The sequence below is a fragment of the Aromatoleum toluvorans genome, assembly GCF_012910905.1.
Taxonomy (GTDB): domain Bacteria; phylum Pseudomonadota; class Gammaproteobacteria; order Burkholderiales; family Rhodocyclaceae; genus Aromatoleum; species Aromatoleum toluvorans.
On the sequence record NZ_WTVN01000001.1, the window covers coordinates 286,559 to 344,229 of the forward strand.

Here is a 57,671-nt window from a genome sequence, read left to right on the forward strand (position 1 = left end):
CGGGCAAGATAGTAACGGAACACGGTCGCGACATCCGGCATCAGTCCGCTTGCGACGAGATGCCGGGCGAAATGCGCACGGCCGACGAGCGCGGGATTGTGCGCGAAACGACGCGCCCCTTCGAGCACGCCGTGGATGCCGACCGCATCGAGTGCATCGCTCATCGCCTGCGCACGCTGCTCGCGTCCGCTGCGCACCTGCATCAGGCCCTGGCGCAACTGCGGATTGCGGTGATCGATCCCCAGCCCGACGATATGGATCGTCTCCTCGCGGAAGGTCACCGAGATCTCGACTCCCGGCACGAACCGCAGGCCGCACTCGGCTGCCGTCGCCGCGGCCTCGTCGAGGCCGCCGACTTCGTCGTGGTCGGTGAGCGCGAGGAGCTCCACCCCGTTGGCAGCCGCACGCCGCACCACCTCGGCAGGCGTCAGCCAGCCGTCGGAGACGGTCGAGTGGCAGTGAAGATCGGCGTTCAATGACATTGTCGGGGGTGCCTGCAGCTGCGATCCCGCCAGGAACCGGGATCCATGTATTCTTCATTCATGATAGCAAACGGCAAGCCCGGCCCGACCGTTGCCAGGCCCGCCCCTTGGTGCTATCGTCCGCCCGTCGCGCGGGAGAGCACTCTCCCGGAGAGTCGCCGAAGGCGCAACCCCCCGGAATCGCTCAGGCAAAAGGACCGCCGACGGAATACGAATCTGGAGAGCGATGCGGGCACGCAACCGATGGTGCGTCTGCCAGCGCATCCACCGAAGGGGCACCGGCTTCGGCCGAAAACTCTCAGGTACAAGGGACAGACGGGGCAGGGCTCTGTGTTCGGGAGCCCGCCCCGTCACGCTTCTGCTGCATCGACAACCGATCGCGTATTCCTCCAGGAGCCGTCCGTGCCCAAGCAAACCCCTCTTCACGCAGCTCACGTCGCGGCAGGCGCCCGCATGGTCGACTTTGCCGGCTGGGACATGCCGGTCAACTACGGTTCGCAGATCGAGGAACACCATGCCGTGCGCCACGACGCCGGCATGTTCGACGTCTCGCACATGCTTGCCCTCGACCTCGACGGCCCTGACGCAACGACCTGGCTGCGCGGACTGCTCGCGAACGATGTCGCCAAGCTGAAGGAGCCCGGCAAGGCGCTTTACAGCTGCATGCTCAACCCCGAAGGCGGCGTCATCGACGACCTGATCGTCTACTACTTCTCGCCGGCCTCCTTCCGCATCGTCGTCAACGCCGGTACCGCGGACAAGGACGTCGCGTGGATGCGCCAGCGCATCGCCGCCACCGGCGCGAATGTCACCCTGAACAGCCGCCGCGACCTTGCGATGATCGCGGTGCAAGGCCCCAACGCGCGCGCGAAGACCTGGCAGGCGTTGCCGCAAACGCGTGCGGCGAGCGAAGGGCTGAAGATCTTCGCCGCTGCCGCGGTGGGTGATTTGCTGGTCGCGCGTACCGGCTACACCGGTGAAGACGGCTTCGAACTCACGCTGCCGGCCGCGCAGGCGGAAGCCGTGTGGAACGCCCTCGCGGCGGCCGGCGTGAAGCCCTGCGGCCTCGGCGCCCGCGACACGCTGCGACTCGAGGCCGGCATGAATCTGTATGACCAGGACATGGACGACGAGGTGTCGCCGCTCGACGCCGGACTCGCCTGGACCGTGGATCTGAGCGACACCGCGCGCGATTTCGTCGGCAAGGAAGCCCTGATCGCGAATCCCGCCACGCGCAGGGTCCTGGGCCTCATCCTCGAGGACAAGGGCGTACTGCGCTCGCACATGACCGTATTCACCGCTCACGGCGACGGCGAAACCACCAGCGGCAGTTTCTCGCCCTCGCTGGAGAAATCGATCGCCTTCGCGCGCCTGCCCCTCGCCGTCGCGGCGGGCGCGGCCGTCGAAGTCGATATCCGCGGACGCCGCCTGAAAGCCCGGACGGTCCCGCTGCCCTTCGTGCGCAATGGCAAGGTGCTCGTCTGACACGGGCGCCGCGTTCCTTTTCCGATGCTGCACCGCTCCCGGGCCGTCGGCCCGGTATCCGAACCTCTCACCATTGGAGACTCCCATGAGCAACATCCCCGCAGACCTCAAGTACACCCAGTCCCACGAGTGGGTCCGCATCGAAGCGGACGGCACGCTGACGCTCGGCGTGACCGATCACGCGCAGGAAGCGCTGGGCGACGTCGTCTTCCTCGAACTGCCCGAAGCGGGACGGAAGGTCGCCGCCGGCGAGGCCTGCGCGGTGATCGAGTCCGTGAAGGCGGCGTCCGACATCTATGCGCCGGTTGCGGGTGAAGTGATCGGCTCCAACGAGGCGGCCGTCGACGCCCCCGAATCGGTGAATACCGACGCCTACGGGACTTGGCTGTTCAAGATCAAGCCCGACGCCGCAGCCGACCTCGGCAAGCTGCTCGACGCAGCCGGCTACGAAGCCGTCGTCGCCAACGCCTGATCCCGCCGCACGCATCTGCTCCCCGGGTCGCCGCGCGGCCCGGTTCTTTCGCCGAGTTTTCCGTCATGTCGAACACCCCTGTCTCTTCCGCCCTGCGCGCCCCCTTGTCCCGGCTCGAACAGCGTGACGCCTTCATCGCCCGCCACATCGGCCCGAATCCGGCCGAAGTTGCAAGGATGCTCGCGGCCATCGGCGCCCCCTCGCTGGACGCCCTGATCGACCAGACCGTCCCCGCGGCGATCCGCCTGCCCGCGCCGCTGCCGCTGAGCGCCGCGAAGCCCGAGCACGAGGCGCTGGCCGAGCTGCGTTCGATCGCGCAGAAGAACGTCGTGAAGGAATCCCTCATTGGCATGGGCTACTACGGCACCCACACGCCGGCGGTGATCCTGCGCAACGTGACGGAAAATCCCGGCTGGTACACGGCCTACACGCCGTATCAGGCCGAGATCTCGCAGGGCCGCCTGGAGGCGCTGCTGAATTACCAGCAGATGGTGATCGACCTGACGGGTCTCGAGCTCGCAAACGCATCGCTGCTCGACGAAGCCACTGCCGCCGCCGAGGCCATGACGATGGCACGGCGCGTGAGCAAGGCCAAGGCGAACGCGTTCTTCGTCGACGAAGCCTGCTTCCCGCAGACCATCGACGTCGTGCGCACCCGTGCCGCCTATTTCGGCTTCGAGCTGGTATTCGGCCCGGCGGCCGACGCTGCCACGCACGAAGTCTTCGGCGCGCTGCTGCAGTACCCGAACGAACGCGGCGAGGTTGCCGATCTCGGTGACACGATCGCGGCGCTGAAGGCCAAGGGGACCGTCACCGCGGTCGCATCCGACCTGATGGCCCTCGTGCTGCTGAAGTCGCCCGGCGCCATGGGCGCCGACATCGCGCTCGGCTCGGCACAGCGCTTCGGCGTACCGATGGGCTTCGGCGGACCGCACGCGGCCTTCTTCGCGACACGCGAAGCCAACGTGCGCGCGATGCCCGGCCGCATCATCGGCGTATCGAAGGATGCCCGCGACAAGACCGCGCTGCGCATGACCCTGCAGACGCGCGAGCAGCATATCCGCCGCGAGAAGGCGAACTCGAACATCTGCACCTCGCAGGTCCTGCTGGCGAACATGGCCGGCTTCTACGCCGTGTATCACGGCCCGGAAGGCCTGCGCACGATCGCGGCGCGCATCCACCGCCTTGCCGCAATCCTCGCCGAAGGCCTGCGCCGGGCCGGGTTCCCGGTACCGACGGCGGCCTTCTTCGACACGCTGCAGGTCGCGACCGGCGCGCGCACCGGCGAACTCCTCGCCGCCTGCGCCGCCGCGGGCTTCAACCTGCGCAAGGTCTCGGACAGCATGCTCGGCATCTCGGTCGATGAAACGACGACTGCGGCCGACGTCGCCGCGGTGCTGCAGTGCTTCGGCGCCGGCGCCGACCTCGCCGCGCTCGACGCCGCGGTGGCGGCGAACGGGGGCGCCATCCCGGCCACGCTGCTGCGCGAGGACGCCATCCTGACGCACCCGGTGTTCAGCACGCACCACACCGAGCACGAGATGCTGCGCTACCTGAAGAAGCTGCAGAACCGCGACCTCGCCCTCGACCACTCGATGATCTCGCTCGGCAGCTGCACGATGAAGCTCAACGCGACGAGCGAGATGATCCCCATCACCTGGCCGGAATTCGCGAACATGCACCCGTTCGCGCCGCGCGAGCAGGCGGCCGGCTGCCTCGAGATGATCGAGGGCCTCGCCGACTACCTCAAGGCAGTCACCGGCTTCCCCGCGATCTGCATGCAGCCGAACTCCGGCGCGCAGGGCGAGTATGCGGGCCTCGTGTCGATCGCGCGCTACCACGCGAGCCGCGGCGAAGCGCACCGCAACGTGTGCCTGATCCCGAAGTCCGCGCATGGCACCAATCCCGCGACGGCGCAGATGTGCGGCATGGAAGTCGTGGTCGTCGCATGCGACGACAAGGGCAACGTCGACGTTGCCGACCTGCGCGCGAAGGCCGCGCAGCATACCGACCGCCTCGCCGCGCTGATGATCACCTATCCTTCCACGCACGGCGTGTTCGAGGAGGCGATCCGCGAGATCTGCGCCATCGTCCATGAACACGGCGGACAGGTGTACATGGACGGCGCCAACCTCAACGCCCAGGTCGGTCTGACCTCCCCCGCCCACATCGGCGCGGACGTCAGCCACATGAACCTGCACAAGACCTTCTGCATCCCGCACGGCGGCGGCGGACCGGGCATGGGCCCGATCGGCCTGGCGGCGCATCTCGCGCCGTTCATGGCCGACCACGTGGTCGCCGCGACCGGCGGCGAAGATCGCCCGAACAAGGGCCAGGGCGCAGTCAGCGCCGCGCCCTTCGGCTCTGCGAGCATCCTGCCGATCTCGTGGATGTACATCGCGATGATGGGCGGGGAGGGCCTCAGGCAGGCGACCCAGGCCGCGATCCTCAACGCGAACTATGTCGCCAACCGCCTCGCCGAACACTATCCGGTGCTGTATACGGGCTCGCAGGGGCGCGTCGCGCACGAGTGCATCCTCGACATCCGCCCGATCAAGGCCGCCACCGGAGTCAGCGAGGTCGACATCGCCAAGCGCCTGATGGACTACGGCTTCCATGCACCGACCATGTCGTTCCCGGTCGCCGGCACGATCATGGTCGAACCGACCGAATCCGAGGACCTGGGCGAACTCGACCGCTTCATCGACGCGATGATCGCCATCCGCAACGAAATCCGGGAAATCGAGGCCGGCCGCTGGACCGCCGAGGACAACCCGCTGAAGCATGCCCCCCACACCCAAGCGGATTTCCTCGGCGACTGGACTCGCGGCTACTCCCGCGAGCAGGCCGCCTTCCCCCTGCCGTGGGTCGCCGAGAACAAGTTCTGGCCCAGCGTCAATCGCATCGACGACGTCTATGGCGACCGCAATTTGTTCTGCGCCTGCGTGCCGATGGACGACTACGCAAGCTAAAATCCTGCCGCTTCTTTCCGACGGAAGCCACGCCCCGGCGTGGCTTTTTTTCGACCGCCGCCCGACGTCCAGACCACCGCGCCATGTCTCCGCACACTCCAACCCGACCGCATGACCGCAACTGGCTCAGCCTCCTGCTGGTTGGCCTGGCCATCCTGCTGGTCCTGGGCATGGTGCTCGTGCAGCAGACCCGCCCGGTGCCCATGCACGACCTGAAGCTCGCGGACGGCGAGCGCCTGAAGTGCGTGTCCTATGCCCCCTACCGCCTGCCGGGCCAGACGCCCTTCGACGAGAAGCTGGTGATCACGCGCGAGCAGATCGCCGCGGACCTCGCTGCACTGTCGAAGATCACCGAATGCGTGCGCATCTACTCGGTCGACCAGGGCCTCGACCAGGTGCCCGCGGTCGCACGCGAAATCGGCCTCAAGGTCCTGCTCGGCGCCTGGGTCAATGCCGATCCCAAGCGCAACATGAAGCAGCTCGACCACGCGATCGGGCTCGCCAACGACTACGCGGACGTGGTTCGCGTCCTGATCGTCGGCAACGAGGTGCTGTTGCGCCGCGAGCGCACCGAGTCGGAAATGCGCGAGCTGATCGAATACGCCCGCGCGCGGGTAAAGGTCCCCGTGACCTACGCCGACGTCTGGGAGTTCTGGCTCCAGCACCCGAAGCTCGCCGAGTCGGTCGATTGGGTGACCGTTCACATCCTGCCGTTCTGGGAGGACCACCCCGTCGCGATCGACCGCGCCGTCGCGCACGTCGCGGACGTGTTCGACGAGGTGCGCGGCCATTTCGACAAGCCGCTGATGATCGGCGAAACCGGCTGGCCCAGCGCCGGACGCCAGCGCCAGGGCTCGGAGCCCTCGCAGGTCAATCAGGCACGCTATATCCGCGAATTCGTGCATATCGCGCACGAAAAGGGCTGGAACTACAACCTCATCGAAGCCATCGACCAGCCGTGGAAGCGCCGCCTCGAAGGCACCGTCGGCGGCTACTGGGGCATGCTCGGCACCGACCTGCAGCCGAAGTTCCCCCTTGCGGGGCCCGTCACCGAGCGCTCGGGGATGGCCTCGCTGCTCGTCGGCGCGGGTCTCGGCGCCCTGCTGTGCCTGCTGCTCTCGATGGGCACGCGCAACGGCCCGTTGCGTGCCGCGGCCCTGGGCACGACGGGCGCCGTCGCCGGAATGACTGCTGTCCTCGGCTGGGAACACGCGCAACTTGCCTGGCGCGACCCCTTTGAATGGTGGCTGCTCGGCAGCATCGGCACCGTGGGCCTCATCACGGCCTTCGCCGCGTCGCGCTGGTCCGCCACGACGCCGCTCACGAGTGCGAGCGAAGCGTGGGCCACCCTCCGCGGGGGCCGGCTGCACACGCTCGATGCCGGACAGGCGCTCGGCCTGCTGCGCGGGCTGCTGCTGTTCGCCGCGGCCATCGCAGCCCTGCTGCTGTTCGCGGATCCGCGCTACCGCGACTTCCCCGTGTTCCTGTATCTCGTTCCTGCGCTCGTGTTCGGGGTCACTGGATGGTGGGCGGTGAGCCGGCACGGCGTGGAGGAAAAGACATGCGGCCTCGTGATCGCGGTCTGCGTCATCGGCCGCTGGTTACCGGAGCCCCTCAACCCCCAGGCCATCGCGTGGCTCGCGACCGGACTCCTCCTTGCCGGTCCGTGCCTGCGCGCCGCCGTGCGCGAGCACCAGCAGCGAAAGCATGGCACCCACGGCGGCGTAGTCGAAGCTGTAGAGGACGAGACCTGCAATCCCGCATAGCCATCCGCCCCAGGCGAGCGGCTGCCGGCGCGACACGAACGCGACCACCCCCAGGATGAGGCTCAGCCACCCGAGGCGCTGCTGGATAAAAGCCTGCACGAGCGTCCATTTCACCAGGCACCAGCCCGTCAGCCCATCCGCGAGGTGCGGCGAACAGTCGGCCGGGAACACGCCCGCCTCGAGTACCGCATAGCGCAGCAAAAGGACCGCAACCAGCACGATCGAGCTCACCCCCGCCAGTCGCGCGACCACGCCGCGCCGCTGCATTTCTTTTCCCGACAACACCTTAATTCCTTGCGATTCGCCAAGCCCGGAACGGGCCAGCACCGTGTTGCAAATTAAACCCACAATCCCTTTGCTAAGCAGCAGAAAAAGCGCATACACTCCGCGGCCATCGGCTGTACGGTCCCGTATGCGTGAATTCTGGCATACCTGAAGTATTCTATTGCACCGCAAGATCCGAAGCCTTGTCCGCCCGGGCCAGGCATTGCGGTGTTTGATACCGTCCTCGAGGGACACTGATCCTGATGAAAAACGCGGCTTCGCTGATTTACCGAATTATCGTAGCGCTCATACTTGCCGGAATCGTCGCCGGCGCGCAGTACCTGATAGCAGAACGCTGGAACCGCGGCACCGAATTCGTCGGCGCCGCCAACAGCATCCACGGATACGCATACAGCCCCTTCCAGCGGGACCAGAATCCCCTGCAGGGCACCTACCCGAGCGAGGCCGAGATCGGGACCGACCTCGACCTCCTCGCCCGGTCCGCCGAACACGTCCGCACCTACGGCAGCCTCGAGAACCCCTCCATCGTCCCGCTCGCGGCCGATCGCGATCTCACCGTGATGGCCGGCGCGTGGATCGGGCCCGACGCGGAGAAGAACGAGAAGGAAGTCGACGCGGTCATCGAAGCCGCCCGCAAGTATTCGCACGTAAACCGCGTGATCGTCGGCAACGAGGCGCTGCTGCGTGGCGACGTCACCGTAAAGGAGCTGGCCGTCTACCTCGACAAGGCGCGCAAGGCCCTCAGGCGCCTGAAGAAGCCGGTCTCGACGGCCGAACCCTGGCACGTCTGGCTGAAGAACCCCGAGCTGGCCGACAGCGTCGACTTCATCACCGTCCATCTCCTGCCCTACCACGAGGGCGTGCCGGTCGAGAACGCCGTCGACTACGCGCTCATGCGCTACGACGAACTCGTCAAGCGCTTTCCGAAAAAGAAGATCGTCATCGGCGAAATCGGCTGGCCCAGCCGCGGCCCGATGATGGACAGCCTGGGCGGCGGCGACACGAAGGGAGTCGCCTCGGCCGAGAACCAGGCGCGCTTCATCCGCGAGTTCCTCGCCAATCCGCGCTCGGCCTCGCTCGACTACTACATCATGGAAGCGATCGACCAGCCGTGGAAGATCGAGATCGAAGGCTGGGCCGGTGCGTACTGGGGCATGTTCAATGCCGACCGCCATCCGAAGTTCGCGCTCGACGGCCTGGTCGTCAAGGACGTGCGCTGGCATGAAAAGGCGCGCACCGCGGCCCTGATCGCCTTCCTGCCGATGTTCCTGATCGCGTTCTTCCTGCGCGACTGGAGTGTGCTGGGCCGCCTGTGGCTCGCCGGACTCGTGCAGGCCTGTGCCGCGACGCTCGTGGTCGGCCTCAACGTCCCGGCCGACTACTACCTCACGCAGCGCGACCTGATCGGGCTGGCGATGCTGATCGGCGCAACGCTGCTGACGATCGCGGTGCTGCTGTCGCACGGTTTCGAGTTCGGCGAAGTGCTGTTCAAGCGCCGCTGGAACCGCCGCTTCCTGCCCCTGCCGCCGCACGACGCGGACAAGGAGCCCTTCGTCTCGATCCACCTCGCGTGCTGCAACGAGCCGCCGGAAATGGTCATCGCGACCATCGACAGCCTCGCCACGATGAAGTACCGGAACTTCGAAGTGCTCGTCCTCGACAACAACACCAAGGACGAGGCGCTGTGGAAGCCGCTGGAGAAGCGCTGCGCCGAACTGGGCCCGCGCTTCCGCTTCTACCACCTCGACAACTGGCCGGGCTTCAAGGCTGGCGCGCTGAACTTCGGCCTGCGCCAGACCGATCCGCGTGCCGAAGTGGTCGGCGTCGTCGATGCCGACTACGTCGTGTCGCCGGACTGGCTGTCGTGCCTGATTCCGCACTTCGACGACGGCGACGTTGCCGTCGTGCAGGCGCCGCAGGCACACCGCGACTGGGAAACCCAGCCCTTCCGCCGCATGTGCAACTGGGAATTCGATGGCTTCTTCCGCATCGGCATGCACCACCGCAACGAGCGCAACGCGCTGATCCAGCACGGCACGATGACGCTGGTGCGCCGTCTCGCGCTCGACGAGGTCGGCGGCTGGTCGGAATGGTGCATCTGCGAGGACACCGAACTGGGCCTGCGCCTGATCGAAAAGGGCTACGACACCCGCTACGTCGACCACATCCTCGGCCGCGGCCTGACCCCGGCCGACTTCCCCGCGATCAAGAGCCAGCGCTTCCGCTGGGCCTTCGGCGCGATGCAGATCCTCAAGCATCACCTGCCCGCGATGATCGGCCCGAGCCGGCTGAACCTCGCCCAGCGCTACCACTTCCTCACCGGCTGGTTCGCCTGGCTCGGCGACGCCCTGCAGCTCGTCTTCGCCTTCGCGAGCCTCGCGTGGACCGTCGGCATCCTGTTCTTCCCGAAGGCCTTCGGGCTGCCGGTCACTTCGCTGGCGCTGCCCATCCTCGCCTTCATGGCCTTCAAGGCCGGCCTCGGCCCCATCCTCTACCGTCGCACGATGGATGCGCCGTGGAAGGACATTCTCGGCGCATCGGTGCTTTCGGTCGGCCTGGCCCACGCGATCGCACGCGGCGTGTTCGCCGGTCTCGTCAAGCGACGCGGCGAATTCGTGCGCACCCCGAAAGGCTGGAAGGACAAGGGCACCCTCGCCTTCTTCTCGCCGCTGCGCGAGGAGATCGGGCTGCTCGTCGCCCTGATGCTCGGTGCGGCGGTACTGGTCTTCCAGCGCGGCTACGAGGATCTCGAGGTGCAACTGTGGGTGGGCATTCTCGGCCTGCAGTGCATTCCCTACATTGCCGCCATCGCGTGCCAGGTCGCGTCCTACATGCCGGAAGGCAAGCCCGAGATGCCGCTGCCCGCCGGCACAGGCCTGCAGACCTGATCCCGGGAACACCAAGGGCGCCGCGAGGCGCCCTTTTCACATCCTGCGGTGTTCGCCGTCGGCCGCGTGCCACTCAGGGGATATACGTCAACGGGATTTCGTCGCTGCGGCGGGCACCGGCCGTCACCTCGCGACACAACGCGATGAAGGCGCGCATGCCCGGCGTCGTGAATTTCTGCCGGTGCCAGAGAAAATGGAAGGAGCGTTGCAGGTCGAGTTCCGGCGTATCGACCGGCACCAGGCTGCCGCGCCGGAACGCTTCCCGCAACGCGAGGCGGGAAATGCAGCCGATTCCCAGCCCCGATTCGACGGCACGCTTGATCGCTTCCGTATGTTCCAGCTCCAGGCGCACGTCGATGCGTGACGCCACATGGCGCATGGCCTGATCGAAGGTCTCGCGCGTCCCCGAGCCGATTTCGCGCAGGATCCACGAGTGCCGCACCAATTCGTCGAGGCTTGCGCGGCGAGCGCTCGCGAGCGGATGCGACGGCGCGCAGAACACGACCAGCTCGTCATCGAGCCACGGCACAGCCTCCAGGTCCGGATGGTGGCAGCTGCCTTCGATCATGCCCATGTCGAGCTCGAAGCCGGCGACCTGCTGGATGATGGTCGCCGTGTTATGCACGCTCAGCTGGATATGGCTTTCGGGGTGGCGCCGCAGGAAGGCCGCGACGATCAGCGTGCCGAGATAGTTGCCGATCGTGAGCGTTGCCCCGATCTTCATGCTCCCGAAACCCATGCCCCCCTGCAGCAGGTCCTCGATGTCCTCGGCGCGCGCGAGGAGTTCGACGGCACGCGGCAGCAGGCGCTGGCCCAGTTCGTTCAGGCGCAGGGACTTTCCGACCCGATCGAACAGGCGCACGTCGAACTGCCGCTCGAACTCCGTGAGGCTGCTGCTCGCCGCAGACTGCGACATCGCGAGCCGTTCGGCCGCGCGCGATACGGTTCCGGCGCGCGCCGTGGCGACAAAGACCTCGAGTTGCCTGAGCGTATGCTTCATATCGGTTTTCTGGATATTGATTATCTGAATAATCCACTCATCAGCTTAAAGCAACTCACTACAATCGGCTCATCCGATAATGGAGCAAAGAGCGAATGAGCAACCTGGCGACCGAGCGCGTCCTGAGCGTGCACCACTGGAACGAGTCCCTGTTCAGTTTCCGTACCACCCGCGACCGCGCGCTGCGGTTCACGAACGGCCAGTTCGTGATGATCGGGCTGGAAGTCGATGGCCGCCCGCTCACGCGCGCATACAGCATCGCGAGCCCGAACCACGAGGAACATCTGGAGTTCTTCAGCATCAAGGTGCCCAACGGCCCCCTGACTTCGCGCCTCCAGCACCTCAAGGAAGGCGACCCGATCGTCGTGAGCAAGAAGCCCACCGGCACCCTGGTATTGCACGACCTCAAGCCGGGCAAGAACCTCTACCTGCTCTCGACCGGCACGGGGCTGGCGCCGTTCATGAGCGTGATCCAGGATCCGGAAACCTACGAGCGCTTCGAGCGCGTCGTGCTGATCCACGGCGTGCGCACCGTGTCGGAACTGGCGTATCACAAGTTCATCACCGAGGAACTGCCCCAGCATGAGTTCTTCGGCGAGTTCGTGCGCGAAAAGCTCATCTACTATCCGACCGTCACGCGCGAGCCCTTCGTCAACCAGGGCCGGCTCACGGACCTGATCAACAGCGGCAAGCTGTTCCGCGACATCGGCCTGCCCGAGCTCGACCCCGAGGTCGACCGCGCGATGATCTGCGGCAGCCCGGCGATGCTCCAGGACTGCTGCGACCTGCTCGATTCGCGCGGTTTCCAGATTTCGGCACATATCGGCCACCCCGGCGACTACGTGATCGAACGCGCATTCGTCGAAAAGTGAGCCGGCGTCCGGCGGCAACGCCGGACGGCTGCAATTGCCCGGTACACAACTGCGGGTGCGGCACCGTCCCGGCAGGAGTACACTGCGTGTAACTCGCAGCAAGCCGGATAGAAGCATGGAATTCCCCCGCAGGATGGTGGCACTCCCTTGGCATGCCACCGCACGCTTGTCCCTCCCCCTGTTCGCGGCGCTGGTGGCACTGGCGCCCGAGGTGGCGCAGTCCGCACCGCCCCCCGGACACCCTTCGCCAGGCGCTGCAATGCAGCTCATCCGCCCGGGCGCCGAACATTCCTCGGCGCAACGCCGAACCGGCGTGGCGCTGGATTCGATCGACGCCAACGAGTACACCTACATCGAGGTGGACGAGGCCGGCAAGAGTTACTGGATCGCGACTGCCCGGATGAAGATCATGCGCGGCGACATGGTGCAGTTCGAAGACGGCGTAACGATGGACCAGTTCTACAGCAAGCTGCTCAAACGGACCTTTCAGTCAGTGATGTTCGTCGATAACGTATCCACCACACCGGCCGGCAAACAGCCATGACGGGCCGGGTGGTCGAAATCCGCATGCCGAAGTTTCCGGAATGCTGGGACACCTGCGGGAACTGCCGGACCGAGGACGTCTTCGTGCAGAGCGTGCTGGTGCGGTCGGGGGAGTCGATCGGCTTCGACGAACCGCTGATCGTGCTGGAAACGGGGAAGACCGCGATGGACATCCCCTCGCCGCACAAAGGGACCATTGTCGAGGTCAAGATCGATGAAGGCGATCTGATCGACGAGGGTGACCTGATCGCCCTCGTGGAAATCGGGTAGCACGCTCACCCCTCCTCAACGGGCACGACACGCACGGTTGCGTCCGGCGAGCTTCGCGCAATACATGGCCTCGTCGGCCCGACCCATCAGTTCGTCCTCGTCCTTGCCATCTTCGGGATAGAGCGCGATGCCGATGCTCGACGAGATGCAGACCTCGCGCCCCTGGAGCACGAACGGCCGTTCGATGGCCGCACGGATCTTTTCCGCGACCGTCTCGGCGTCCTTTTCCGAGCCGATCTCCGGCAGCAACACGACGAATTCGTCCCCGCCCCGCCGTCCGAGGGTATCGGACGAGCGGATCGAGCCCTGCATGCGCCGGACCGCCTCGCACAGCAGGAGGTCGCCGGCGTGGTGTCCCCAGTCGTCGTTCACCCGCTTGAAATGGTCCAGGTCGACGAACAGGAGCGCGAATTGGTGTCCCGCGCGGCGGGCCTGGGCGAGCGAGTAGGCGAGGAGTTCGCCGAACATCAGGCGATTGACGGCTCCGGTCAGGATGTCGTGCGTCGCCATGTGCGCGATCCGCTGCTCGGCTTCCTTGCGCTCGCTGATGTCCGACAGGAGCGCGATCACGCCCTTCATCCGGCCCCATCCGTCATTGAGCGGTGCGAGGGAGGCCAGGACGGTCAACTGGCTGCCATCGTCACGCGTCAGCCTGACTTCGTAGCGCTTGCTCTCCCCCTTGCCGAGATGGGCCAGTATCCGTTCGCGGCTCTCTCCGCCGCCCTCGCTCCATAACTCGTCGAGCGCCCGCCCGAGCAGCTTCGCCTCGTCGAGGCCGACGAGCTGGACGAATCCCGGATTGACGAAAGTCAGCCTGAAATCCGCATCGGTGGCGGCAATGCCGTCGTGGGCCAGGTTCACGAGGGCACTGTACTTCGCCTCGCTGCGGCGCAGGAACTCGCTCGTCCGTGCCAGCTGCGTGGCCCGCTCGCGTGTGATCGAGAAAAACAGGGCCGTGACGACCAGCAGGATGCCAACCAGCACGACCGAGACGAATTCCGCCTGCCTGACGTCGGGGTCGGCCTCGAACGCCGGCAGGGCTTCGAGGCGAACGATCCATTCGACCCCGCCGAGGATCGCGCTCCCGGTGCTGACCAGTCCGGTACCGGTCGTCGTCACTCCCGGATGGCTGTCGTACAGGAGGGATTCGGGCGATTCGACGCGGTCGAACACCTGCATCCGGACCTGGTCAGGGTGTAGCTCCAGCACGTGTTCCATCAGCCGGGCCATGCGGAAAGGCATATACACCCATCCTCTGAGCGCGATCCAGCGCTCGACCTCGGTCGCGGTCGGCATTCCGTCGCCGAACACAGGCATGTAAAGCAGCACCCCCGCCTGCACATCCGTTTCGGTCTCCTGCACCAGGGTGGTCTTGCCGGTCAGGGCGGCGTCGCCGGAATGCACGGCCCGATCCATTGCCTCGCGCCTGACGGGTTCGGAGTACATGTCGAAGCCGACGGCGCGCGCATTGCGCCAGTCCGCCGGCTCGAGAACGACGATGCTGCTCACGAACGGGCGCGGCCCTTCCGGCCAGACCCGATATTCTTCGTTGCCGAGTGCGCGCATCGCGCGGGTGTGCGCCTCGAGTTGTCCGGGAAGTATCCACAGGGTGAACCCGATGCCCTGCACGCCCGGATAGTCTTCCTGGAACGTCAGACGCTGCAGGTAGGTTCGCCACGCCGCAAGGTCGACCTCGTCACCGGAACGCAGAAATGCCTGGCCTCCCCGCAGCAGCATGCGGTAGGCGCGAAACCGCTCGTCCACCGTCAGGACCACTTCGGCAGTGTGGCTCGCGAGATGTGCGAACGCCTGCTCGTGATGGCGCTTGGCGAGGTGATTCCACACGACAACCGCCGCACCGATCGCGCATGCAAGCGCAAAGACGATCAATGCGACGCCACCCGGCGAGCAGCGGCGGCGCACCGGCCCGGTATCGGCAACCCTGTCGTCGGCAACGTGCATGCGGCGGTTCCCCGAGGGCGGGCGGTGGAATCGATTGCCCTGGACGCCTTAGATGTAACAAACAATAACAACGGAGTCCACGGGGAGCACGGGATTCTTTCTCACTCCCGCAACAGCGCAAGCACTCACGGGCTTGAGGTATCCTTTCCGCACTTCATCATATACGTTCCTCCGAAACGAAAAAGCGACGCAATGGCCCAATATGTAATGAGTATGCTCCGCGTGAGCAAAGTCGTGCCGCCCAAGCGGCAGATCATCAAGGATATTTCCCTGTCCTTCTTCCCCGGCGCGAAGATCGGCTTGCTGGGCCTGAACGGTTCCGGAAAATCCACGGTGCTGCGCATCATGGCCAACGCCGACAAGGAATACGAAGGCGAGGTGCAGCATCTGGCCGGCATCCGCATCGGCTACCTGCCGCAGGAACCGCAGCTCGACCCCGCGAAGACCGTCAAGGAAGAGGTCGAGTCGGGTCTGGGCGAGATCGTGGAAGCCCGCAGCAGGCTGGAGGAGATCTACGCGGCGTACGCCGAACCCGACGCCGACTTCGACAAGCTCGCCGAAGAGCAGGCGAAATACGAGAACATCCTGGCGGCCGCGGGCTCCGACATCGAAACCCAGATGGAGATCGCTGCCGATGCGTTGCGCCTGCCCGCCTGGGACGCCGCGGTTGGCAACCTGTCCGGCGGCGAGAAGCGCCGCGTCGCGCTGTGCAAGCTGCTACTGTCGAAACCCGACATGCTGCTGCTGGACGAGCCGACGAACCACCTCGACGCGGAATCGGTCGAGTGGCTGGAGCAGTTCCTGACGCGCTTCCCCGGCACGGTGGTCGCCGTGACCCATGACCGCTACTTCCTCGACAACGCCGCCGAGTGGATCCTCGAACTCGACCGCGGCCACGGCATTCCGTGGAAGGGCAACTATTCCTCGTGGCTGGAGCAGAAGGAGGAGCGCCTCGAGCAGGAACAGAAGCAGATCGACGCCCACATGAAGGCGATGAAGACCGAGCTGGAATGGGCGCGCTCGAACCCGAAGGCCCGCCAGGCGAAGTCCAAGGCCCGCCTTGCGCGCTACGAAGAGATGACGACCGTCGAATACCAGAAGCGCAACGAGACGCAGGAGATCTTCATTCCGCCCGGCGAGCGGCTCGGCGACAAGGTCATCGAGTTCAACGGCGTGTCGAAGGCCTTCGGCGACAAGCTGCTGATGGACAACGTGAACTTCAACATCCCGGCGGGTGCCATCGTCGGCGTGATCGGCCCCAACGGTGCCGGCAAATCGACCCTGTTCAAGATGATCGAGGGGCGCGACAAGCCGGACTCGGGCGAAATCACGATCGGTTCGACGGTGAAGATCGCGGCCGTCGACCAGTCGCGCGAAGGTCTGGCGAACGACAAGACCGTGTTCGAAGCGATCTCGGACGGCGCCGATGTGCTGACGGTCGGCCGCTTCGAGATGCCCAGCCGCGCCTACATCGGCCGCTTCAACTTCAAGGGCGGCGACCAGCAGAAGATCGTCGGCAACCTGTCCGGCGGCGAGCGCGGCCGCCTGCACCTCGCGAAGACGCTGATCTCGGGCGGCAACGTGCTGCTGCTCGACGAACCGTCGAACGATCTCGACGTCGAGACGCTGCGTGCGCTCGAAGACGCGCTGCTCGAATTCGCCGGCTGCGCGCTGATCATCAGCCACGACCGCTGGTTCCTCGACCGCATCTGCACGCACATCCTCGCGGCGGAAGGCGACTCGCAGTGGACCTTCTTCGCGGGCAACTACCAGGAATACGAGGAAGACAAGCGCAAGCGGCTGGGCGAGGAAGGCGCCAAACCGAAGCGCATCCGCTACAAGCCGATCAGCCGCTGACGCACCGACCGCCGGGCGGCACGACTGCTGCCGCCCGCCTCGCGATGGCAACGTTTTGGGCTATCCTTCATGACGTGATCATCGCCCCAATCGACAGGAGAATATGAATGTACAAGAGCCTCCAGCGAATCCTCGCAGTGAGCGCCGCGCTGTTCGCGCTTGCGCCGGCCGCCCCGGCGCTGGCCGAGGCCCCGATGGCGAAGACGCAGGTCCCGGGCTTCTACCGGACCATGGTCGGCCAGTTCGAGGTCACCGCGCTGTATGACGGTGCGATCGAACTGGACACCAAGCTGCTCAAGAATGCCGATCCGGAAGACCTCAACCGCCTGCTCGCCCGCATGTTCGTCGGCAATCCGAAGATGCAGACGGCGGTCAATGCCTACCTGATCAACACGGGGGGGAACCTGATCCTGGTTGACGCTGGCGCGGCCAAGCTCTTCGGGCCCGGTCTCGGCTTCGTCATCGACAACCTGAAGGCGGCCGGCTACGACCCCGCGCAGGTCGATACGATCATCCTGACCCACATGCACCCGGACCACATCGGCGGCCTCGGCGACCCTGCGGCCCCGCCGGCCTTCCCCAACGCCAACGTCTATGTGTCGGTGCTCGACAACGATTTCTGGCTGTCGCAGCAGGCCGCTGCCGCGGCCAAGCCGGAGATGCAGAATTTCTTCAAGATGGCGCGCGAGATTGCTGCGCCCTACCAGACGCGCGGCAAGTGGCGCACGTTCGCCGACGGCACCGAGATTGCCGGCGGCATTCGCGCGGCCAAGGCCTATGGGCACACGCCGGGCCACAGTGCGATCTCGGTCGAATCCGCGGGGCAGAAACTGCTGATCTGGGGTGACGTCGTGCACTCCCACGCGGTCCAGTTCCCGCTGCCGGGCGTTTCGATCGAATTCGACTTCGACCAGGCCCAGGCCGTCGCGACGCGGCGCAGCCTGATGTACTCGCTCGCGGCGAGCAAGACGCTCGTCGCCGGCATGCATCTGCCCTTCCCCGGCATCGGCCACGTGCGTGCGGACGGCAAGGGCGTCTACGCCTGGGTCCCGATCGAATACGCGCCGCTGCCCAAGCCCGCACATTGAGAAGCCGGGGCGCTCCACTGGCGATACGGGCAAGCGCCGGCGGAACGCCCCCTCAACGCCCGGACCAGAATCGGTCCATCAGGGGCTTCACGCTGATGCCGTGGCACAGAATCGAGAGCGTGACGACGATCAGCGTCATGTGGATCAGCTCCAGCGCGAGCTTTTCCGGCAGGCCATGCTGGATCGCGTACATCAGGTAGTACAGCGAGCCGATCCCGCGCACGCCGAACCAGCCGGCAAGGGCGCGGGCGTTCCACGGCGCGCGCGTGCCCGCCAAGCCGATGAAGACACTGGCCGGCCGCGCCACGGCGAAAAGGAAGAAGGCGAGCGACACCGCGCGCCAGCTCCATGAATCGACGAACAGTGTTCCGCCGATCAGCAGGATGAGGACCACTTCGGAGAGGCGCTCGAGGTGCTCCTTGAAAACGAGCGAGCCCTCGCTGACCGACGCCGCGGTCATGTGCCCCGCATACCCCGCCTCCCCCACGGCGTTGCCATTGGCCTGCAGGCGCTCGGGTTCATCCGGGCTGGCGCCCGCGAGTCGGCGCTCGGTCTGTCGCAGCGCCACGGCCGCGAAGAACACGGCAAGGAAGCCCCAGGCGCTGATCACGAGGCTGATGCCGTAGACGACCGCAATCAGCCCCAGGCCCAGGAAATCGTCCATCAGGCCGTGCTCGGTCCGATGGTTGCGCAGCCTGTGCCCGACCTGGGCAAGACCAGCCCCCGCCACCACACCGAGCGCAATGCCGGCCAGGGTGGCCCACACCACATCCACGAGGATCCAGCGCGCGCCGAACTGGCCGAGTTCGTGCAGCCCCAGCAGCCCCAGCCCCAGCATCACGAACGGGAAGGCGCTGCCGTCATTCATGCCCGCTTCGCAGGTCAGCGTGAAGCGCAGGCGGTCGCGGTCGCGCGGGTGCCGGATCTGGACGTCCGTGGCGAGCACCGGGTCGGTCGGCGCAACGATCGCACCGAGCAGCACCGCAGCCCCGAGCGGGAGCCCCAGGGCATAGTGGCCGAACGCGGCGACCAGCCCGACCGTGACGGCCATCGACACGAAGGCGAGGAGGATGGGCGTGCGCCAGCGCGGCAGGCTCACCGGCACGGGCATCTTGACGCCAGCCGCATACAGCGAGATGAGCGCCGCCGCCTCGGTCAGCACCTCGAGCAGGGCCGACTGCTTGAGCGGATTGAAATGGAAGAGGTGCAGCACGGTCGGCCCGACCAGCATGCCGACGGCGAGGTAGATGATCGCGCTCGTGACGGGCAGGCGCTTGAGGATGGACGAGGTCAGCCCCATGGCCAGCAACAGGCCGCCGACCAACAGGAACCACTGTGCGTTAGTCATCAAGAATCCGTGATTGCAGGGACCGCGATTGCGCCCTGATGGTGCCCAAGAAGGGACTCGAACCCCCACGCCTCGCGGCGCCAGAACCTAAATCTGGTGCGTCTACCAATTCCGCCACTTGGGCCCCGCAATGCCCGCACTGCGGGCTGCCGCCATTGCAGCGGCGCGCGCATTATACACGGCCTCACATCCGCAGGCGTTCGGCGTATCCGGTCATTTCGAGATAGCCGCGGCCGATTTCGCGCCCCGCCTCAAACAGCCGCACGGCCCCTTCCCAATAGACGGCGCCGGTGGAGCGGCGGCTGTCCAGCTCCTGGTCGTCCATCAGGGGACGCAGCTGCAGCCGGCGACCGTCGATGTCGATAGCCCATTCGACCGCATATTCGGCCCCTGTCCGCGGCGAACGCCAGCGCCGCAGGGGCGTGAATGCCACCTGGTCGGCCCGCAGGGCGCGGGTTTCGCCCTGCGCGGTACGCAGCGTGCCGGCCGCCCACATCGCTCCGCCCTGCTCGTCGCGCATGCGGAAGGCCATCAGCGAGCCGCCGTCGTCGAGATTGATGCCGATCCAGTCCCAGCCGCGTGCGCCCTGGGGCATCAGTTCGCTGGACCACTCGTGGTCCAGCCACGCCCGCCCGGTGACCGGCACCGTGGCACCGTCGACCCGCAGGGAGCCGGCGACCGCAAGCTGGGGCCGGCTGTAGTAGTAGCTGGCGTGTTTCGGGTCGCCGGCCTTCTGGCTGAAACCGCCTTCGCCATTGAGGACGGGCGCCGCGGCGGGGTCGAAGCGCAGGTCGAACGCGAAATCGTCGGCCTCCACGCGGCTGCGGTAATGATCCCCGCTCCATTCGAGCCGCCAGTCGCGTGCCCAGACCTGCGTCCGGCCCGTGGAGGCGCCCGCGAGGGGGTCGAGCGCGCGTTCGCTGCGTTCGGCATGCCGCAGGCGGCCCACGGACGGATCGGCCAGTGCAGCATGGGCGAGCACGAGCTGGCGCGGGGCGAACCGGCTCGGGTTGTCTTCCGCGATGCCGGGACGGACGCGGAAGAAGGTGACCTGGAAGCCGCGCTCGACGCCCTGCCCGTCGGTGAGCCAGCCCGTCACGTACCACCATTCCGTGCGGAATTGCGGATGCGCGCCGCCATCGTCGGGAAAGTGCAGGACCTTGCCCGGCAGCACGGGCGGATAGCCGACCTCGGCCGTCGCGGCAGGCACCGCAAGCGCCACGTACAGGCCGAACAGCAGGGCATGCCAGGCCCACCGCAACGCCATCACCAGTCCTCCCGCACGGCGAGTACGGCCGAATCGCGCATCGCCTGATACCCGGACACGCGCGCAGCGAACGCGGCGAGCGCGATCACGATGAGGGCAAACGCGAGCAGGGCAACGCCCGGAAGGTGCAGATCCATGCTCCAGTGGAAGCTCTGACGATTCACGACTTCGATCAGCACGAGGGCCACGGCGGTTCCCGCGACAAGGCCGAGGGCGGTTCCGGCCACGGCCGTCAGCAATCCCTCGAGGGTGATCAGCCGCCCGATTTCCCGCCGTGTCAGCCCCAGGTGACGCAGCACGCCGAATTCCTTGCGCCGCGCAATCGCGAGCGCCGCGAAACTGGTGCTTACGCCGAACAATCCGATGAGCACGGCCACCGCTTCCATCACGTAGGTGACGAGGAAGGTGCGATCGAAGATCGCGAGGCTCAGCGCGCGAATCTCACCCGGTGTGGCGATCCTCGCCGTACTTTCGCCAAGCAGTCTGCGCACGGCGGCGGCAAGCTCGTTGAAGGATGCACCCTCGGCGAGGAAGACGGCGACATCGTTGGCGACGAGGTCGCCGGTCGCGGCACGATAGTCATCGAGCTCGATCGCGACGGCACCCTGCTGCCGCGCGTAATCGCGCCAGACCCCCGCGACGCGGAAGGCAACCGGCTTGCCGGCGAGCGGCAGGACGAGGCGTTCGCCGGGCCTGACCGCGAAAAGGTCTACCACGGCTTCCGACACCCATGCGGGTTTCTCGTCGGTGGGCACCTGCGCCGTCGCGCCCACCAACGGGAGACGGCTTCCGCCGTCCAGCGGGCGCGCGATCAGGGTGACCGGCAGGTGGCGGTCGTCCAGGCGCAGCGTGTCGAAGCGCACGGGCATGGTTCGTGACACCCCCGGCAGCGCAGCGATCCGCTGCAGGGTTTCGGGTGCAAAGAACCCGCTCGTTCCCTGCGACGCGGCGCTGACATAGAGGTCCGCCGGCAGCACGGCAGTCAGCCAGCGGTCGACCGAATCGCGGAAGGAGGCGACCATGATGGCCATCGCGACCGCGAGCGCGACACTCGCGACGACGCCGGCTCCGGCGACGACGGCCTGCCCCGGCGCCGCCGCGAGACGCGCACGCGCGAGCTGCCACAGGACTGTGCGCGATCCGGCCCAGCGGTGTGCGGCGGCGCGCACGAGCATGGGCAGGACCAGCACGGCGCCGACGAGGATCAGCGCCACGGCAAGATATCCGAAGACCGGTATGCTGCCGACGGGGGGCAGCAGGCACAGCACGAAGGCCAGTCCGAGACAGCCTGCGGCGATTCGCGGGCGGGCGCGGAAACGGAACATGTGCGCCTCGTCGCCGGACTTGAGCGCACGCGCAGGCAGCATGCGCTGCGCGTCGCGTGCCGGCAGCCATGCGCCCGCCAGCCCGGCGGCGACGCCCAGCAGCAGGTAGGCGCCGCTCGCCTGCGGATCGAAGCGCAGCGCGGGCGCCACTCCGCGGAAGTAGCCCGCGCCAAGGTCGCCTCCGACGACGTCGAACGCGAGAGCGGCAACCCCGTGTCCGACCGCGATCCCGAGCAGGCCGCCCGCCAGCCCGACCACCGCGCCTTCGACGAGCAGGCCGCGCATCAGCGCCCGGCGGTCGAGTCCCAGCGCACGCAGGAAGGCGAGTTCCTGCCGGCGGCGCGCGACCGACAGGAACTGTGTGGAGAAGACCAGGAACCCGCCGGTGACGAGCGCGATCGCCGCGAGCATCGTGAGATTCACGCGATAGGCACGCGACAGGCCCGCCGACTGGTCTTCCGTCGCCTGCGGCGTGAGCACTTCGACGCCGGCCGGCAATCCGGCGGCCAGCGCGCGACGGGCGGCCTCGATGTCGATGCCGGACTTCAGCCGCAGGTCGATGCGCGTGATGCGGCCCAGCCGGCCGAAGAGCGCCTGGGCGGCCGCGATGTCCATCACCGCGAGCGCGCGCCCCTGCCCGGCACCGGGCACCGACCCGGCGATGCGCAACGATGCGACCTGCGCGCCGGCCTGCACGTCCAGCCGGCCCCCCGGGGCGACGCCCAGTTCCGCCTGCGCTGCCGGGCTCGCGAACAGTACGTCGGGCCGCAGCACCGTCAGGTCACGCTCGTCCCGTTGCGCTTCGGCCACCAGCGGCATCAGGGCCGGGTTCACATGCGCGACCCGCAGCGCGTCGATGCCGAAGATCCGCAGCGAACGGTCGCGTCCCGGCAGACGGACGTCGAGTTCGAGGACGGGGCTGGCATCGGCGACCTCGTCGCGGATCGCGAGCCGGCCATACTCGGCATCGTCGAATCCCTCGCGCGGTCCGATCACCTGGAGATCCGCTTCGCCCGCCAGCAGGTGCATGCCGCGGCCGAATTCGTCGAGTGCCGCGCTGTGGATGATCTGCACCGCGAGCCCGAGGGCGACACCGAGCGCAATCGCGAACAGCGACAGCGCCGTTGCGAGGCGCCGGCGTGCGAGGCTCGCGAGGAAGATGCGGCGCAGTACCGCACTCACGTGCGCGCCGCCTCCGGGTGCAGGCCGCCGGCGGACAGGCGCAGGACGCGATCGGCCCGGGATGCCGCGGTGCGCGAGTGCGTGACGAGGATGCCCATCGCACCGTCGCGGCGAATGCCCTCCAGGAGCAGATCGAGCACGCCCGCCGCGCGGTCGGGATCGAGATTGCCCGTCGGCTCGTCGGCGAGCACCAGCGCGGGCCGATGCACCAAGGCGCGCGCGATCGCGACACGCTGCAATTCGCCGCCGGAAAGCTCGCGCGGCCAGCCCGCGGCGCGATCGGCGAGCCCCACCCGCTCCAGCATCGCCCGCGCGCGGCGATCGGCCTCGATGCCATGCTCGTCGAGCAGCCACATCGGAAGCGCAACGTTCTGCAAGACGCTGAGATGCGGAAGGATGTGAAAGGCCTGGAACACGAATCCGTAGCTGCGCCGGCGCAGCCGGGCGAAGGCGTCATCGTCGAGTCCGACGAGTTCCGTGCCGTCCAGCCGGATGCTTCCGCCATCGGCCGGCTCCAGGCCCGCCATGCAGTTGAGCAGCGTGGACTTGCCGACCCCGGATTCGCCCATGATCGCGACGCACTCACCGCGCCGCAGCTGCAGCGACACCCCCTCGAACAACGGGCGGGCAGCTTCGGTGCCGAACCGTTTCTTCAAGCCGTCGATCTCGAACATTCCGATCACATCCTCATGTCGCGAATCGCGGGGTCCGGGACGAGCAGTCCGGGAGCGCCAGCGCCGTTGCAAAACTGCAACGCGGAACACCCCGAATCCGCCACGTCCTTCCCGCCGCGAGTGCGTGAAATTCCCCACCGGTAAAGGATGACATGAAGCTCCACGATAAATTCATGCCGCTTATGATGGGCAAATCCGGGATTGACTCGATCCGACTTAGATGGAAAGCTGACTCATTTCACAAGGTATATACCCGCGCGCAATGAGGATGACGACCAGCCTGGCCGGAATGCTCCCGCGCACAGCCTCCGCGACGAGGACAGGCACACCGACCCGAAGCGAATCCTCTTGCAAGCATACGCCCCGGATCCCATTTTTTTGCACGACCATCGTCGCATGCCGCACGTGACATGCTGAACCAGTCGTTGCGCCTCCTTTTCGCTCTGGCGATATTCGCGCTGCTGGCGCGGCCGGCGTTCGCGCTCGAAGCGGCAGTGGTGCTTTCCAAGCGCAGCCCGGTGCAGGAGGCATTTTCCGAGGCCCTTTTCCGCGCAGTGTCATCCTCGCCATCCGTGCGCCTGAGCAACGCGGGGAGCACGGAAGAATCCATCGACGAAGCGGCCCTGAAGCGCGCCGACCTCGTGATTGCGGTCGGTGCGGAGGCCGCCGACGCCATCGCGGGGCGCAGTACGGCGCCCATACTGGTCGCGCTGATCTCGACCCCAAACCTGCGCACGCTCCAGTCCCGGTATCCGCGTGCCAGGTTGGGCGGGATCGTGCTCGACCAGCCGCTCGCCCGGCACATGCGCCTGATCCGTGCGACCAATCCGAAGACCACACGAGTGGGTGTACTGCTCGGTCCGCAGTCGGCGCCGATGCGCGGTGCGCTCGCCGAAGCGGGAAGCCGCCAGGGCCTGAACATGAGCTTCGAGGCCATCGAGGACACCGACGGGTTGCTGCCCGCGCTCGAACGCCTGCTCGAAACCTCGGACGCGATCCTCGCGGTGCCCGATCCGGTCGCATACAGTTCCAGCACGGCACGCCCCATCCTGCTGACCACCTATCGCTATCGCAAGCCGCTGTTCGGCTATTCGCAGGCCTACGTGACGGCCGGCGCGATCGCATCGGTCTATACCGCCCCCGAAGACGCTGCGCGCCAGGTGGCAGAATGGCTGGCCTCGCACCCGACCCCGGCGCACGTCGAGCTGCCGGTGGCGCCGAAGTATTTCAGTGTCGGGGTCAACCGCCACGTTGCGCGCTCGCTCCTGTACCCGGTTCCCGATGAGACGGCCCTCGCCGATGCGATCGAGAAAAGGAGGCCGCATTGAAGCCGAGCCGCCTCTCCCTGCATGACCGGCTGCTGCTCGTCGCACTGCTGCCGGCGGCGCTGCTCGCCACGCTCGTGACGGCGCTGGTCCTCTATCGCGGTGCCCAGACCGTGGACCGCGCAGTTCACGATCACGGCACGGCCATCGTCAGCTTTCTCGCCCCGGCGGCCGAATACGGCGTGATCTCCGGCAATCGTGCCACGCTTCAATCCCTGCTGCAGGCCGCGATGGCGCAACGCGAAGTGATCGCCGCAGGGGTCTACAACGACCAGGGGGAGCTGCTCGCGAGCAAGGGACGCATCGGCGTGCTGGACCCCGAGGTTCTGCGCGCGGCCGACGGCACGGCCACGCACACGGCCCCCGACATCCTCACCGTCATCGCGCCGATCGAATCGGCCGGCATCAACATCGACGACGAATATCTCGACGGCTGGCAGACGCGCGGCGTCGCACGCATGCGGACGATCGGCTGGGTCCACGTGGAGCTCGACACCCGTCCGTCGTCGCGCGAGAAATCCCTGATCGTATGGACTTCCTTCGCGATCGTCGCCCTCGGCCTGCTGCTCACGGCCGTGATCGCGGTAAGGCTGGCGCGGTCGGTATCGCGCCCCGTCGCGGGCCTGGTCCGCGGCGTCAAGCAGATGGCCGCGGGCGCGCTCGACGTCGAAATTTCCGAGCAGGCGACGAGCCAGGAGCTGTCCGCGCTGGAGCGCGGCTTCAACACGATGGCGCGCGCGATCTCGGAGAACCATCGCACGCTGCAGTCGCGCATCGACGACGCCACGGCGCTGCTCGCTTACCAGGCGCAACACGACCCCCTAACGGGCCTGCAGAACCGCCGCGTATTCGAGCAGAAACTGGAGGAGTGCGTCATCGCGTCGCGCCGCGCAGGCGACCATGGGGCGCTGTGCTTCATCGACCTCGACCGCTTCAAGATCGTGAACGACACCTGCGGCCATGCCGCCGGCGACGACCTGCTGATGCGCATCGCGCTGCTGATCCAGCAGCGGGTGCGCGAACAGGACATCATCTGCCGCATCGGCGGCGACGAGTTCGCGCTGATCCTGCGCGGCTGCAGCCCGGAGGACGCGCTCAACATCGCCAATGAACTGCGGGAGAGCATCTCCTCCTTCCGCTTCGACTGGCAGGGCCACACCTTCTCGGTCGGCGCCAGCATCGGCATGGCCTGCATCGACGGCACGCACACCGATCCGTCGGACATCCTGATCGCGGCCGACGCCGCCTGTTACGACGCGAAGCGAAACGGCCGAAACTGCGTCATACAGTACCCGGCACAGGGTTGCGCACCCGACGCCGCCCCGGACGTGGCCACGTCAGGCGGCGAGAACACGGCCTGACTGCTCCGTCGGGCCGTTTCGCATGCGGCATGCGGCGCCGCTTCGCGTATACTCGCGGCGCCCCGATCATGCCCGTCGACCACTACGAAAACTTTCCTGTCGCCTCGCTCCTGCTTCCGGCGCGCCTGCGCGAGCCCGTGGAAGCAATCTATGCGTTCGCGCGCACAGCCGACGACATCGCCGACGAGGGCGACATGGCACCTGTCGCACGCCTGGCGCGGCTCAACGACTACCGCATCGAACTGAATGCGATCGCCACGGGCGACCCCCCGCGCGACGCCTCGCTCGCGCCGATGTTCGCGCGTCTCGGCGCGAACATCCAGGCCCACAAGCTGCCGCTGCAGTACTTCCGCGACCTGCTCGACGCCTTCAGCCAGGACGTCGGCAAGACGCGCTATGCCGATTTCGCCGAGCTGCTCGACTACTGCCGCCGCTCGGCCAATCCCGTCGGGCGGCTGCTGCTGCACCTCTATGACGCGGCGACCCCGGACAACCTGCGGCGCTCGGATCTCATCTGCACCAGCCTGCAGCTGATCAACTTCTGGCAGGACGTCGCCGTCGACTGGCGCAAGCAGCGCATCTACCTGCCGCTGGCCGACATGACGCGCTTCGGCATCGACGAATCGCACATCGACAGCGGCCGCTGCGACGACGCGTGGCGCGCGCTGATGGACTTCGAGGTGCAACGTGCGCGCGCGATGATGCTGGAAGGCGCCCCGCTCGCGCGGCAACTGCCGGGACGCATCGGCTGGGAGCTGCGCCTGATGGTGCTGGGCGGCCTGCGCATCCTCGAACGCATCGAGGCGATCGATTACGACGTGTTCCGCCGCCGGCCCACCCTCGCCCGCGGCGACTGGCCGCGACTCGCGTGGCGGGCCGTGCATTACCCGAGAAACCGATGAATCCGCACGAATATTGTCACGACAAGGCTGCGAAAAGCGGCTCCAGCTTCTACTACAGCTTCATGTTCCTGCCGCCGGAGCGCCGCCAGGCCATCACGGCCCTGTATGCGTTCTGCCGCGAGGTGGACGACGTCGTCGACGAGTGCCATGACGTGCAGGTCGCGCAGACCAAGCTCGACTGGTGGCGCAAGGAAGTGTCGCGCGCCTATGGCGAGACGCCCAGCCATCCGGTGGGCTTCGCGCTGAAGGATGTCGCCGGGCGCTTCAACCTGCCGCGCGAACAGCTTCTCGAGATCATCGACGGCATGGAGATGGATCTCACGCAGAGCCGCTATCTCGACTTCAAGGGCCTGCAGCTCTACTGCTACCGCGTCGCCAGCGTCGTGGGGCTGCTCGCCGCCGAGATCTTCGGCTACCGCGAACGGCAGACGCTGAAGTACGCCCACGACCTCGGCATGGCCTTCCAGCTCACCAACATCATCCGCGATGTCGGCGAGGACGCGCGCCGCGGACGCATCTATCTGCCGATCGAGGACCTGCAGCGCTTCGAGGTCCCCGCGAGCCAGATCATGGAAGGACGCCACGACGACAACTTCCGCGCGCTGATGGCCTTCCAGGCCGAGCGCGCCGAGACGTTCTACGACCAGGCGCTCGCCCAGCTCCCCGCCGTCGACCGCAAGAGCCAGCGCCCCGGCCTCGTGATGGCGGCGATCTACCGCACCCTGCTGCGCGAGATCGCCAGCGACGGCTTCCTCGTGCTCGACCGCCGCACCTCACTCACCCCGGTGCGCAAGCTATGGATCGCGGGCAAGACCTGGGTGCGCGCATGACGGCGGGACGCGGCCCGCGATGACCCATCAGGTCGCGATCATCGGCGCCGGTTACGCCGGCCTCGCGTGCGCGGTCGAACTCGCGCGGCGCGGCGTGCAGGTGACCGTGTTCGAGCGCTCGCACACGCTCGGCGGGCGGGCGCGCGCGGTCGCGAAGGACGGGTGGCGCGTCGATAACGGCCAGCACATCCTGCTCGGCGCGTACGCCGAACTGCTGCGCCTGCTCCGCATCACGGGCGGATCGCCGAAGGAACTCGCCCATCTGCCGCTCACCTTGCACATTCCCGGGCATCTGCACCTGCAGGCCGCCGGCCTGCCCGCCCCGTTGCATCTGGCGTTCGGCCTGCTGCGCACCAAGGGGCTGGGCTGGGGCGACCGCTTCGGGTTGCTGCGGCTGATGCGCACGCTGAAGAAGCGGCGCTTCCGCGTCGACTCCGACCTGAGCGTGGCCGCGCTGCTACGCGAGCTGCGCCAGTCCGAGCGCCTGATCCGGCTGGTGTGGGAACCGCTGTGCGTCGCGGCGCTGAACACCCCGATCGCCGAAGCCTCCGCGCAGGTGTTCGCGAACGTGCTGCGCGACAGCCTGGCGGCCGGCGCCGCGGCGAGCGAACTGCTGATCCCGCGCGTCGACCTGTCCGAACTCTTCCCCGTCCCGGCCGCGCGCTACCTCGCGGTGCGCCGCGGCAAGCTGCGCACGGGTACGGCGATCGAAGCGATCCACCACCTGCGGGAAGGTTTCCGACTGGAAGGCGACCCTTCGCCCCGGCAGGTTTATGCGCAGGTGGTGCTCGCGACCGCACCGCACCACGCGAGCGCGCTGCTCGATTCGGTGGGCAGCTGCGATCGCCTGTCGGCCATGATCGCCGCGCTGCCGAGCGAACCGATCACGACCGTGTACCTCGCGCTCGGCGCGTCGATGCGCCTGCAGTACCCGATGATCGGCCTCACCCGCGGCCCCGCCCAGTGGGCCTTCGACCGCGGCCAGCTCGGCGGGCCGGAAGGGCTGCTGGCGTGCGTCATCAGCGCGCACGGCCCGCATGATGCGCTCTCGCGCGAGGATCTCCTGCTCGCCGTGCATGCCCAGCTCGAACAGGAGCTCGGCCAGCGCCTGCCGCCGCTGCAGTGGTCGCAGGTCATCACCGAGAAGCGGGCGACCTTCGCCTGCCGTCCGGGCGTATCGCGCCCCGGCGCCCAGACGCCCGTGCCGGGATTGTGGCTGGCCGGCGACTACCTCGAATCGGACTACCCCGCGACGCTGGAATCGGCCGTGCGCTCGGGGATCAACGCGGCCGCGCGCGTCCTGCGCCGCATCGCCAGCTCCGCGGCCTGACCGCCTCAGGCGACGCGCGCGGCCGCTTCCGCCAGCCGCCCCGCCTGCATGTGCAGCACGCGGTCGCAGCGCCCGGCGAGCGATTCGTCGTGCGTGACGAGGATCAGCGTCGTGCCCGATTCGCGGTTCAACGCGAACATCAGCTCGATCACCGATTCGCCCGTCGCCGCGTCGAGATTGCCCGTGGGCTCGTCCGCCAGCAGCAGGCGCGGGTTGGGCGCGAATGCCCGCGCCAGGGCCACGCGCTGCTGCTCGCCCCCCGAAAGATGCTTGGGATAATGGCGCAGGCGGCTGCCGAGGCCCACGCGCTCGAGCCACTGGCGCGCCGTGGCGGCCGCCTCGCGGGCACCCGCGAGCTCCAGCGGGAGCATGACGTTTTCGAGCGCGGTCAGCGCCGGCAGGAGCTGGAAGGCCTGGAAGACGAAGCCGATCGATTCGCCGCGCAAGGCCGCCCGGTCGTCCTCGCCGAGGGCGAACAGATCCCGGCCGAGAATCCGGACACCGCCGGCGCTGGGAACATCCAGGCCGGCGAGCAATCCCAGCAAGGTCGATTTGCCCGATCCGGAAGCGCCGACGATCGCGACCGACTCGCCGGCCGCGACGCTGAACGACACATCCTGCAAAATCCGGAGCGTGCCCTGGCCATCGGCCAGTTCGACATGCTTCGACAGGTTCGAGACCTGCATCACCGGGACGGAGAATTCAATGCCGCTGCGATCCATCGTGACCTTCTTGTTCGCAATCCTGTTGTCGGGCGCCGCCCAGGCGGCAACGATACTCGTGTGGGGAGACAGCCTGTCCGCCGGCTACGGCCTGCGCTCGAAACAAGACTGGCCCACCCTGTTGCAGACGCGACTTGCACGCGAAGGGTTCCGTCATACCGTGGTCAACGGCTCCGTCAGCGGCGAAACCACGGCCGGCGGACGCTCGCGCCTTGGCACCGCGCTCGAGCGCCACAAGCCGGACCTGCTGATCCTCGAACTCGGCGCCAACGACGGCCTGCGCGGCCTGCAGCCGGCGCTGATGGGCGAGAACCTCACCGCGATGATCCAGGCGGCACGCAGCAAGGGGGCACAGGTGCTGCTGGTGGGCATGGAGTTGCCGCCGAACTACGGGCCGGCCTACAACCGCCGCTTCCAGCAGGCCTTCGCCGAGGTTGCGCAGACCGAGCGGGCCCCCTTCGTCCCCTTCCTCCTCGACGGCTTCGCCGACAAACCGGAGATGTTCCAGTCCGACGGACTCCATCCGACCGCCGAGGCCCAGCCGCTGATGCTCGAGACGGTATGGAAGGTGCTGCGGGCGCTGCTCAAGAACTGAGCGTCCATCGCAGGCGCAAGCGCGCGTCGGCTCATTCGACGCGCAGCACCGCCTCGCCCGCCACCATGCGGCCGATGACATGGCCCTCGCTGCCCTGTTCGTCGCGGATCGCCGCGAGCACCGCATCGACGCCGGACGCGGCGCACGCGATCAGCAGGCCACCGCTGGTCTGCGGGTCGGTGACGAGCTTGCGCTGCCACTCGGGCGCATCGGCCGGCATCACCACATCCTGCCCGTAGCTCGCCCAGTTGCGGGTCGATGCGCCGGTGGCGATGCCGTCGCGCACGAGCTTCTCGGCGGCGGCGATCCTCGGCAGCGCGTCGAAGTTCACGGTCGCGCCCAGCTTTGAGCCGCGGCAGATCTCCAGCAGGTGGCCGGCGAGACCGAAGCCGGTGACGTCGGTGACGGCATGCACGCCGTTCATGCCTGCGAGGCGCGCGCCGACGCGATTGAGCAGCGTCGTCCAGCGCAGCATCTCGGCGTAATCACCGTCCGACAACAGCCCTTTCTTGAGCCCGGCCGAGAGGATGCCGATGCCGAGCGGCTTGGTGAGGATCAGCACGTCGCCGTCCTGCGCGCCGGCATTCTTCTTCACTTCGGCCGGATCGACCACGCCCAGGCCGACTAGGCCGTAGATCGGCTCCAGCACGTCGATCGAATGGCCGCCCGCGATCGGGATGCCCGCGTCGCGGCACACCGAGGCGCCGCCTTCGAGGATGCGGCCGATGACTTCCGGCGGCAGCTTGTCGAGCGGCATGCCGACGAGCGCGAGCGCCATGATCGGGCGCCCGCCCATCGCATACACGTCCGACAGCGCATTGGTCGCCGCGATGCGGCCGAAATCGAAGGGGTCATCGACGATGGGGGTGAAGAAATCGGTCGTCGCGACGATCGCCTGCCGCTCGTTCAGCTTGTAGACGGCCGCGTCGTCGGCGGTTTCGGTGCCGACGAGGAGCTCGGGCGGGACGATGCCGGCCGGCGCATGGGCGAGGAGTTTCGACAACACGGCGGGCGCGATTTTGCAGCCGCATCCACCGCCGTGGGAGAATTGCGTGAGTTTGATCTGATCCATGGAATCCGAAGGGGAAAGGCGGCCGCCCGGCCAGCACCGGCGCCGCGACAAGGCATGAAAAAAGGCATCGCGACCGTAGCACAGCTGGACACCTTTGACGAGTTCATCGACGCCCGCAGCCCGGCGGAGTTCCAGGAAGACCACCTCCCCGGCGCGATCAGCTGCCCGGTGCTTGACAACGAGCAGCGCGCGATCGTCGGCACGATCTACAAGCAGCAGTCGGCTTTCGACGCGCGCCGCATCGGTGCCGCAATGGTCGCGGAGAACATCGCCCGCCACCTGCGCGAGCGCTTCCACGACAAGCCCAAGGACTGGCGTCCCCTCGTCTACTGCTGGCGCGGCGGCCAGCGCAGCGGCTCGTTCGTGACCTGGCTGCGCCTGATCGGCTGGGACGCCTGCCAGCTCGAAGGCGGCTACAAGAACTGGCGCCGCATGGTGGTCGCCGAACTCGAGACCCTGCCGAAACGCTTCGACCTGCGCGTGATCTGCGGCGCCACCGGCAGCGGCAAGACGCGCGTGCTCGAGGAGCTCGCCGCGCTCGGCGCACAGGTGCTCGACCTGGAGGACCTCGCGGCGCACAAGGGCTCGGTGCTGGGGGCGCTGCCCGACCGCGCGCAACCCACGCAGAAAGCGTTCGAATCCCGCCTGTACGAGAAGCTGCACGGCTTCGATCCCGCACGCCCGGTCTATGTCGAGGCCGAGAGCCGCAAGATCGGTCGCATCCATCTGCCCGAGGGATTGATCGCCCACATGCGCGCCAGCGCCTGCGTGGCGATCGACGCGACGCGCGACGCACGCATCGAATTCCTCGTGCGCGACTATGCCTACCTGGGCGACGACGTGCCCGACCTGCAGCACCGCATCGACTTCCTGCGCGGACTGCAGAGCAACGAGGTCCTCGACCGCTGGAAGGATCTCGCCCGGCAGCGCGACCTGCACACGCTGTACGGGGAATTCATCGACCTGCATTACGACCCGCTCTACCACCGCTCCCAGAACCACAACTTCGCGCGCTTCCCGGATGCGCCGAGCTTTTCCTGCGACGACCTGACCCCCGCGGGGGTCCGCGACCTGGCACAGCGGATCTTCTCGGCGCCGGCCTGAGGGCCGTCACGCGTTCGCCACGCTCAGGCCGAACTTGTCGATGCGGTAACGCAGCGTGTCACGGCTGATGCCGAGCACACGCGCCGCGCGCGAAACGTTCCAGCCGGTCTGGCGCAAGGCATCGAGCAGGGCCCGGCGCTCCATGTCCTCGAGCGTCTGCGGCGCTGCCGGCGCGGCAGGCGCCGGTTCGGCCACGAACTGGCGGACCGGCGCGGGCGCCGTCGCCACCACGGTCGACAGCGACAGCTGCGCCGCATCGATCGCGGCTCCCGTCGCCATCAGCACGGCCTGCTCGAGCACGTTGCGCAGTTCGCGCACGTTGCCCGGCCAGCGGTGCGCAAGCAGCAGCGCATCGGCGGCGGGCGTCAGCGCGGGTGGAGTCTTGCCGTAGCGCGCGGCGTGCAGCCGGATGAAGTGGCGCGCCAGCGACAGGATGTCGGCGCCGCGCTCGCGCAATGGCGGCAGGCTCAACTGGAAGACGCACAACCGGAAATACAGGTCGGCGCGGAAGCTGCCTTCGCGCACCAGCGCCTCCATCGGCCTATGCGTCGCGGCGACGATGCGGACGTTGACGCGCTGGTCGCGCAGGCTGCCGATGCGGCGCACGGTCTTCTCTTCGAGCAGCTTCAGCAGCTTGGCCTGCAGCGACAGATCCATGTCGCCGATCTCGTCGAGGAACAGCGTGCCGCCCTCCGCCGTCTCGACCAGGCCCAGCTTGCGCTCGCGCGCATCGGTGAAGGCGCCGCGCTCGTAGCCGAAGAGTTCCGATTCGAGCAGCTGCGCCGGAATCGACGCGCAGTTGAGCTCCACGAACGGATTGTCGCGGCGCGGCCCGTTGAAGTGCAGCGCACGCGCAACCAGTTCCTTGCCGGTGCCGGTTTCGCCCAGCACCAGCACCGCCGGCGCATCGCTGTCCTGCAGCTGCGATTCGGCGTCGAGCAGCTGGCGCAGCGTCGTCTTCAGCGCGACCATCGGCGGCGAATTGCCGAACAGGCTGGCCAGGTCCGTGGCGTCGGCCTCGCGACGGTGATAGTAGTCGAGCGCGCTGTCGCGCTGCTTCTCGTCGAAGGCCTTGTCGATCAGAAGCTTGAGCTTGGCCAGCGCAACCGGCTTGGTGAGGAAGTCGCGCGCGCCCGCCTTCATTGCCTCCACGGCGAGTTCGACCGTGCCGTGCCCGGTGATCATGATCACCGGGATGCCCGAGTCGAAGGCCCGCACGCGCGTCAACGCCTCCAGCCCGTTGAGCCCCGGCAGGTTGAAATCGAGGACCACCGCGTCGGGCTTGAAGACGTCGAGCAGCGACAGCCCTTCCTCCGCGCTGCCTGCGACACGCACGTCATAGCCGCTGCGTTCGAGATAGATCCGTATGTTCTTGCCGAGGACCGCTTCGTCCTCGATCACCAGAATCGCGCGTCCCATGTTCCCCTCCCACGCTATCCCTGTTCCGCCCCGTCACGCGCACGCCAGGACCAGCCGAACGGCGGTACCCTGACCCGGCGCGCTGTCGATTTCCAGCGCGCCGCCGTAGCGCTCGACGATGCGCCGCGCCAGCGCCAACCCGACCCCCAGGCCCTGCGTCTTGGTCGTGTAGAACGGCTTGCCGGCACGCTGCAACTGCTCCGCGGTCATGCCGGGGCCGCTGTCGCGCACCGCGAGCACCACCTGCCGGCCGCCGCGCAGGCTCTCGCAGCCGATCTGCAGCTTGCCGTCCGCCTGGATCGCCTCGATCGCGTTCGCCACCACGCTGTGCAGCACCTGCGCCAGCAGCAGCGGATCGCCGCGAACCTCGGGGATCTGCTCGGGCATCTGCAGCGACGCCGTGATGCGCCGCCGATGCAGTTCGCGCCCGAATTCGTCGACGCAGCGCGACAGGATCGGCCTGAGCGACACGGCCGCGGCCTTCTCCTCCAGCGGCCGGGAATAGGACAGCAGCTCGCGCACCCAGGCTTCGAGCCGGTCCGATTCGGAGATGATGTCGGCAGCCGCCTCGCGGCCCGTTTCCTCGTCCGTGACGAGGATCAGCTCGGCAGAACTGCGGATCGACGCCAGCGGATTGCGGATTCCGTGGGCGATGGCCGAACTCATTTCGCCCACCACGGCCAGCGTTTCGGCATCGACGAGGCGGCCCTGCTGTTGGGAAATCAGCAGATCGGCGCGCCGCACCACGCCGAAAAGGGTCACGAACAGGAACAGGCCTGCGAGCGTGGCGCCGACCGCGATGCTGCGGTTGAGATACTGCAGCGCATTGAACAGCGCCACCGGATTCTTGTAGAACTCGATCGCACCCAGCACCGTGCCATCGGTGTCACGCACCGGCAGATAGATCTCGACGAAGAAGTTCGCCGCACGCGCGAGGTGCAGATGCTCGGCCTTTTCCTTGACCTCGTGGCGCTTGCCATGTGCCACGAGTTTCCCCGACAGCGCCTCGTCGAGTTCCTCGTTCGCACCGAACTGCTGCCCGATCAGGTCCGCGTCGCTGGACCACAGGATCCGGCGCGACGTATCGTAAAGATTCGACCGCAGCACGCCGGGCATGCGCGCCAGATGCGCGAAGGCCCCGCCAGGTTCATCCACGCTCACCGGCACGCGCTCGACCAGCAGCGCGTGCATGGACTTCTCCGTCAGGACGAGATTCTCGACCATCTCCAGGGTAAGCTGCCCTTCCTGCCGAACCATGCGCTGGGTCACGAATTCCGAGATCAGGTAACCGGCGATTGCCGAGATCGACGCGATCGACAACAGTCCGATCAGCGCAAACCAGCGGCTCAGATTGAAGGGGCGAAGCACCATGGGCGCCGCACGCCGTTCGGGTTTGGTTCCGGCCATCGCACTCCCCTCCAACTCCGGCAGCCTCCACCGCCTCGGTCACCATGCCACGCCCGCACGGGCGCTCCCGAACAGGTGGCTGAACACCCGCTCTCCCAGATTTCCCCGCCGCATGCTGCGCCGGAAGTTGTGCGGCGAGCGCGCGAGCGTCTCGAAACGCACCGGCCCCGCCTGCCCGCGCGCCGCCGCCGCGGCGTTGATCGCCTCGACCCAGCGCCGCCCGCGCTCCAGGCGCGATTCCCCCTGATCGAGCGTCACCCGATCGGTCTTGCGCATGGCGGTCCCTTCATGGACGTCGCGCTCCCCCACCAGCACCCACCCCGGCACGGCAAGGAAGCGGTTCAGGTCGAACCCGCCCATCTGCAGGCGCCGGCTGTAGCGCAGGCCGTAGGGATAGCGCCGCTCCGCATCCGGAAACGTATACCAGCCGGCCGCACCGACCACGTAAGCCGCCACCCGCTCGGGATGCGCCATCGCATAACGGTGCACGAACTGACCGCCCCCCGAGTAACCGAACAGGCGGAGCGGCGCGGCGAGGGCGCCGGTCGTGCGCGCCACTTCGGCCACGATCGCCTCCATGACGGCGACCGGGCTCTCGCCGCGGGCATTCGCGGAAAGGCGCTGATAGTCGGGGAAACGCTCGCGCTCGTACAACGGCGCCACCACGACGACGCCCGCACGCTCGGCGAACGGGGCAAACAGCTTCACGTGCTCCAGCGCATTGCGCGAGATGCCATGCACGCTGACCAGGATCGGCGCGTCGACGCCCCCCCGCGACGGTACGTAGACGACATACCTGAGGCTGGAGTCGGAACGCAGCGCCCGCTGCTCGACGCACCCCGGCAGCGGCGGCAAATCCGTCGCCGCGCCTGCACGGTTCGTGTCGCCCACGGTCACCTCGTCCGCCGTCGCCGGCGCGGATGGGGCCCGGGCGCCGGCAGCAGTCCGGCACGCCGTCCAGGCGACGATCGCGGGCGGATCGGCCGGGGGCAGGATCTGGGGGGAACAAATCGGCATGTCCTCACCCCGCTTCATTCGCTTCACGCTGGAACAGGCGCCGGGTGCGCCCCATCCTGCCCATGAGTTCGGCAGGCGCTCCGGATTCCAGCAGGCGCCCCGCCTCGACGTACCATACGAGATCGGCCTGCATCATCCGCGCATAGCTGTGCGTCACCATCAGCACGGTGCCGGTGAAACCGTCCAGGATCTGCCCGAGACCGTGCGCCGACGCCGGATCGAGGTTCGCGTCCGCCTCGTCGAGCAGCAGCACGGACGGGCTCCCGAGCAGCGCCCTCGCCCAGGCAATGCGCTGGCGCTGTCCGTAGGACAGATTCGCCCCCGCATCCGCCACCCGGGTTTGCGCGCCGTCGGGCAGGGTCGCCAGCAGCTCGTCCACGCCGCACAGGGCGGCCACGCGTGCGACCTCGGTGTCCGGGGCTCCGGGCCAGCGATAGCGCAGGTTGCGTTCGAGCGAGCCGCGCAGCAGGGGCAGGTCCGGCATCACGACGCCGAGCGCACGGCGCAGTTCCGACAGCCGATAGCGCCCGATCGGCGCGCCGGCAATGCGGATCTCGCCGCCGTCGGGTTCGAGCAGGCGCGCCGCCATGGCCAGCAGGGTCGACTTGCCCGCACCGCTCGGTCCGACGATCGCCACCGTTGCGCCGGCCGGCGCGCACGCGCTGAAGGCCCGCAGCGCAGTGCCGCTCGACACGCCGCGGAACTCGATCTCGACGGCCCCGCAGGGCGCTGCGAGCGGCGCGGCGGAAGAATCGCCGTCGTCGTCCTGCGCGCATGTTGCCAGGCGCGGCGTCGCGAGGAAGGCGGCGATCTTCTCGAACGAGACCCGCGCCGACCGCCAGTAGCCCAGCGCCTGGCCGAAGTCGCGGAAGGTGGGCGCGATCAGGCCGACGGCGGTGATCGCGCCGACGACCTGGGACGCCTTCAGCTCGCCGCCAGCCACCTCGATCGCGCCCGCCAGCAGCACGCCGGCGGTCGCGAACGAAGAGCTGAACTCCGCCGCCGACTTCAGCAGCGCCATGCCGCGAGTCTGCGCGACCATCGCATCGGCCAGCCCCGCGCCCTGCCGCTCGAGCAAGGCGCGCTCGCGGGCGACCTGATCGAACACCTGCACCACCGCGATGCCGCCGATTTTGTCATTCACGTTTGCAGCGAGGCGTGCCTGGCGTCGCCGCGCCTCGCGCACCGCGGGATCGACCCGATCGCTGAGCAACGCCAGCGCAACCGCCGCGCCGACGAAACCCCAGCTCGCGGCGAAGGCCATGGTGCCATTCACCAGGGCCAGCACGCAGAGCGCAATGGACGCGCTCAGTGCGCCGACCGCAATTCGTGGCAAGCCAAGACTCATCCAGCGCCGGATCCCTTTTACATCGCCGACGAAGCGCAGGATCGTTGCGCCGCGGCTGCGTGCCTGCATTCGCCGCGGCGACTGCTCGGCCATGCTGTCGTACAGGGCGAGCCTCAGCTCCGCCGCGTAGTCCTGCCCCAGACGCTCCGCCTGCACGCGCTCCACCACGCGCAAGGCGGCGAGCAGCGCGCCCGCCCCCAGCATGGCGCCGATCAGCCCGAATGCCATCGCCGAGCCGCCCGTGCGGTGGTCGATCACCACCTCGAAGAAGCGATGCGTCAGCCAGGCGCAGGCCAGCGCCGCAACCGCCTGCGCGATGCCGTTGAGGGCCAGCCCCGTCAGCATGAAGCGCCGCGCACCGGCCCACATGCGCGGCACGGCCGACTCCGCCCGACGCATCACAGCGCTCCGACCGCGAGACCTTCCTCGGCCCGAAATCCAAGGTAGTCGAGGATGGTCGGGCTGCGCAGCGCGTCGAGGTCGAGCACGTCCAGTCCGGTCGCCTGCTCCGCCTCGCGCATCGCCAGCGGCGACGCTGTCAGCAGACCGCTCGCCGCGACCACGGGCAGCCCCATCGAACGCAGCGCATTGACGCCGCCCGCCGAGCCCATCGCATCCCCGGCCGCGAAGACGACCGCATCGACCGCCCGCGCGAACGCCGACGACTTCAGCAGCTCGGCCGTCTCGCGCTGGTACAGGCCGTCGGCGACTTCGAACACCACCACGTCGACACCGCTCGCATACAGCCGATCCAGCAAGGTGGCCATCACCTGCTCCACCTTCTCCGGCTCCACGAGATAGGTCGAGGGCAGCCCGGCATCGGTGAAGTCCAGCACCGTCTGCGCGCCGGCATCGACCATCATCCATATGTCGCAGCCCGCGCCCGTGCCGGTCACCTTGGCGGCCCCGACGCGCAGCCCCGCATTGGCGAAGCCGCGGATCAGGTTAGACGCCGTCTCGGTCTTGCCGGCGTTCATCGACGTCCCCACCACCGCCACCGTGAAGGCCCGGCGGCCGTCGCCGCGCGGCGCATCCAGCGCGAAGTCTGCGAGATTGAGCGGACGCCCGCTGCGGTCGCCCAGCAGCCCAAGCGGTTGCACCACCGTCGCGCCGCGCATCTTGTCGTGACGCGTGATCACCCGCGCCGCCACGCCGCCGCCGGCGACCATGTGACAGAGTCCGAGATCCGGCGGGACCTCGGCCTCGAACTGGTCGGGCGCGTAGCGATTGCCATAGGCGAGGACGATCTCGTCGCCCTCGTACAGACGCGCCCGGCGCCCGCAAGCGAGCTCCAGATGGCGGTGCTGCCCGAGCTTGTCGACACGCGCCAGGATCAGATCGCCCACGCGCGGGACACGCGGGCCGCCGAGCAGCGTGACGAAGGCGGAAGCCGGGACGCGGCGGGTCGTGTAGGGTGTCTTGAGACGGGCGACACGATTGGCTTGGAGCAGGGTGACGTCAGGGGTATTCATTTCGGCCTCCGCTGAGCTGTTTATCCCGGACTAGTGGTGCCGGGTTGCCAATCCCCATGCACGCCGCGTGCCACAATTGGAAACATTCCCATTCCCAATCGCCACACCCGCTTCCCGCCGCTACAGCCGTTCCCGATGCCTACTTGAATACCGGTACTGGGGTATTTCCCCCAATTCTTAACCAAGAATTTGGGGTGAACTCCCCAAATTTGTCACGGACGCCTTCATTCTGTTGCAGCAATCGGCAGTTCGACCGAATCTGCCGCCCGCCTGACGGCACACACCCGCTGGACCACCGCCGCACGCGGGCGCGCCACGACACCCTGCTCGAAGGCGACGACCGTGAAGCCGGCGCCGATGCGTTCGAGCAGTTCGCCCGGACGCAACAGGAACTCGGGGCTCGACGGGCGCCCGAAACGCTCGTTGCCCAGCATGAACGTCTCGTAGATCAGCACCCCGCCGGGCGCGACGCAAGCGAGCAGGTCGCCGAAGCGCGGCCGGAACAGGTAGTTCGTGACCACCACCGCATCGAAGCACTGCCCCGCAAACGGCCAGGATGCCCCCTCCAGGTCCTCGCAGCGCGTCTCGACGCCCGGCACGCCCGCGAGCGCCGCCAGCGCGTCGGCACTGCGATCGACCGCCACGACGCGGAACCCCTGCGCCGCGAACAGCCGCGCATGACGTCCCCCGCCGCACGCATGGTCGAGCACCGTGCCGCCCGGCGCCACCAGCGGCATGAAGCGCCGCACCCACGCCGAGGCTTCGGCGGGCAGGACGTGGGCCGTCGCGATGCCCTCGCTCACCGGTCCACGCCCGCGACGCAGATCGACTTGATCTCGAGGTACTCGTCGATGCCATACACCGAGCCCTCGCGGCCGAGGCCGGACTGCTTGATGCCGCCGAACGGCGACACCTCGTTCGACATCAGCCCGGTATTCACGCCGACCATGCCGTACTCCAGCTCCTCCGACACGCGGAAAATGCGCCCGACATCGCGCGAATAGAAATACGCGGCGAGGCCGTACTCGGTGTCGTTCGCCATGCGGATCGCCTCCTCCTCGGTGTCGAAGCGGAACAGCGGCGCCACCGGACCGAAGGTCTCCTCGCGTGCGACGCGCATCGCCGGCGTCACGTCGGCCAGCACCGTCGGCTCGAAGAAGGAGCCGCCGAGCGCATGCCGCCGCCCGCCGGTCATCACCCGCGCGCCCTTCTGCAGCGCGTCGGCGATGTGGCTTTCGACCTTGGCGACCGCCGCCTCGTCGATCAGCGGCCCGACATGCACCCCGTCCGCCGTGCCGGGGCCGACCCGCAGTCCGCGCACAGCCTCGGCCAGGCGTTCGGCGAAGCGGTCGTAGATGCCCGACTGCACCAGCAGCCGGTTCGCGCACACGCAGGTCTGCCCGGCATTGCGGTACTTCGATCCCATCGCCCCTTCGACCGCCGCATCGAGGTCGGCATCGTCGAACACGATGAACGGCGCATTACCGCCCAGCTCCAGCGACAGCTTCTTCAGCGTCGGCGCGCACTGCCCCATCAGCAGGCGGCCGACCTCGGTCGAGCCGGTGAAGGACAGTTTGCGCACGATCGGGCTGGAGGTCAGCGCGCCACCGATCGCGACCGGGTCGCCGGTGACGACGTTGAACACGCCCTTCGGGAAACCCGCCTGCTCCGCGAGCGCCATCAGCGCCAGCGCCGTCAGCGGCGTCTGCTCCGCGGGCTTCACGATCACCGTGCATCCCGCGGCAAACGCCGGCGCGACCTTGCGCGTGATCATCGCCGCCGGGAAATTCCACGGCGTGATCGCGGCGCACACCCCCACCGGCTGGCGGATCACCAGCAGCCGGCGGTCCTGGCCCACGGTCGGGATCACGTCGCCCATCGTGCGCTTCGCCTCTTCGGCGAACCACTCGACGAAGGACGCCGCATACGTGACCTCGCCGCGCGCCTCCGCCAGCGGCTTGCCCTGCTCTGCAGTCATCAGCGCGGCCAGTTCGTCCGCCGCCTCGACGATCAGCGCGAACCAGCGCCGCAGCAGGGCCGCACGCTCCTTCGCCAGCGTGCGCCGCCATGCCGGCAGCGCCGCGTTGGCTGCCGCGATCGCGCGGGCGGTCTCTGCCGCACCCATGTCGGGCACGTGCGCGATCGTCTCGCCGGTGGCCGGGTTGCGCACGGCAAACGTCGCGCCGGAATCGGCGTCCGACCAGGCGCCGTCGATGTATGCCTGCCGGCGGAAAATGGGGAATTCGGCGATGTTCTTCATGATGGAAAATCTGCCTGTGTGGCGGGGAAAGCCCCGAAGAACCACCAATTTTAGTCCGATGCCTAGCGGCACGCACGGAGCGGACACGAACCGGCGCCAGGCCTCACGGCCCGCGCGGCGGAACGGCCCTGCGGTTCGTACTGATCGGCGATTCCTGGCGTTTATGTCACAATAAGAATGGTGCACTGCGGTAAACTTGAGTTTCGAACAGGGTATAACCAGACTGCAGCACCAGGAACACGATTCACCCCGCATGCGCGGCAACGTGCCGCATCGGGTAATCCGAGGCCAGCGAACCGGGATCAAGGCGAACCAACATGAAAGAGAAGCATTACCTCAGCCCGCTGCTCGAACCGAAATCGGTCGGGGTCGTCGGCGCCAGCGAGCGGGAAAACTCGATCGGCCACGTGGTCGTCCGCAATATGCTCGCGGCAGGCTTCCGCGGGCGCCTGTTCGCCATCAATCCGAAGCACGAATCGGTGCTCGGGGTTCCGTGCCACAAGACCGTCGAGGACGTGCCGCATCGCCTCGACCTGGCCGTCGTCGCCGTGCCCGCGGAAAAGGTCCTCACGGTGGTCGAAGGCTGCGGGCGCGCCGGCGTCAAGGCGATCATCATCCTCTCGGCCGGCTTCTCCGAAAGCGGCCCGCGCGGCGCCACGCTCGAGCGCCACGTGGTCGAGGCCGCGCGCCGTTACCGCATCCGCCTGCTCGGCCCGAACTGCCTCGGCATCATGCGCCCCGAGCTCGGACTCAACGCCACCTTCGCGCACGTCAGCGCGACCAAGGGCACCATCGGCCTGATCTCGCAGTCGGGCGCGCTGGTCACCTCGGTCCTCGACTGGGCCAAACCCAACAACATCGGCTTCTCGACCGTCGTTTCGCTCGGCTCGTCGAGCGACATCGACTTCGGCGAAGTCCTCGAGTACATGATCTCGGACCCGCGCACCGAGAGCATCATCATGTACGTCGAAGGCATCCGCGACGCGCGCCGCTTCATGAGCGCACTGCGCGGCGCCGCGCGCGTCAAGCCCGTGCTGCTGATCAAGGTCGGCCGCCACCCGCAGGGCGCCCGCGCGATCCGCTCGCACTCCGGCTCGGTGAGCGGCGACGACGCCGTGTTCGACGCCGCGCTGCGCCGCGCCGGCGTGATCCGCCTGTACAACATGGGCCAGCTCTTCGCCGCTGCCAACGCGCTGTTCTCGCACTTCCGGCCGCGCGGCAACCGCCTCGCGATCGTCACCAACGGCGGCGGACCGGGCGTCATGGCGGCCGACCGCGCTGCCGACCTCGGCATCCCCCTGTCGGAGTTCTCCGAAGGGACGATGGAAAAGCTCAACGCCTCGCTGCCTCACGGCTGGTCGCGCGGCAACCCGATCGACATCCTCGGCGATGCCGACGTCGATCGCTACCGGAAGACCCTGCAGGCCGTCCTCGAAGGCCCCAACGTCGACGGCGTGCTGGTGATGCTGACGCCGCAGGCGATCACCGATCCCACCGCCGTGGCCGAGGCGATCGTCGAGATCGAGAAGACCGCCGACAAGCCGGTGGTGACGTGCTGGATGGGCGAAGACCTCGTGCGCAGCGGGCGCAAGGCCTTCGAGACGGCCGGCATCCCGACCTTCCGCACGCCCGAGCCGGCCGTCGAACTCTTCAGCCATCTGTCCGCGTACTACCGCAACCAGAAGCTGCTGATGCAGACGCCGGCCTCGCTGTCGCACCTGAAGCCGCCGTCGATCGAAAGCGCCCGCCTCGTCATCGAGACGGCGCTGGCCGAGCGCCGCAAGGTGCTCAACGAGATGGAATCGAAGGCGCTGCTGGCCGCCTTCCGCATCCCCATCGCGCAGACCGTCGTCGCCCGCTCGGCGACCGAGGCGATGGTGCTGGCCGAGGAAATCGGCCTGCCCGTCGTCATGAAAATCGACTCGCCGTCGATCATCCACAAGGCCGACTCCGGCGGCGTGCGCCTCAACCTCGGCAGCCTCGCCGCGGTCCGCACCGCCTACCAGGAAATCCTCGAGGACGTCCGCCGCAACAAGCCCGATGCCGCGATCAACGGCGTCGCGATCGAGCCCATGATCATGAAGCGCAACGGCCGCGAACTGGTCGTCGGCGTGCGCCGCGATCCCGTGTTCGGCCCCGTCATCACCTTCGGCGAGGGCGGCAACCGCGTCGAGGCGAACAAGGATCTCGCCGTCGCGCTGCCGCCGCTGAACAACTACCTCGTGCACGACCTCATCAGGTCGTCGCGCGTCGCCAGCCTGCTCGGCGAATTCCGCACCATGCCGCCGATCAACATGGAGTCGCTGGAATTCGTGCTGCTGCGCGTGTCGGAAATGGTCTGCGAGCTGCCGTGGATCACGACGATGGAGATCAACCCGCTGATCATCGACGAACACGGCGCCGTCGCCGTCGATGCGCGGGTCACGGTGGAAAACGTGTCGCCGTCGGTCGACCGCTACGCCCACATGGCGATCCACCCCTACCCGTCGCAGCTCACCAGCACCTGGACGCAGCCCGACGGCACCGACGTCACGATCCGCCCGATCAAGCCCGAGGACGCCGAACTCGAAGTCGAGTTCGTGCGCAAATTGTCGGCCGAGACCAAGTACTACCGCTTCATGAACACGATGCGCGAGCTGCCGCCGGCGATGGTGGCGCGCCTGACGCAGATCGACTACGACCGCGAGATGGCCTTCCTCGCAACGATCCCCGGCGAGGACGGAACGAGCGAGGTGGAGGTCGGCGTGTGCCGCTACGCGGTCAATCCCGACGGCGAATCGTGCGAATTCGCGGTCGTCGTCGCCGACGACTGGCAGCACCGCGGCCTCGCGCGCAAGCTGATGGGCGTGCTCATCGAGACCGCGCGCAACAAGGGCCTGCTGTACATGAACGGCGTCTTCCTCGCCAACAACGAACGCATGCTCAAGTTCGTGCAGGGCCTGGGGTTCGTGCTGTCGAACGATCCCGAGGACAACACCGTCAAACTCGGTGTGCTTGCCCTGCAGGACTGATCACCCCCGATGCCCGCAACGATCGAAACCATCGACTTCCACGGCCAGCCCGCGCTCGCCCTCACGACGCAGGCCGGCGCACGTGCCGTCGTATCGCTCTTCGGCGCCCAGGTCCTGTCCTGGATCCCCGCGGGCGGCCAGGAGCGCCTCTACCTCAGTCCGGCCGCCGTCTACGACGGCAGCACCGCAATCCGCGGCGGCATCCCGGTGTGCTTCCCGCAGTTCGCCGGGCTCGGCAAGCTCCCGAAGCACGGCATCCTGCGCACGCGCCCCTGGGTCGTGGATGAACAACGCACCGGCGACGACTACGCGCTCGTCACGCTGCGCTTCACCGAGACCGACGACAGCTGGGCGGTCTGGCCGCAGAACTTCGTCGCCGAACTCACCGTGGTCGTCGAGGGCGAGCGTCTCGACGTCGAACTCGAAGTCGAGAACACCGGCCACGCCCCGTTCGCCTTCACCGCCGCGCTGCACACCTACCTGCGCGTGAAGGAGGTCGAGACGGCCCGCCTCGAAGGCCTCTACGGCCACGACTACCGCGACGCCGCCGACCACGACCGCATCAAGCGCGACTCCGGCGACGTGCTGGTGGTCGAGGACGAGACCGACCGCGTGTACCACGACGTCAAGCGCCCGCTGCTCCTGCGCGACGGCGCCCGCAGCCTCGGCATCAACACCGATGGCTTCCCCGACGTCGTCGTGTGGAACCCGTGGGAAGAACGCTGCGCCGCGCTCGCCGACATGCCGGCGAACGGCTTCCGCCACATGCTGTGCGTCGAGGCTGCCGCCGCGCGCCAGCGCATCGAACTCGATGCGGGCGAAAGCTGGGTCGGGCGCCAGAGCCTGATCGCGCTCTGATCCGTCATATTCTGCAACCGGGCTGCGCTTGCGTCGGCAGCCCCCCTGTTGCACCATCGCACCCCTCCCTTTCCAACAAGACGGCGCTACCCCACGCGTGTGGTCACCGCGCCCGCCACACTCCATGCTTCCCCCGATCGAACACCGCCTCGCCACCGAACTCTCGGCACAACCCCGCCAGGTCGTCGCCGCCATCCAGCTCCTCGACGAAGGCGCCACCGTGCCCTTCATCGCCCGCTACCGCAAGGAAGTCACCGGCGGGCTCGACGACACCCAGCTGCGCACGCTCGAGGAACGCCTCGGCTACCTGCGCGAGCTCGAGGATCGCCGCGCCGCCGTCGTCGCATCGATCACCGAACAAGGCAAGATGACCGACGCGCTCGCCGCCGAGATCGCCTCGGCCGAGACCAAGCAGCGCCTCGAAGACCTCTACCTCCCCTACAAGCAGAAGCGCCGCACCAAGGCCCAGATCGCGCGCGAAGCCGGCATCGAGCCGCTCGCGCTGGCGCTGCTGGAAGACCCCACGCTGGTCCCCGAGACCGAAGCCGAACGCTACTTCAACGCCGAGGCCGGCTTCGCCGACGTCAAGAGCGTGCTCGACGGCGCGCGCCAGATTCTCATCGAGCGCTTCGCCGAGGATGCCGAACTGCTCGGCACGCTGCGCGGCTGGCTGCAGGAAAACGGTCTGGTCGGCTCGACGGTGATCGAAGGCAAGGAAACCGAAGGCGCCAAGTTCCGCGACTGGTTCGATTTCCGCGAGGCGATCGCCACGATGCCCTCGCACCGCGCGCTCGCACTCCTGCGCGGCCGCAACGAAGGCGTGCTGCGCCTCGCCCTCACCGTCGACCAGCCCGACCCCGACGCTCCCCACCCCTGCGAAGGCCGCATCGCCGCGCGCTTCGGCGTCCGCGACCAGGGCCGCCCGGCCGACCGCTGGCTGCGCGACAGCGTGCGCTGGGCGTGGAGCGTGAAGATCTCGCTGCACCTCGAACTGGAACTGATGAACGAGCTGCGCGAGCGCGCCGAAGAGGAAGCGATCCGCGTGTTCGCGCGCAACCTCAAGGACCTGCTGCTCGCCGCGCCGGCCGGCGCGCGCTGCACGATGGGCCTCGACCCCGGCATCCGCACCGGCGTCAAGGTCGCGGTCATCGACCGCACCGGCAAGCTCGTCGACACCGCGACGATCTACCCCTTCGAACCGCGCCGCGACCGCGACGGCTCGCTCGCGACGCTCGCCGCGCTGGCGAAGAAGCACGCCGTCGAACTCGTCGCGATCGGCAACGGCACCGCGTCGCGCGAGACCGACAAGCTCGTCGCCGACCTGATGCAGGCGCTGCCGCAACTGCACCTCACGCGCATCACGGTGTCGGAGGCCGGCGCCTCGGTGTATTCCGCGTCCGAACTCGCCGCGCGCGAATTCCCCGAGCTCGACGTGTCGCTGCGCGGCGCGGTGTCGATCGCCCGCCGCCTGCAGGACCCGCTCGCGGAACTGGTCAAGATCGACCCCAAGTCGATCGGCGTCGGCCAGTACCAGCACGACGTCAACCAGTCGCGCCTCGCGAAGAGCCTCGATGCGGTCGTCGAGGACTGCGTGAACGCCGTCGGCGTCGACGTGAACACCGCCTCGGCGGCGCTGCTGGCGCGCATCTCCGGCCTCAACGCGACGCTCGCCGGCAACATCGTCGAGCACCGCGACGCCAACGGCCCGTTCGCCACGCGCGACGCGCTGAAGAAGGTCTCACGCCTCGGCCCCAAGACCTTCGAACAGGCCGCGGGCTTCCTGCGCATCCCCAACGGCGACAACCCGCTCGACGCCTCGTCGGTGCACCCCGAGGCCTACCCGGTAGTCGAACGCATCCTCGCGAAAGTCAGCCGGAACGTGCGCGAACTGATGGGCAACGCGAGCTTCCTGAAGACGCTGCGCCCGGCCGAATTCACCGACGAGCGCTTCGGCCTGCCGACGGTGCAGGACATCCTCGCCGAGCTCGAGAAGCCCGGCCGCGACCCGCGCCCCGAGTTCCGCACCGCCGCCTTCCGCGACGGCGTCGAAACGCTCAAGGACCTCGCGCCGGGCATGATGCTCGAAGGCGTGGTCACCAACGTCACCAACTTCGGCGCCTTCGTCGACATCGGCGTGCACCAGGACGGCCTCGTGCATATCTCCGCGCTGTCTGACCGCTTCGTCAAGGACCCGCACAGCGTCGTGAAGGCCGGCCAGGTCGTGAAGGTCAAGGTGCTGGAGGTTGACCTGCCGCGCAACCGCATCGCGCTGACGATGCGCATGAGCGACGAACCCACGCAAGCCCGTCCCACCGGAGGAGCGCGCGACAGCGCGCCGCGCGGCCGTAGCGACGGCCCGCGCCAGGATCGCAGCGCCCAGCGCGGCAACGAGCGCCCCGCCGCCGGCGGCGCGATGGCCGACGCGCTGGCACGCGCACTACGCAAGTAAGACCATGAGCACGACGATCTACGGCATCAAGAACTGCGATACGATGAAGAAGGCCTTTGCCTGGCTCGACGCGCAGGGCATCGCCTACACTTTCCACGACTACCGCAAGTCCGGCATCTCCCCCGACACGCTCGCGCGCTGGTGCGACCGCCTCGGCTGGCAGGCGCTGGTCAACACGCGCGGCACCACCTGGCGCAAGCTCGATCCCGCACAGCAGGCGATCGCCTCCGCCACGGACGCCATCGCGCTGATGGCCGCGCACACCAGCGTCATCCGCCGCCCCGTGATCGAGACGGCCGCGGGCGGGATCGTCGCCGGATTCGACACCGAACGCCTCACTGCGCTGTTCGCGCAGGACGGAGCCCACCGATGAAGACCCGCAAGAGCTACGTACGCCGCTTCCTGCTCGAAGACCTCGACATCCGCGGCGCCGTCGTGCGCCTGGACGACGTGTGGCAGGCACTGCAGAGGGGCCGCAACTACCCGCGCAACGTCGGCACCCTGCTCGGCGAGATGAGCGCCGTGTCGGCGCTGATCTCCGCGAACCTCAAGCAGGCCGGGCGCCTCACCTTCCAGGTGCAGGGCCACGGAGCGGTGCGCCTGCTCGTGGTCGACTGCGACGAGACCCTGAACCTGCGCGGCTTCGCGGCCTTCGACGACCCCGTGCCGGACGGCGACCAGCTCGCGCAGCTGGTCGGCGACGGCATCCTCCAGCTCACGCTGGACGTCGAAGGCATGGACCAGCCCTACCAGAGCCTCGTCCCGCTCGAAGGCAGCAGCATCGCCACGGTGTTCGAGCACTACCTGCAGCAGTCCGAGCAACAGCCGGCCGGCCTGTGGCTCGCGTGCAGCAAGGACGCGGCGGCGGCGCTCTTCCTGCAGAAGCTCCCCGGCGCGGACGCGCGCGACGAGGATGGCTGGTCGCGCGCCCACCAGTTCGCGCAGACCGTCACGCGCGAAGAACTCCTCGCGCTCGACCCCGAGACCCTGCTCGGCCGTCTGTTCGCCGAGGAAACCGTGCGCCTCTACGACCCGCGCCCGGTGACCCACGACTTCCCGCCCGACCGCGACAAGATCGTCGCGATGCTGCGCGCGCTGGGCGAAGGCGAGGTGCGCCGCATCTACGCCGAGCACGGCGAGCTGGTCGTCCGCGACGACCTGTCGAACCACGAATACCGCTTCGAACCGGACGAGATCGACGAACTCTTCGAATCCCGTCCCGGCCCCGCCGAACCGCCTCCGACCCTGCACTGAGCGCGGCTGCGGCCTTCCGGTGCATGACATCATGCACCGGAAGATCCTTGCCCGATTCCCCTGTCGTCATTAGACTTTCAAGCTTTTCGGCCTCATCGTACCCATGTCCGCTTCCAACGCCGCCCGCTCGATCGAGTTCCGTAATGCGACGCTCGGCGCCACCATAGCGGTCCTGCGCGAAACCGAACCGGCAAGGCTCGCCGACGCCTTGCATCTGATGCTCGGCGGCATGCCCGATTTCTTCAACGGCGAAGCGGCCGTGCTCGACTTCGCCGACATCGCGGCCTACCCGGAACGCATCGACTGGGTCGGCCTCGCGAGCCTCTTCCGCCGCTATCGGCTGCAGCCCGTCGGCGTGCGCAACCTGCCGGAAGACCTTGCCGCAACGGCTCGCCAGGCGGGACTTGCGATCCTCGACGGTGCCGAGCTGCGCGACCGCCAGGGCGTGGCACCCGCAGCACCGCAACCGCGCCCGGAACCCGCCCCCGCCGCACAGCCTGCACCGGCTCCGGCCGCCGCACCGGCAGTCGCAGAGAACACTCTCTACATCGACCGCCCGCTGCGTTCCGGCCAGCAGGTGTATGCCCGCGGCGCCGACCTCGTGCTGCTCGCCGGCGTCAGCAACGGCTCGGAAGTCATCGCCGACGGCAGCATCCACTGCTACGGCCCGCTGCGCGGCCGCGCCCTCGCAGGCGCCCGGGGCAATACCGAAGCGCGCATCGTGACGACCAATTTCGGCCCCGAACTGGTGTCGATCGCCGGCATCTATCGCACCTTCGAGCAGGGCATTCCCGCTTCGCTCGCCGGCCGTGCGGCGCTCGTGCGCCTCACGGACAGCGCCACCGACCAGAAACTTGCCATCGAATCGCTGCAGCTCGGCTGAGCGCAGCGCCAACTATCAGGAAAGGACATACCGTGACTCGTGTCGTCGTCGTAACTTCGGGCAAGGGTGGCGTGGGCAAGACCACCACCAGCGCCGCCTTTTCCTCCGGCCTGGCCCTGCGGGGATTCAAGACGGCCGTCATCGACTTCGACGTCGGCCTGCGCAACCTCGACCTGATCATGGGCTGCGAGCGCCGCGTCGTGTATGACCTCATCAACGTCATCAACGGCGACGCCAAGCTCAACCAGGCGCTGATCAAGGACAGGCACTGCGACAACCTGTTCGTGCTGCCCGCCTCGCAGACGCGCGACAAGGACGCCCTGACCGAAGAAGGCGTCGAGAAGGTCATCCACGACCTCGAACACATGGGTTTCGACTACATCGTGTGCGACTCCCCCGCCGGCATCGAGCGCGGCGCGGTGCTCGCGCTGACCTTCGCCGACGAGGCGATCGTCACGACCAACCCCGAAGTTTCGTCCGTGCGCGACTCCGACCGCATCCTCGGCATCCTGCAGTCGAAATCCCGCCGCGCCGAGGAAGGCAAGGAGCCGGTCAAGGAACACCTGCTCGTCACCCGCTACTCGCCCAAGCGCGTCGAAGACGGCGAGATGCTGTCGTACAAGGACGTGCAGGAGCTGCTGCGCGTGCCGCTGATCGGCGTGATCCCCGAGTCGGAATCCGTGCTCCAGGCCTCCAACCAGGGCACGCCGGCGATCCACCTGAAAGGCACCGACGTCTCCGAAGCCTACACCGACGTCGTCGCGCGCTTCCTCGGTGAAAACCGCGAACTGCGTTTCGTGAACTACGAGAAACCCGGCCTGATCAAGCGCCTGTTCGGAGGCAAGTAAGATGTCCTTCCTTGCCCGCCTCTTCGGCGAAAAGAAGAAGACGGCGGAAATCGCCAAGAACCGCCTGTCGCTGCTGATCGCCCACGAGCGCAGCGGCGACGCGGCCAAGGCGGATTTCCTGCCGGCGCTGCAGCGCGAGCTGATCGAGGTGATCTCGAAGTACGTCTCGGTCAATCCGGACGACATCAAGGTGCACCTCGACAAGCAGGACAACTACGAGGTCCTGGAAGTCAAGATCGAGCTGCCCGAACAGGCCCGCTGATCCCCCCGCGACCTCGACTCCACGGCACATGCCGCACGTCACCGGACGCCCCTCGCGGCGCCCGGTGACTTCCCCTTTCAGCGTTCGGCGAGCAGCGCCTCCGCCGGCATGCCGACGCGCACGTTGCCCCACAGCCGGCCGCCGACCGTGATCGGCATCGACATGTCGCACAGGATCTCGCCGGTGTCGCGCATGAAGGTCTGCAGCAGCAGCGGGTCGGTGTTCTTCGCCCCGCGCAGTTCCGCCGCCCCCTCGAACTTGCGGCAGGTGCGGTTGCCGACCAGGTCCGCCTCCCGATTCCCCGTCAGCGGCTTCGAATACTTGAGGTTGTGCCCCGACAGATAGCTGTCGACGTTCAAGCCCACGGCATAGGAGCAACCCGGAATGGACGCGAGACACTCGTCGAGGATCTTCTGGCAGCGCCGCGTGTATTCGTCGCCCCACGACACCTTGAACTTCTGCGGGAAGGTGTCGGGAATCGGCTGGTAGCGCTTGTCGAACACGTCGAAACGGTTGTTCCTCATCTCCTCGAGCTGGGCCTGCACGCGATCGCGGAAGATCCGCGCCTGCTCGACGGCGTGATCGAACTCGCCCTTGCCGATCTTGAAGCGCGACACCAGCTCCTGCACCGACTCGGTCGCGCGCGCGAGCTTCACCGTGCAGTCCTCGGATTCTTCCATGTGCTTCGCCACCGTGCCCGACAGATCGTGGATCGTGGCCACGTTCTCGTGCACCTGCCCGTTGGTCGCCGAAAGCTGCTCCATCGCGGTTGCGATCTGCAGCAGCTGCTCGCCGGTCGTCTCGAATTCGCCGACCATGAACTGGAACTGCGTCGCCGAGCGCGCGACCACTTCGCGCGCCTGCAGCACATCGACGTTGATGACCTCGTTCTCCGCGCGGGTGTTCATCACGCGGCCGATCATCCCGTCGATGTTGCCGGTGATCTCCTCGGCCGCGGTATTCACACGCTCGGCGAGCTTGCGCACCTCGTCCGCGACGACCGCGAAGCCACGCCCCGCCTCGCCCGCACGGGCGGCCTCGATCGCGGCGTTGAGCGCGAGGAGGTTGGTCTGGTCGGCAATCTCGCGGATCAGCGACGCGATCTGCTTCACGCTCTCGGAGCGCTTCGACAGGTCGTCCACGGTCGCGTTGAAGTGCAGCACCTTCTCGCTCACCGCGTTGATCTTCTCCGAGATGTCGCGCATTTCCCCCAGCGACGCGCGCGCGATCTCCAGGTTCTTGGTCGTCGATTCGGAAATCTGATGCGTGCTCTCCGACACGCTCTCGATGGCCGAGGTCGACTCGGTGCTCGCGCTGAACACGACCTCGGTGAGCTGGCCCTGCCGCCGCGCGTCGTTCGCCGCTCCCTGGACGCGCGACTTCACGATCACGGCGTCACGGGCGATGCTCACGGTCATCGTGCGCACGTCGCCGATGATCTGGCGCATCTTCTCGGCAAAATGGTTGTAGCTGATCGCGAGGTCGCGCAGTTCGTCGTGCGTGACGAGCGGCAGGTTGCGCGAGAAGTCGCCCTCGCCGCGCGCGATCTCGTTGAAGATGTCGGTAATGATGCGCACCGGCCGGACGATGAGGTGCCGGATGTAAAGGATCTGCCCGACGATGACCGCCAGTACCACGGCCGTCACGACCGCCATCAGGTACAGCCCGCTCTCGAGGGACGCGGAAACCTGCTGCACCAGCTCGGGCGAAACCTTTCCCGCCTCGAGCAGCGCCTGAACCGCCGTCTTCTGGTTCAGATAGATCCCCACATACGCCAGGTCGATGAAGAACAGCAGCAGGAAGCTGCACAGCTTCTTGGTGAGCGAATTCCAGAAGGTCTTCTCAATCGTTTCATACAGGCTTTCGGACGAGCCCATTTCTTTTCTCCCCGCCTAAGGTTTGCTACGGATATATCGCGACTATCGGCCGCGAAGGGCAACACTTTAGCGCTTCGACCGATTTTGTGCCCCGTCCCGGTGCGTGACGGCGAGCGGTGCGGATTTGCGGGGTATTCTCGGGCATGCCACAATTATCTTTTTAGCCGCAAGCCTGCCGATTCATGAGCGACCAGAACAACAGCGCCCCGACCGTAGCCGACGAGAACCACATCATCGCCGAGCGGCGTGAAAAACTGGCTGCGTGGCGCGCCACCGGCCGCGCCTTCCCGAACGACTTCGCACGCGAGAACACCGCGGGCAAGCTCGACGAGCTGTACGGCGACAAGGAACCCGAGGCCCTCGACGCCAACCCGGTCGAAGTGAAGGTCGCCGGCCGCGTGATGCTCAAGCGCGTCATGGGCAAGGCCAGCTTCATCACGATCCAGGACCTGTCGGGCCGCATCCAGCTGTACGTGACGCGCGACGCGGTGGGCGAGGACGTCTACGCGGACTTCAAGCACTGGGACATCGGCGACATCGTCGGCGGCGTCGGTACCGTGTTCAAGACCCGCACCGGCGAACTCTCGGTCAAGGTGTCGGAAGTGCGTCTGCTCACGAAGAGCCTGCGCCCGCTGCCGGACAAGTTCCACGGCCTCACCGACGTCGAGCAGAAGTACCGCCAACGCTACGTCGACCTCATCATGAACGAGCAGACGCGCTTCACCTTCGTCGCGCGCAGCCGCATGGTGCAGTCGATCCGCAACTACATGGTCAGCCACGGCTTCCTCGAAGTCGAAACGCCGATGATGCACCCCATCCCCGGCGGCGCCGCGGCCAAGCCCTTCATCACCCACCACAACGCGCTGGACATGGAACTGTTCCTGCGCATCGCGCCGGAGCTCTACCTCAAGCGCCTCGTGGTGGGCGGCTTCGAGAAGGTCTTCGAGGTCAACCGCAACTTCCGCAACGAAGGCCTGAGCCCGCGCCACAACCCCGAATTCACGATGATGGAGTTCTACGAGGCGTATGCGGACTACCGCAGCCTGATGAACTTCACCGAAGGCCTGCTGCGCCAGGCCGCGCGCGAGGCGCTCGGCACCGAGGTGTTCGTGTACCAAGGCCGCGAGCTCGACCTGTCCAAGCCCTTCGCGCGCCTGACCATCGTCGAGGCGATCCGCAAGTATCACCCCGGCTACACCGTCGAGCAGCTCAACGACGCCGCCTGGGTGCGCAACAAGCTCAAGGACCTGAAGGCCGAACCGCGCGACGGCGCCGGCCTCGGCACGCTGCAGCTGATGCTGTTCGAGGAGACCACCGAAGCCGAGCTGTGGGAGCCGACCTTCATCATCGACTACCCGGCCGAAGTGTCGCCGCTCGCGCGCCGCAACGACGCCAACCCGGACATCACCGAACGCTTCGAGCTCTTCATCGTCGGCCGCGAGATCGCCAACGGCTTCTCCGAGCTGAACGACCCCGAAGACCAGGCCGCGCGCTTCCTCGAGCAGGTGAAGGCGAAGGAAGCCGGCGACGAGGAGGCGATGTACTTCGACGCCGACTACATCCGTGCTCTCGAGTTCGGGCTGCCCCCGACAGGTGGCTGCGGCATCGGCATCGACCGCTTGGTGATGCTGCTCACCGACAGCCCCAGCATCCGCGACGTGATCCTCTTCCCGCAGATGCGGATGGAGTAATATTCGGGGCAGTTCGCAGCAGTTCGCGAAATTTCAGGAAACCCGCACAGCGAAAGGCTCTGCGGGTTTTTTATTGTTCGGTACGGTTTGGGATAGTTCGCCTCCAGCCGCGTCAGGCACCGGTCAGATTGACCGGTGCTTCCGAGATTTCGGTGGCGGATCGCGAGCCGCATTGCCCGTTCGTATCCAAATGGATACACTTGAGCATGTACTCGATCCAGCAGACTGACACCTTCGCGAAGTGGCTTTCCGGCTTGCGGGACGCACGTGCCAAGGCGCGCATCGTTGCCCGCCTGCGCATGGCGGGTAACGGCAACCTCGGGGACGTGAAGAGCGTCGGCAACGGTGTGTCGGAGATGCGAATCGACGTCGGACCGGGATACCGGGTGTATTACACGCGCCGCGGCGAGATCGTCATCGTGCTCCTCGTGGGCGGCGACAAGTCCTCGCAGGCGCGCGACATTCAGCGCGCGCAGAAACTGGCGCAGGAGGTTTGAACATGACTGAACATCTCACCGATTTCGACGCCGCGGACTACCTCGATAGCGACGAGGCGATCGCCGAATACCTGACTGCGATCCTTGAACAGGACGACTCCGACCTCACCATCAAGGCGCTGGGCGACGTGGCCAAGGCGCGCGGCATGGCCGAGATCGCGCGCGCCACGGGTCTGGGCCGCGAGAGCCTGTACAAGGCGTTCCGCCCCGGCGCCCATCCACGCTTCGACACTGTACTGAAAGTCATGAAAGCCCTCGGCGTGAAGATGACCGCCGTTCCGGCCGAACATGGGCCGCAACCAGGCTGAATCGCCCCTCTGCACCCTGCATTTTGTAGGGTGCCGCCCCGGAAATCGCCGCTAACTTGAGCCCAGGCTCCGACAATCAGCGTCGCGCCAACGTCGGTTCTCGCCTTCAGTACCTGAATCGCCATGCCCATCGAACCCGCCCGCCTGAGCTTCACCGAAGAAGGCACGCCCTGCTCCACGGCCTTTGGCGACGTGTATCACTCGCGTGACGGCGGCCTGGAGCAGGCGCGGCACGTCTTCATCGCGGGCAACGAGCTGCCGGGGCGCTGGCAGCGGCGCGAGCGCTTCACGATCGTCGAAACGGGTTTCGGCCTCGGGCTGAACTTCCTCGCCACCTGGGCGGCGTGGCGGGACGACCCGCGACGCTGCGGGCGGCTGCACTTCGTGTCGGTCGAGCGCCACCCCTTCCGCCGTGAGGATCTGGCGACGCTGCACGCGCGCTGGCCGGAGCTCGCACCGCTGACGGCCGAGCTGCAGGCACAGTGGCCGGTGCTGATGCCGGGCCTGCATCGCCTCCACCTCGATGGCGGCCGCATCATCCTGACGCTGATGCTCGGCGACGCGCTCGAACTGCTCCCGCAACTGCAATGCCGCGCCGATGCGTTCTATCTGGACGGGTTTTCCCCCGCCGCCAACCCCGAACTGTGGTCCGCCGAGCTGCTGCACGAGCTGCCGCAGCTCGCCGCCCCCGGTGCGACGCTCGCGACCTGGTCGGTGACGGGCACGGTGCGCCGCGCGCTCGCGGAGACCGGGTTCCGCTGCGAGAAGGCCGAGGGTTTCGGCGGCAAGCGCGAGATGCTGCGCGCACAGTTCGACGCCCCCGCTTCGGCGCCCGTGGGGGACTCACCCCGGCACGCGCTGGTGCTCGGCGCCGGTCTTGCCGGCAGCAGCATCGCGAACCGCCTCGCCGAGCGCGGCTGGAGCGTGGAGGTGATCGACGCTGCCGCCGGCCCCGGTGCCGGCGCGTCGGGAAACCTGAGCGGGGTGCTGCGGCCGCTGCCGAGCCTCGACGACAACCGCCTCGCCCGCATCACCCGAGCCGGCGCGCTGTATGGCCTGCGCCACCTGCGGCGTCTGAGCGAACTCGGCCTCCCCGTGCGCTGGGACGCCTGCGGGGTGCTGCACCTCGCGCGCGATCCGGTGCACGAGGAGAAGCAGCGGCGCGTCGTGGAGGCCGCGCAGGCCCCCGACGATTTCCTGCGTTTCGTCGACCGCGAGCAGGCCGCGGAGCTCGCCGGCTGGCCGGTCGCGCAGGGCGGCTGGTGGTTCCCGGGGGGCGGCTGGGTAAATCCGCCCAGCCTGTGCGCGGCGAACCTGGCGGCCTTCCCGCAACACATCCGCTGTCATTACGACCGCAGCGTCGCTGCGCTGGAGCACGGCCCTTCGGGTTGGCGCGCACTCGATGCGGCCGGGCAGACGATCGCCGCGGCGCCGGTCGCGATCCTCGCCAACGGCACCGGCATCGGGCAATTCCCGCAGGCGGCGGCCCTCCCCGTGCGCAGCGCGCGGGGCCAGGTGAGCCACCTGCCCGCCCTGCCGGGCAGCGCACCGCGCGTCGTCGTGTGCCGGCTCGGCTACGTCAGCCCGGAGATCGACGGCGTGCGCTGTGCCGGCGCCACCTTCTCGGTGGACGACGACGACCCGGAATTGCGCCTCGCCGATCACCGCGAAAACCTCGCGAAACTCAACTTCATCCTGCCGGACTTTGCCTCCGGCCTGGACCCGGCGCAACTCGGCGGACGCGTCGGATTCCGGCCGGCCTCTCCGGATCGCCTGCCGATGATCGGCGCGATCCCGTCGATTCTCCAGGCCGAGCGCAGCACGCCGCTGG

General features: G+C 67.8%; 46 protein-coding genes, 1 tRNA gene and 1 riboswitch (2 of these 48 running past the window's edge). Of the genes, 29 read left to right on the top strand and 18 right to left on the bottom strand.

Annotated features, from left to right (window positions below):
- Positions 1–482, bottom strand: the 5' portion of a protein-coding gene (locus GPA22_RS01280) for a 3',5'-nucleoside bisphosphate phosphatase (protein WP_169254271.1). The gene continues 385 nt to the left of window position 1, outside the view; the window shows 482 of its 867 coding nt (coding positions 1–482); the start codon lies at positions 480–482; its stop codon lies off the left edge, out of view.
- 122 nt (positions 483–604) lie between these two features.
- Positions 605–691, top strand: a riboswitch (glycine riboswitch).
- A gap of 244 nt (positions 692–935) precedes the next feature.
- Here GPA22_RS01280 and gcvT point away from each other — a divergent pair.
- The 5 genes from gcvT (at position 936) to GPA22_RS01310 (ending at position 10,350) form a co-directional block, all read left to right on the top strand.
- Positions 936–1,967, top strand: coding sequence for a glycine cleavage system aminomethyltransferase GcvT (gene gcvT, locus GPA22_RS01285; protein WP_246263997.1), 1,032 nt, complete (start codon positions 936–938; stop codon positions 1,965–1,967).
- Positions 1,968–2,052: 85 nt separating this feature from the next.
- Complete coding sequence (gene gcvH / locus GPA22_RS01290) at positions 2,053–2,439, top strand: glycine cleavage system protein GcvH (protein ID WP_169254273.1); 387 nt, start codon at positions 2,053–2,055, stop codon at positions 2,437–2,439.
- A 65-nt stretch (positions 2,440–2,504) separates the two neighbouring features.
- Positions 2,505–5,411, top strand: coding sequence for an aminomethyl-transferring glycine dehydrogenase (gene gcvP, locus GPA22_RS01295; protein ID WP_169254274.1), 2,907 nt, complete (start codon positions 2,505–2,507; stop codon positions 5,409–5,411).
- Positions 5,412–5,494: 83 nt separating this feature from the next.
- Positions 5,495–7,177 (top strand): glycoside hydrolase family 17 protein, encoded by a 1,683-nt coding sequence (locus GPA22_RS01300; protein WP_169254275.1) that lies wholly within the window; start codon positions 5,495–5,497, stop codon positions 7,175–7,177.
- Between the two features lie 527 nt (positions 7,178–7,704).
- Positions 7,705–10,350: a glycosyltransferase gene (locus tag GPA22_RS01310; protein WP_169254276.1), complete on the top strand. Its 2,646-nt coding sequence runs from the start codon at positions 7,705–7,707 to the stop codon at positions 10,348–10,350.
- Between the two features lie 73 nt (positions 10,351–10,423).
- Here the strand turns inward: GPA22_RS01310 and GPA22_RS01315 are convergent, their stop codons facing one another.
- On the bottom strand, positions 10,424–11,350 hold the full coding sequence (locus GPA22_RS01315; RefSeq protein ID WP_169254277.1) for a LysR family transcriptional regulator: 927 nt from the start codon (positions 11,348–11,350) through the stop codon (positions 10,424–10,426).
- A gap of 95 nt (positions 11,351–11,445) precedes the next feature.
- Between GPA22_RS01315 and GPA22_RS01320 the strand changes: the two genes are divergently transcribed.
- The 3 genes from GPA22_RS01320 (at position 11,446) to GPA22_RS01330 (ending at position 13,035) form a co-directional block, all read left to right on the top strand.
- A complete protein-coding gene (locus tag GPA22_RS01320; RefSeq protein ID WP_169254278.1) occupies positions 11,446–12,222 on the top strand; it encodes a ferredoxin--NADP reductase in 777 nt (258 codons plus the stop codon).
- Positions 12,223–12,337: 115 nt separating this feature from the next.
- Positions 12,338–12,766 (top strand): hypothetical protein, encoded by a 429-nt coding sequence (locus GPA22_RS01325; RefSeq protein ID WP_169254279.1) that lies wholly within the window; start codon positions 12,338–12,340, stop codon positions 12,764–12,766.
- Positions 12,767–12,789: 23 nt separating this feature from the next.
- Complete coding sequence (locus tag GPA22_RS01330; protein WP_246263979.1) at positions 12,790–13,035, top strand: biotin/lipoyl-containing protein; 246 nt, start codon at positions 12,790–12,792, stop codon at positions 13,033–13,035.
- A 15-nt stretch (positions 13,036–13,050) separates the two neighbouring features.
- Here the strand turns inward: GPA22_RS01330 and GPA22_RS01335 are convergent, their stop codons facing one another.
- Positions 13,051–14,997, bottom strand: a complete 1,947-nt coding sequence (locus GPA22_RS01335; RefSeq protein ID WP_169254281.1) for a CHASE domain-containing protein — start codon at positions 14,995–14,997, stop codon at positions 13,051–13,053.
- Between the two features lie 192 nt (positions 14,998–15,189).
- Between GPA22_RS01335 and ettA the strand changes: the two genes are divergently transcribed.
- Positions 15,190–16,854, top strand: coding sequence for an energy-dependent translational throttle protein EttA (gene ettA / locus GPA22_RS01340; RefSeq protein ID WP_169254282.1), 1,665 nt, complete (start codon positions 15,190–15,192; stop codon positions 16,852–16,854).
- A gap of 107 nt (positions 16,855–16,961) precedes the next feature.
- On the top strand, positions 16,962–17,942 hold the full coding sequence (locus GPA22_RS01345; RefSeq protein ID WP_169254283.1) for an MBL fold metallo-hydrolase: 981 nt from the start codon (positions 16,962–16,964) through the stop codon (positions 17,940–17,942).
- A 52-nt stretch (positions 17,943–17,994) separates the two neighbouring features.
- Here the strand turns inward: GPA22_RS01345 and GPA22_RS01350 are convergent, their stop codons facing one another.
- The 5 genes from GPA22_RS01350 to GPA22_RS01370 form a co-directional block, all read right to left on the bottom strand.
- A complete protein-coding gene (locus tag GPA22_RS01350; protein WP_169254284.1) occupies positions 17,995–19,290 on the bottom strand; it encodes a cation:proton antiporter in 1,296 nt (431 codons plus the stop codon).
- A 39-nt stretch (positions 19,291–19,329) separates the two neighbouring features.
- Positions 19,330–19,414: transfer RNA gene (locus tag GPA22_RS01355), tRNA-Leu, on the bottom strand.
- A 60-nt stretch (positions 19,415–19,474) separates the two neighbouring features.
- Positions 19,475–20,557, bottom strand: a complete 1,083-nt coding sequence (locus GPA22_RS01360; protein ID WP_169254285.1) for a lipocalin-like domain-containing protein — start codon at positions 20,555–20,557, stop codon at positions 19,475–19,477.
- On the bottom strand, positions 20,557–23,064 hold the full coding sequence (locus GPA22_RS01365; protein WP_169254286.1) for an FtsX-like permease family protein: 2,508 nt from the start codon (positions 23,062–23,064) through the stop codon (positions 20,557–20,559). The genes GPA22_RS01360 and GPA22_RS01365 overlap by 1 nt, the downstream gene beginning before the upstream one ends.
- The gene (locus GPA22_RS01370) at positions 23,061–23,738 is read right to left on the bottom strand and encodes an ABC transporter ATP-binding protein (RefSeq protein WP_169254287.1); all 678 of its coding nucleotides are present in this window, start codon (positions 23,736–23,738) and stop codon (positions 23,061–23,063) included. The genes GPA22_RS01365 and GPA22_RS01370 overlap by 4 nt, the downstream gene beginning before the upstream one ends.
- A 410-nt stretch (positions 23,739–24,148) precedes the next feature.
- Between GPA22_RS01370 and GPA22_RS01375 the strand changes: the two genes are divergently transcribed.
- From GPA22_RS01375 to hpnE, 5 genes are all read left to right on the top strand, one after another.
- Complete coding sequence (locus GPA22_RS01375) at positions 24,149–25,066, top strand: ABC transporter substrate-binding protein (RefSeq protein WP_169254288.1); 918 nt, start codon at positions 24,149–24,151, stop codon at positions 25,064–25,066.
- Positions 25,063–26,424 carry a sensor domain-containing diguanylate cyclase gene (locus GPA22_RS01380; RefSeq protein ID WP_169254289.1) on the top strand — a complete coding sequence of 454 codons (1,362 nt, stop codon included), beginning with the start codon at positions 25,063–25,065 and terminating at the stop codon, positions 26,422–26,424. Before GPA22_RS01375 ends, GPA22_RS01380 begins: the two co-directional genes overlap by 4 nt.
- A gap of 68 nt (positions 26,425–26,492) precedes the next feature.
- A complete protein-coding gene (gene hpnC / locus GPA22_RS01385) occupies positions 26,493–27,326 on the top strand; it encodes a squalene synthase HpnC (protein ID WP_169254290.1) in 834 nt (277 codons plus the stop codon).
- On the top strand, positions 27,323–28,156 hold the full coding sequence (gene hpnD / locus GPA22_RS01390) for a presqualene diphosphate synthase HpnD (protein ID WP_169254291.1): 834 nt from the start codon (positions 27,323–27,325) through the stop codon (positions 28,154–28,156). Before hpnC ends, hpnD begins: the two co-directional genes overlap by 4 nt.
- A 19-nt stretch (positions 28,157–28,175) precedes the next feature.
- On the top strand, positions 28,176–29,486 hold the full coding sequence (hpnE, locus tag GPA22_RS01395) for a hydroxysqualene dehydroxylase HpnE (protein ID WP_169254292.1): 1,311 nt from the start codon (positions 28,176–28,178) through the stop codon (positions 29,484–29,486).
- Positions 29,487–29,491: 5 nt separating this feature from the next.
- Here the strand turns inward: hpnE and GPA22_RS01400 are convergent, their stop codons facing one another.
- Entirely contained in the window at positions 29,492–30,208 is a 717-nt protein-coding gene (locus GPA22_RS01400) for an ABC transporter ATP-binding protein (RefSeq protein ID WP_169254293.1), read from the bottom strand.
- Between GPA22_RS01400 and GPA22_RS01405 the strand changes: the two genes are divergently transcribed.
- Positions 30,192–30,803 (top strand): arylesterase, encoded by a 612-nt coding sequence (locus tag GPA22_RS01405; protein WP_169254294.1) that lies wholly within the window; start codon positions 30,192–30,194, stop codon positions 30,801–30,803. The two genes, GPA22_RS01400 and GPA22_RS01405, sit on opposite strands and share 17 nt — an antisense overlap.
- 31 nt (positions 30,804–30,834) lie before the next feature.
- On the opposite strand, the gene selD is transcribed toward GPA22_RS01405, so the two are convergent.
- Positions 30,835–31,875, bottom strand: coding sequence for a selenide, water dikinase SelD (selD, locus tag GPA22_RS01410; protein ID WP_169254295.1), 1,041 nt, complete (start codon positions 31,873–31,875; stop codon positions 30,835–30,837).
- A 54-nt stretch (positions 31,876–31,929) separates the two neighbouring features.
- Here selD and mnmH point away from each other — a divergent pair, with 54 nt between their 5' ends.
- The gene (gene mnmH, locus GPA22_RS01415) at positions 31,930–32,979 is read left to right on the top strand and encodes a tRNA 2-selenouridine(34) synthase MnmH (protein WP_169254296.1); all 1,050 of its coding nucleotides are present in this window, start codon (positions 31,930–31,932) and stop codon (positions 32,977–32,979) included.
- 6 nt (positions 32,980–32,985) lie between these two features.
- Here the strand turns inward: mnmH and GPA22_RS01420 are convergent, their stop codons facing one another.
- The 7 genes from GPA22_RS01420 to GPA22_RS01450 form a co-directional block, all read right to left on the bottom strand.
- Positions 32,986–34,398, bottom strand: coding sequence for a sigma-54-dependent transcriptional regulator (locus GPA22_RS01420; protein WP_169254297.1), 1,413 nt, complete (start codon positions 34,396–34,398; stop codon positions 32,986–32,988).
- Between the two features lie 33 nt (positions 34,399–34,431).
- Entirely contained in the window at positions 34,432–35,805 is a 1,374-nt protein-coding gene (locus tag GPA22_RS01425; RefSeq protein WP_169254298.1) for a sensor histidine kinase, read from the bottom strand.
- A 39-nt stretch (positions 35,806–35,844) separates the two neighbouring features.
- On the bottom strand, positions 35,845–36,822 hold the full coding sequence (locus GPA22_RS01430; RefSeq protein ID WP_169254299.1) for an alpha/beta hydrolase family protein: 978 nt from the start codon (positions 36,820–36,822) through the stop codon (positions 35,845–35,847).
- 4 nt (positions 36,823–36,826) lie between these two features.
- A complete protein-coding gene (locus GPA22_RS01435; RefSeq protein ID WP_169254300.1) occupies positions 36,827–38,569 on the bottom strand; it encodes an ABC transporter ATP-binding protein in 1,743 nt (580 codons plus the stop codon).
- Positions 38,569–39,642, bottom strand: coding sequence for a P-loop NTPase family protein (locus tag GPA22_RS01440; protein WP_169254301.1), 1,074 nt, complete (start codon positions 39,640–39,642; stop codon positions 38,569–38,571). The genes GPA22_RS01435 and GPA22_RS01440 overlap by 1 nt, the downstream gene beginning before the upstream one ends.
- Positions 39,643–39,866: 224 nt before the next feature.
- Complete coding sequence (locus GPA22_RS01445; RefSeq protein ID WP_343035921.1) at positions 39,867–40,445, bottom strand: class I SAM-dependent methyltransferase; 579 nt, start codon at positions 40,443–40,445, stop codon at positions 39,867–39,869.
- Positions 40,442–41,902: an NAD-dependent succinate-semialdehyde dehydrogenase gene (locus GPA22_RS01450; protein ID WP_169254302.1), complete on the bottom strand. Its 1,461-nt coding sequence runs from the start codon at positions 41,900–41,902 to the stop codon at positions 40,442–40,444. The genes GPA22_RS01445 and GPA22_RS01450 overlap by 4 nt, the downstream gene beginning before the upstream one ends.
- Before the next feature lie 317 nt (positions 41,903–42,219).
- Here GPA22_RS01450 and GPA22_RS01455 point away from each other — a divergent pair, with 317 nt between their 5' ends.
- The 8 genes from GPA22_RS01455 to minE all read left to right on the top strand — a co-directional run bounded on the left by GPA22_RS01455 (position 42,220) and on the right by minE (position 51,467).
- Positions 42,220–44,913, top strand: coding sequence for a bifunctional acetate--CoA ligase family protein/GNAT family N-acetyltransferase (locus tag GPA22_RS01455; protein WP_169254303.1), 2,694 nt, complete (start codon positions 42,220–42,222; stop codon positions 44,911–44,913).
- Positions 44,914–44,922: 9 nt separating this feature from the next.
- On the top strand, positions 44,923–45,771 hold the full coding sequence (locus tag GPA22_RS01460; RefSeq protein ID WP_169254304.1) for a D-hexose-6-phosphate mutarotase: 849 nt from the start codon (positions 44,923–44,925) through the stop codon (positions 45,769–45,771).
- A gap of 124 nt (positions 45,772–45,895) precedes the next feature.
- Positions 45,896–48,220 carry a Tex family protein gene (locus tag GPA22_RS01465; RefSeq protein ID WP_169254305.1) on the top strand — a complete coding sequence of 775 codons (2,325 nt, stop codon included), beginning with the start codon at positions 45,896–45,898 and terminating at the stop codon, positions 48,218–48,220.
- A gap of 4 nt (positions 48,221–48,224) precedes the next feature.
- Complete coding sequence (locus GPA22_RS01470; RefSeq protein ID WP_169254306.1) at positions 48,225–48,593, top strand: ArsC family reductase; 369 nt, start codon at positions 48,225–48,227, stop codon at positions 48,591–48,593.
- Positions 48,590–49,474, top strand: coding sequence for an Hsp33 family molecular chaperone HslO (hslO, locus tag GPA22_RS01475; RefSeq protein ID WP_169254307.1), 885 nt, complete (start codon positions 48,590–48,592; stop codon positions 49,472–49,474). Before GPA22_RS01470 ends, hslO begins: the two co-directional genes overlap by 4 nt.
- Before the next feature lie 103 nt (positions 49,475–49,577).
- On the top strand, positions 49,578–50,357 hold the full coding sequence (gene minC, locus GPA22_RS01480; protein WP_169254308.1) for a septum site-determining protein MinC: 780 nt from the start codon (positions 49,578–49,580) through the stop codon (positions 50,355–50,357).
- 32 nt (positions 50,358–50,389) lie between these two features.
- Entirely contained in the window at positions 50,390–51,205 is an 816-nt protein-coding gene (minD, locus tag GPA22_RS01485) for a septum site-determining protein MinD (protein ID WP_169254309.1), read from the top strand.
- Position 51,206: 1 nt separating this feature from the next.
- Positions 51,207–51,467: a cell division topological specificity factor MinE gene (minE, locus tag GPA22_RS01490; RefSeq protein WP_169254310.1), complete on the top strand. Its 261-nt coding sequence runs from the start codon at positions 51,207–51,209 to the stop codon at positions 51,465–51,467.
- A 77-nt stretch (positions 51,468–51,544) separates the two neighbouring features.
- Here minE and GPA22_RS01495 read toward each other — a convergent pair whose 3' ends face one another.
- Complete coding sequence (locus tag GPA22_RS01495) at positions 51,545–53,344, bottom strand: methyl-accepting chemotaxis protein (RefSeq protein WP_169254311.1); 1,800 nt, start codon at positions 53,342–53,344, stop codon at positions 51,545–51,547.
- A gap of 182 nt (positions 53,345–53,526) precedes the next feature.
- Here GPA22_RS01495 and lysS point away from each other — a divergent pair, with 182 nt between their 5' ends.
- The 4 genes from lysS to mnmC form a co-directional block, all read left to right on the top strand.
- Positions 53,527–55,035 carry a lysine--tRNA ligase gene (lysS, locus tag GPA22_RS01500; protein WP_169254312.1) on the top strand — a complete coding sequence of 503 codons (1,509 nt, stop codon included), beginning with the start codon at positions 53,527–53,529 and terminating at the stop codon, positions 55,033–55,035.
- Between the two features lie 206 nt (positions 55,036–55,241).
- Complete coding sequence (locus GPA22_RS01505; protein ID WP_169254313.1) at positions 55,242–55,532, top strand: type II toxin-antitoxin system RelE/ParE family toxin; 291 nt, start codon at positions 55,242–55,244, stop codon at positions 55,530–55,532.
- A 2-nt stretch (positions 55,533–55,534) separates the two neighbouring features.
- A complete protein-coding gene (locus GPA22_RS01510; RefSeq protein ID WP_169254314.1) occupies positions 55,535–55,840 on the top strand; it encodes an addiction module antidote protein in 306 nt (101 codons plus the stop codon).
- 123 nt (positions 55,841–55,963) lie between these two features.
- Positions 55,964–57,671: the 5' portion of a bifunctional tRNA (5-methylaminomethyl-2-thiouridine)(34)-methyltransferase MnmC2/FAD-dependent 5-carboxymethylaminomethyl-2-thiouridine(34) oxidoreductase MnmC1 gene (mnmC, locus tag GPA22_RS01515; protein WP_169254315.1), read on the top strand. The gene runs 200 nt beyond the window's last position; 1,708 of the gene's 1,908 nt are visible here — the first part of the coding sequence; its start codon is at positions 55,964–55,966; its stop codon lies beyond the right edge, outside the window.

What these genes read in the sequence shown, in the direction of transcription:
- GPA22_RS01450 (WP_169254302.1), bottom strand. Translation starts at nt 41,902, where the DNA reads ATGAAGAACATCGCCGAATTCCCCATTTTCCGCCGGCAGGCATACATC.
- selD (WP_169254295.1), bottom strand. Translation starts at nt 31,875, where the DNA reads ATGGATCAGATCAAACTCACGCAATTCTCCCACGGCGGTGGATGCGGC.
- GPA22_RS01495 (WP_169254311.1), bottom strand. Translation starts at nt 53,344, where the DNA reads ATGGGCTCGTCCGAAAGCCTGTATGAAACGATTGAGAAGACCTTCTGG.
- gcvP (WP_169254274.1), top strand. Translation starts at nt 2,505, where the DNA reads ATGTCGAACACCCCTGTCTCTTCCGCCCTGCGCGCCCCCTTGTCCCGG.
- GPA22_RS01300 (WP_169254275.1), top strand. Translation starts at nt 5,495, where the DNA reads ATGTCTCCGCACACTCCAACCCGACCGCATGACCGCAACTGGCTCAGC.
- mnmH (WP_169254296.1), top strand. Translation starts at nt 31,930, where the DNA reads ATGAAAAAAGGCATCGCGACCGTAGCACAGCTGGACACCTTTGACGAG.
- hpnE (WP_169254292.1), top strand. Translation starts at nt 28,176, where the DNA reads ATGACCCATCAGGTCGCGATCATCGGCGCCGGTTACGCCGGCCTCGCG.
- GPA22_RS01350 (WP_169254284.1), bottom strand. Translation starts at nt 19,290, where the DNA reads ATGACTAACGCACAGTGGTTCCTGTTGGTCGGCGGCCTGTTGCTGGCC.
- GPA22_RS01505 (WP_169254313.1), top strand. Translation starts at nt 55,242, where the DNA reads ATGTACTCGATCCAGCAGACTGACACCTTCGCGAAGTGGCTTTCCGGC.
- GPA22_RS01440 (WP_169254301.1), bottom strand. Translation starts at nt 39,642, where the DNA reads ATGAATACCCCTGACGTCACCCTGCTCCAAGCCAATCGTGTCGCCCGT.
- GPA22_RS01315 (WP_169254277.1), bottom strand. Translation starts at nt 11,350, where the DNA reads ATGAAGCATACGCTCAGGCAACTCGAGGTCTTTGTCGCCACGGCGCGC.
- GPA22_RS01335 (WP_169254281.1), bottom strand. Translation starts at nt 14,997, where the DNA reads ATGCACGTTGCCGACGACAGGGTTGCCGATACCGGGCCGGTGCGCCGC.
- GPA22_RS01325 (WP_169254279.1), top strand. Translation starts at nt 12,338, where the DNA reads ATGGAATTCCCCCGCAGGATGGTGGCACTCCCTTGGCATGCCACCGCA.
- GPA22_RS01320 (WP_169254278.1), top strand. Translation starts at nt 11,446, where the DNA reads ATGAGCAACCTGGCGACCGAGCGCGTCCTGAGCGTGCACCACTGGAAC.
- hpnD (WP_169254291.1), top strand. Translation starts at nt 27,323, where the DNA reads ATGAATCCGCACGAATATTGTCACGACAAGGCTGCGAAAAGCGGCTCC.
- GPA22_RS01510 (WP_169254314.1), top strand. Translation starts at nt 55,535, where the DNA reads ATGACTGAACATCTCACCGATTTCGACGCCGCGGACTACCTCGATAGC.
- GPA22_RS01375 (WP_169254288.1), top strand. Translation starts at nt 24,149, where the DNA reads ATGCTGAACCAGTCGTTGCGCCTCCTTTTCGCTCTGGCGATATTCGCG.
- gcvT (WP_246263997.1), top strand. Translation starts at nt 936, where the DNA reads ATGGTCGACTTTGCCGGCTGGGACATGCCGGTCAACTACGGTTCGCAG.
- minE (WP_169254310.1), top strand. Translation starts at nt 51,207, where the DNA reads ATGTCCTTCCTTGCCCGCCTCTTCGGCGAAAAGAAGAAGACGGCGGAA.
- GPA22_RS01360 (WP_169254285.1), bottom strand. Translation starts at nt 20,557, where the DNA reads ATGGCGTTGCGGTGGGCCTGGCATGCCCTGCTGTTCGGCCTGTACGTG.
- GPA22_RS01470 (WP_169254306.1), top strand. Translation starts at nt 48,225, where the DNA reads ATGAGCACGACGATCTACGGCATCAAGAACTGCGATACGATGAAGAAG.
- gcvH (WP_169254273.1), top strand. Translation starts at nt 2,053, where the DNA reads ATGAGCAACATCCCCGCAGACCTCAAGTACACCCAGTCCCACGAGTGG.
- GPA22_RS01460 (WP_169254304.1), top strand. Translation starts at nt 44,923, where the DNA reads ATGCCCGCAACGATCGAAACCATCGACTTCCACGGCCAGCCCGCGCTC.
- minC (WP_169254308.1), top strand. Translation starts at nt 49,578, where the DNA reads ATGTCCGCTTCCAACGCCGCCCGCTCGATCGAGTTCCGTAATGCGACG.
- GPA22_RS01425 (WP_169254298.1), bottom strand. Translation starts at nt 35,805, where the DNA reads ATGGCCGGAACCAAACCCGAACGGCGTGCGGCGCCCATGGTGCTTCGC.
- GPA22_RS01345 (WP_169254283.1), top strand. Translation starts at nt 16,962, where the DNA reads ATGTACAAGAGCCTCCAGCGAATCCTCGCAGTGAGCGCCGCGCTGTTC.
- GPA22_RS01310 (WP_169254276.1), top strand. Translation starts at nt 7,705, where the DNA reads ATGAAAAACGCGGCTTCGCTGATTTACCGAATTATCGTAGCGCTCATA.
- GPA22_RS01330 (WP_246263979.1), top strand. Translation starts at nt 12,790, where the DNA reads ATGCCGAAGTTTCCGGAATGCTGGGACACCTGCGGGAACTGCCGGACC.
- GPA22_RS01465 (WP_169254305.1), top strand. Translation starts at nt 45,896, where the DNA reads ATGCTTCCCCCGATCGAACACCGCCTCGCCACCGAACTCTCGGCACAA.
- GPA22_RS01435 (WP_169254300.1), bottom strand. Translation starts at nt 38,569, where the DNA reads ATGCGTCGGGCGGAGTCGGCCGTGCCGCGCATGTGGGCCGGTGCGCGG.
- GPA22_RS01455 (WP_169254303.1), top strand. Translation starts at nt 42,220, where the DNA reads ATGAAAGAGAAGCATTACCTCAGCCCGCTGCTCGAACCGAAATCGGTC.
- GPA22_RS01420 (WP_169254297.1), bottom strand. Translation starts at nt 34,398, where the DNA reads ATGGGACGCGCGATTCTGGTGATCGAGGACGAAGCGGTCCTCGGCAAG.
- GPA22_RS01405 (WP_169254294.1), top strand. Translation starts at nt 30,192, where the DNA reads ATGCCGCTGCGATCCATCGTGACCTTCTTGTTCGCAATCCTGTTGTCG.
- ettA (WP_169254282.1), top strand. Translation starts at nt 15,190, where the DNA reads ATGGCCCAATATGTAATGAGTATGCTCCGCGTGAGCAAAGTCGTGCCG.
- hpnC (WP_169254290.1), top strand. Translation starts at nt 26,493, where the DNA reads ATGCCCGTCGACCACTACGAAAACTTTCCTGTCGCCTCGCTCCTGCTT.
- GPA22_RS01430 (WP_169254299.1), bottom strand. Translation starts at nt 36,822, where the DNA reads ATGCCGATTTGTTCCCCCCAGATCCTGCCCCCGGCCGATCCGCCCGCG.
- GPA22_RS01370 (WP_169254287.1), bottom strand. Translation starts at nt 23,738, where the DNA reads ATGTTCGAGATCGACGGCTTGAAGAAACGGTTCGGCACCGAAGCTGCC.
- GPA22_RS01400 (WP_169254293.1), bottom strand. Translation starts at nt 30,208, where the DNA reads ATGGATCGCAGCGGCATTGAATTCTCCGTCCCGGTGATGCAGGTCTCG.
- hslO (WP_169254307.1), top strand. Translation starts at nt 48,590, where the DNA reads ATGAAGACCCGCAAGAGCTACGTACGCCGCTTCCTGCTCGAAGACCTC.
- lysS (WP_169254312.1), top strand. Translation starts at nt 53,527, where the DNA reads ATGAGCGACCAGAACAACAGCGCCCCGACCGTAGCCGACGAGAACCAC.